42 protein-coding genes and 14 pseudogenes (1 of these 56 running past the window's edge) are annotated in these 57,671 nt (G+C 36.4%); 33 read left to right on the forward strand and 23 right to left on the reverse strand.

The genetic code is table 11. The features are described from left to right. Together ASC84_RS08570 and ASC84_RS08575 are read left to right on the forward strand one after the other, a co-directional pair. A partial coding sequence (locus tag ASC84_RS08570) for a YqaJ viral recombinase family protein (protein WP_056513665.1) occupies nucleotides 1-915 on the forward strand: 915 nt, incomplete at its 5' end. A gap of 114 nt (nucleotides 916-1,029) precedes the next feature. Further along, on the forward strand, nucleotides 1,030-1,971 hold the full coding sequence (locus ASC84_RS08575) for a hypothetical protein (protein WP_056513668.1): 942 nt from the start codon (nucleotides 1,030-1,032) through the stop codon (nucleotides 1,969-1,971). Nucleotides 1,972-2,317: 346 nt separating this feature from the next. On the opposite strand, the pseudogene ASC84_RS08580 reads toward ASC84_RS08575, so the two are convergent. Together ASC84_RS08580 and ASC84_RS08585 are read right to left on the reverse strand one after the other, a co-directional pair. Continuing rightward, a pseudogene (locus ASC84_RS08580) lies at nucleotides 2,318-2,524 on the reverse strand (isochorismatase family protein); the annotation flags it as partial. Further along, a complete protein-coding gene (locus ASC84_RS08585) occupies nucleotides 2,518-2,778 on the reverse strand; it encodes a hypothetical protein (protein ID WP_056513671.1) in 261 nt (86 codons plus the stop codon). The pseudogene ASC84_RS08580 and the gene ASC84_RS08585, both read right to left, overlap by 7 nt. A gap of 366 nt (nucleotides 2,779-3,144) precedes the next feature. Between ASC84_RS08585 and ASC84_RS08595 the strand changes: the two genes are divergently transcribed. Next, nucleotides 3,145-4,068 carry a LysR substrate-binding domain-containing protein gene (locus ASC84_RS08595; RefSeq protein ID WP_056513677.1) on the forward strand — a complete coding sequence of 308 codons (924 nt, stop codon included), beginning with the start codon at nucleotides 3,145-3,147 and terminating at the stop codon, nucleotides 4,066-4,068. A gap of 56 nt (nucleotides 4,069-4,124) precedes the next feature. Here ASC84_RS08595 and ASC84_RS08600 read toward each other — a convergent pair whose 3' ends face one another. After that, entirely contained in the window at nucleotides 4,125-5,789 is a 1,665-nt protein-coding gene (locus ASC84_RS08600) for a BCCT family transporter (protein WP_056513680.1), read from the reverse strand. A 321-nt stretch (nucleotides 5,790-6,110) separates the two neighbouring features. On the opposite strand from ASC84_RS08600, the gene ASC84_RS08605 reads away from it, so the two are divergent. From ASC84_RS08605 to ASC84_RS08640, 9 genes and pseudogenes are all read left to right on the forward strand, one after another. Next, entirely contained in the window at nucleotides 6,111-7,301 is a 1,191-nt protein-coding gene (locus ASC84_RS08605) for an aromatic ring-hydroxylating dioxygenase subunit alpha (RefSeq protein ID WP_056513682.1), read from the forward strand. A gap of 1 nt (nucleotide 7,302) precedes the next feature. Continuing rightward, entirely contained in the window at nucleotides 7,303-8,733 is a 1,431-nt protein-coding gene (locus tag ASC84_RS08610) for an aldehyde dehydrogenase family protein (RefSeq protein WP_056513685.1), read from the forward strand. Between the two features lie 28 nt (nucleotides 8,734-8,761). Further along, nucleotides 8,762-8,923: pseudogene (locus ASC84_RS23215) on the forward strand (rubredoxin); the annotation flags it as partial. Beyond that, nucleotides 8,912-10,117, forward strand: a complete 1,206-nt coding sequence (locus ASC84_RS08615) for an FAD-dependent oxidoreductase (RefSeq protein ID WP_227515121.1) — start codon at nucleotides 8,912-8,914, stop codon at nucleotides 10,115-10,117. The pseudogene ASC84_RS23215 and the gene ASC84_RS08615, both read left to right, overlap by 12 nt. Before the next feature lie 11 nt (nucleotides 10,118-10,128). Beyond that, a complete protein-coding gene (locus ASC84_RS08620; protein ID WP_056513693.1) occupies nucleotides 10,129-11,445 on the forward strand; it encodes an FAD-binding oxidoreductase in 1,317 nt (438 codons plus the stop codon). Nucleotides 11,446-11,458: 13 nt separating this feature from the next. After that, nucleotides 11,459-11,812, forward strand: a complete 354-nt coding sequence (locus ASC84_RS08625) for an ethanolamine utilization protein EutQ (RefSeq protein WP_056513694.1) — start codon at nucleotides 11,459-11,461, stop codon at nucleotides 11,810-11,812. A gap of 204 nt (nucleotides 11,813-12,016) precedes the next feature. Further along, nucleotides 12,017-12,394 (forward strand): annotated as a pseudogene (locus tag ASC84_RS23220) (hypothetical protein); the annotation flags it as partial. Between the two features lies 1 nt (nucleotide 12,395). Then, a pseudogene (locus ASC84_RS23225) lies at nucleotides 12,396-12,934 on the forward strand (hypothetical protein); the annotation flags it as partial. 593 nt (nucleotides 12,935-13,527) lie between these two features. Beyond that, on the forward strand, nucleotides 13,528-14,142 hold the full coding sequence (locus ASC84_RS08640; protein ID WP_056513697.1) for a MarC family protein: 615 nt from the start codon (nucleotides 13,528-13,530) through the stop codon (nucleotides 14,140-14,142). Between the two features lie 44 nt (nucleotides 14,143-14,186). Here the strand turns inward: ASC84_RS08640 and yddG (ASC84_RS08645) are convergent, their stop codons facing one another. Next, nucleotides 14,187-15,089 carry an aromatic amino acid DMT transporter YddG gene (yddG, locus tag ASC84_RS08645; RefSeq protein WP_056513700.1) on the reverse strand — a complete coding sequence of 301 codons (903 nt, stop codon included), beginning with the start codon at nucleotides 15,087-15,089 and terminating at the stop codon, nucleotides 14,187-14,189. Nucleotides 15,090-15,279: 190 nt separating this feature from the next. On the opposite strand from yddG (ASC84_RS08645), the gene ASC84_RS23230 reads away from it, so the two are divergent. From ASC84_RS23230 to ASC84_RS22265, 4 genes and pseudogenes are all read left to right on the forward strand, one after another. Beyond that, nucleotides 15,280-15,665 (forward strand): IS5 family transposase (locus ASC84_RS23230; RefSeq protein ID WP_227515117.1); only part of this gene is annotated, 386 nt, incomplete at its 3' end. A 1-nt stretch (nucleotide 15,666) separates the two neighbouring features. Beyond that, a pseudogene (locus ASC84_RS23235) lies at nucleotides 15,667-16,043 on the forward strand (IS5 family transposase); the annotation flags it as partial. Nucleotide 16,044: 1 nt separating this feature from the next. Continuing rightward, nucleotides 16,045-16,362 (forward strand): annotated as a pseudogene (locus ASC84_RS23240) (transposase); the annotation flags it as partial. Between the two features lies 1 nt (nucleotide 16,363). Then, nucleotides 16,364-16,591: pseudogene (locus ASC84_RS22265) on the forward strand (IS5/IS1182 family transposase); the annotation flags it as partial. On the opposite strand, the gene ASC84_RS08655 reads toward ASC84_RS22265, so the two are convergent. The 6 genes and pseudogenes from ASC84_RS08655 to ASC84_RS08680 all read right to left on the reverse strand — a co-directional run. Then, nucleotides 16,559-17,245 (reverse strand): hypothetical protein, encoded by a 687-nt coding sequence (locus ASC84_RS08655; RefSeq protein ID WP_227515118.1) that lies wholly within the window; start codon nucleotides 17,243-17,245, stop codon nucleotides 16,559-16,561. The pseudogene ASC84_RS22265 and the gene ASC84_RS08655 overlap by 33 nt on opposite strands. Before the next feature lie 491 nt (nucleotides 17,246-17,736). Beyond that, nucleotides 17,737-18,975 (reverse strand): fimbrial protein, encoded by a 1,239-nt coding sequence (locus ASC84_RS22910; protein WP_171252538.1) that lies wholly within the window; start codon nucleotides 18,973-18,975, stop codon nucleotides 17,737-17,739. Nucleotides 18,976-19,078: 103 nt separating this feature from the next. Then, on the reverse strand, nucleotides 19,079-21,634 hold the full coding sequence (locus ASC84_RS08665; protein ID WP_056513704.1) for a fimbria/pilus outer membrane usher protein: 2,556 nt from the start codon (nucleotides 21,632-21,634) through the stop codon (nucleotides 19,079-19,081). Nucleotides 21,635-21,659: 25 nt separating this feature from the next. Beyond that, the gene (locus ASC84_RS08670) at nucleotides 21,660-22,370 is read right to left on the reverse strand and encodes a molecular chaperone (RefSeq protein WP_056513706.1); all 711 of its coding nucleotides are present in this window, start codon (nucleotides 22,368-22,370) and stop codon (nucleotides 21,660-21,662) included. Nucleotides 22,371-22,402: 32 nt separating this feature from the next. After that, nucleotides 22,403-23,008: a fimbrial protein gene (locus ASC84_RS08675; protein WP_056513709.1), complete on the reverse strand. Its 606-nt coding sequence runs from the start codon at nucleotides 23,006-23,008 to the stop codon at nucleotides 22,403-22,405. A 700-nt stretch (nucleotides 23,009-23,708) separates the two neighbouring features. Next, nucleotides 23,709-24,110 (reverse strand): annotated as a pseudogene (locus ASC84_RS08680) (IS5 family transposase); the annotation flags it as partial. Between the two features lie 529 nt (nucleotides 24,111-24,639). Here ASC84_RS08680 and ASC84_RS08685 point away from each other — a divergent pair. Continuing rightward, nucleotides 24,640-25,563 (forward strand): LysR substrate-binding domain-containing protein, encoded by a 924-nt coding sequence (locus ASC84_RS08685; protein WP_056513714.1) that lies wholly within the window; start codon nucleotides 24,640-24,642, stop codon nucleotides 25,561-25,563. A 134-nt stretch (nucleotides 25,564-25,697) separates the two neighbouring features. Here the strand turns inward: ASC84_RS08685 and ASC84_RS08690 are convergent. Together ASC84_RS08690 and ASC84_RS23560 are read right to left on the reverse strand one after the other, a co-directional pair. Further along, a pseudogene (locus tag ASC84_RS08690) lies at nucleotides 25,698-26,743 on the reverse strand (NADH:flavin oxidoreductase/NADH oxidase). A 79-nt stretch (nucleotides 26,744-26,822) separates the two neighbouring features. Next, nucleotides 26,823-27,712: pseudogene (locus tag ASC84_RS23560) on the reverse strand (M24 family metallopeptidase); the annotation flags it as partial. 2 nt (nucleotides 27,713-27,714) lie between these two features. Between ASC84_RS23560 and ASC84_RS22280 the strand changes: the two are divergent. After that, nucleotides 27,715-28,487, forward strand: a pseudogene (locus tag ASC84_RS22280) (hypothetical protein); the annotation flags it as partial. 76 nt (nucleotides 28,488-28,563) lie between these two features. After that, nucleotides 28,564-29,169 (forward strand): MarC family protein, encoded by a 606-nt coding sequence (locus ASC84_RS08705; RefSeq protein WP_056513720.1) that lies wholly within the window; start codon nucleotides 28,564-28,566, stop codon nucleotides 29,167-29,169. 40 nt (nucleotides 29,170-29,209) lie between these two features. On the opposite strand, the gene yddG (ASC84_RS08710) is transcribed toward ASC84_RS08705, so the two are convergent. The 3 genes and pseudogenes from yddG (ASC84_RS08710) to ASC84_RS08720 form a co-directional block, all read right to left on the reverse strand. Then, nucleotides 29,210-30,112, reverse strand: coding sequence for an aromatic amino acid DMT transporter YddG (gene yddG / locus ASC84_RS08710; protein ID WP_056513724.1), 903 nt, complete (start codon nucleotides 30,110-30,112; stop codon nucleotides 29,210-29,212). Between the two features lie 335 nt (nucleotides 30,113-30,447). Next, a pseudogene (locus ASC84_RS08715) lies at nucleotides 30,448-31,052 on the reverse strand (IS5 family transposase); the annotation flags it as partial. Nucleotide 31,053: 1 nt separating this feature from the next. Further along, nucleotides 31,054-31,516, reverse strand: a pseudogene (locus ASC84_RS08720) (IS5 family transposase); the annotation flags it as partial. Nucleotides 31,517-32,663: 1,147 nt separating this feature from the next. Here ASC84_RS08720 and ASC84_RS08725 point away from each other — a divergent pair. Both ASC84_RS08725 and ASC84_RS08730 read left to right on the forward strand, forming a co-directional pair. Further along, nucleotides 32,664-33,590, forward strand: coding sequence for a hypothetical protein (locus ASC84_RS08725; protein WP_056513726.1), 927 nt, complete (start codon nucleotides 32,664-32,666; stop codon nucleotides 33,588-33,590). A gap of 115 nt (nucleotides 33,591-33,705) precedes the next feature. Then, a complete protein-coding gene (locus tag ASC84_RS08730; protein WP_056513729.1) occupies nucleotides 33,706-35,646 on the forward strand; it encodes an FAD-dependent oxidoreductase in 1,941 nt (646 codons plus the stop codon). Between the two features lie 375 nt (nucleotides 35,647-36,021). On the opposite strand, the gene ASC84_RS08735 is transcribed toward ASC84_RS08730, so the two are convergent. Then, nucleotides 36,022-37,065, reverse strand: a complete 1,044-nt coding sequence (locus tag ASC84_RS08735; protein WP_056513732.1) for a LacI family DNA-binding transcriptional regulator — start codon at nucleotides 37,063-37,065, stop codon at nucleotides 36,022-36,024. A 164-nt stretch (nucleotides 37,066-37,229) separates the two neighbouring features. Between ASC84_RS08735 and ASC84_RS08740 the strand changes: the two genes are divergently transcribed. The 4 genes and pseudogenes from ASC84_RS08740 to ASC84_RS08755 all read left to right on the forward strand — a co-directional run. Further along, nucleotides 37,230-38,120, forward strand: a complete 891-nt coding sequence (locus ASC84_RS08740) for a nitrilase family protein (protein WP_056513738.1) — start codon at nucleotides 37,230-37,232, stop codon at nucleotides 38,118-38,120. 16 nt (nucleotides 38,121-38,136) lie between these two features. After that, nucleotides 38,137-39,324: a hypothetical protein gene (locus ASC84_RS08745; protein ID WP_081409341.1), complete on the forward strand. Its 1,188-nt coding sequence runs from the start codon at nucleotides 38,137-38,139 to the stop codon at nucleotides 39,322-39,324. Between the two features lie 29 nt (nucleotides 39,325-39,353). Then, nucleotides 39,354-40,706, forward strand: coding sequence for an amidase (locus ASC84_RS08750; protein WP_056513739.1), 1,353 nt, complete (start codon nucleotides 39,354-39,356; stop codon nucleotides 40,704-40,706). Between the two features lie 68 nt (nucleotides 40,707-40,774). Then, nucleotides 40,775-41,281 (forward strand): annotated as a pseudogene (locus ASC84_RS08755) (hypothetical protein); the annotation flags it as partial. A gap of 125 nt (nucleotides 41,282-41,406) precedes the next feature. On the opposite strand, the gene ASC84_RS08760 reads toward ASC84_RS08755, so the two are convergent. Both ASC84_RS08760 and ASC84_RS08765 read right to left on the reverse strand, forming a co-directional pair. After that, nucleotides 41,407-42,288: a copper resistance D family protein gene (locus ASC84_RS08760; protein WP_056513891.1), complete on the reverse strand. Its 882-nt coding sequence runs from the start codon at nucleotides 42,286-42,288 to the stop codon at nucleotides 41,407-41,409. Nucleotides 42,289-42,354: 66 nt separating this feature from the next. Then, nucleotides 42,355-42,735, reverse strand: a complete 381-nt coding sequence (locus tag ASC84_RS08765) for a copper resistance protein CopC (protein ID WP_056513742.1) — start codon at nucleotides 42,733-42,735, stop codon at nucleotides 42,355-42,357. A 289-nt stretch (nucleotides 42,736-43,024) separates the two neighbouring features. On the opposite strand from ASC84_RS08765, the gene ASC84_RS08770 reads away from it, so the two are divergent. Then, on the forward strand, nucleotides 43,025-45,391 hold the full coding sequence (locus ASC84_RS08770) for a heavy metal translocating P-type ATPase (RefSeq protein ID WP_056513745.1): 2,367 nt from the start codon (nucleotides 43,025-43,027) through the stop codon (nucleotides 45,389-45,391). An 80-nt stretch (nucleotides 45,392-45,471) separates the two neighbouring features. On the opposite strand, the gene ASC84_RS08775 is transcribed toward ASC84_RS08770, so the two are convergent. Both ASC84_RS08775 and ASC84_RS08780 read right to left on the reverse strand, forming a co-directional pair. Beyond that, nucleotides 45,472-46,848 carry a heavy metal sensor histidine kinase gene (locus ASC84_RS08775; protein WP_056513748.1) on the reverse strand — a complete coding sequence of 459 codons (1,377 nt, stop codon included), beginning with the start codon at nucleotides 46,846-46,848 and terminating at the stop codon, nucleotides 45,472-45,474. Continuing rightward, nucleotides 46,838-47,521 carry a heavy metal response regulator transcription factor gene (locus ASC84_RS08780; protein WP_056513752.1) on the reverse strand — a complete coding sequence of 228 codons (684 nt, stop codon included), beginning with the start codon at nucleotides 47,519-47,521 and terminating at the stop codon, nucleotides 46,838-46,840. Before ASC84_RS08780 ends, ASC84_RS08775 begins: the two co-directional genes overlap by 11 nt. A gap of 149 nt (nucleotides 47,522-47,670) precedes the next feature. Here ASC84_RS08780 and ASC84_RS08785 point away from each other — a divergent pair, with 149 nt between their 5' ends. The 4 genes from ASC84_RS08785 (at nucleotide 47,671) to ASC84_RS08800 (ending at nucleotide 52,152) form a co-directional block, all read left to right on the forward strand. After that, complete coding sequence (locus tag ASC84_RS08785) at nucleotides 47,671-47,991, forward strand: hypothetical protein (protein ID WP_056513754.1); 321 nt, start codon at nucleotides 47,671-47,673, stop codon at nucleotides 47,989-47,991. An 88-nt stretch (nucleotides 47,992-48,079) separates the two neighbouring features. Beyond that, nucleotides 48,080-49,999 (forward strand): copper resistance system multicopper oxidase, encoded by a 1,920-nt coding sequence (locus tag ASC84_RS08790; RefSeq protein ID WP_056513757.1) that lies wholly within the window; start codon nucleotides 48,080-48,082, stop codon nucleotides 49,997-49,999. Further along, nucleotides 49,986-50,921, forward strand: coding sequence for a copper resistance protein B (locus tag ASC84_RS08795; RefSeq protein WP_056513760.1), 936 nt, complete (start codon nucleotides 49,986-49,988; stop codon nucleotides 50,919-50,921). Before ASC84_RS08790 ends, ASC84_RS08795 begins: the two co-directional genes overlap by 14 nt. Nucleotides 50,922-51,111: 190 nt before the next feature. Continuing rightward, nucleotides 51,112-52,152: an IS481 family transposase gene (locus ASC84_RS08800; protein ID WP_056513763.1), complete on the forward strand. Its 1,041-nt coding sequence runs from the start codon at nucleotides 51,112-51,114 to the stop codon at nucleotides 52,150-52,152. 300 nt (nucleotides 52,153-52,452) lie between these two features. Here ASC84_RS08800 and ASC84_RS08805 read toward each other — a convergent pair whose 3' ends face one another. Continuing rightward, nucleotides 52,453-52,860 carry a hypothetical protein gene (locus ASC84_RS08805; RefSeq protein WP_056513765.1) on the reverse strand — a complete coding sequence of 136 codons (408 nt, stop codon included), beginning with the start codon at nucleotides 52,858-52,860 and terminating at the stop codon, nucleotides 52,453-52,455. Between the two features lie 89 nt (nucleotides 52,861-52,949). Further along, nucleotides 52,950-54,227: a site-specific integrase gene (locus tag ASC84_RS08810; protein WP_056513769.1), complete on the reverse strand. Its 1,278-nt coding sequence runs from the start codon at nucleotides 54,225-54,227 to the stop codon at nucleotides 52,950-52,952. 336 nt (nucleotides 54,228-54,563) lie between these two features. Here ASC84_RS08810 and ASC84_RS08815 point away from each other — a divergent pair, with 336 nt between their 5' ends. Together ASC84_RS08815 and ASC84_RS08820 are read left to right on the forward strand one after the other, a co-directional pair. Continuing rightward, nucleotides 54,564-55,772, forward strand: a complete 1,209-nt coding sequence (locus ASC84_RS08815; protein WP_056513772.1) for an integrase arm-type DNA-binding domain-containing protein — start codon at nucleotides 54,564-54,566, stop codon at nucleotides 55,770-55,772. A 651-nt stretch (nucleotides 55,773-56,423) separates the two neighbouring features. Then, nucleotides 56,424-56,732, forward strand: coding sequence for a hypothetical protein (locus ASC84_RS08820; protein ID WP_056513774.1), 309 nt, complete (start codon nucleotides 56,424-56,426; stop codon nucleotides 56,730-56,732). A gap of 82 nt (nucleotides 56,733-56,814) precedes the next feature. On the opposite strand, the gene ASC84_RS08825 is transcribed toward ASC84_RS08820, so the two are convergent. After that, nucleotides 56,815-57,081, reverse strand: coding sequence for an AlpA family transcriptional regulator (locus ASC84_RS08825; protein ID WP_056513777.1), 267 nt, complete (start codon nucleotides 57,079-57,081; stop codon nucleotides 56,815-56,817). 192 nt (nucleotides 57,082-57,273) lie between these two features. On the opposite strand from ASC84_RS08825, the gene ASC84_RS08830 reads away from it, so the two are divergent. Then, nucleotides 57,274-57,671, forward strand: partial view of a hypothetical protein gene (locus ASC84_RS08830; RefSeq protein ID WP_056513780.1) — the 5' end (the start) only. The gene runs 508 nt beyond the window's last position; only the first 398 of its 906 coding nucleotides appear in the window; the start codon lies at nucleotides 57,274-57,276; its stop codon lies beyond the right edge, outside the window.

Consider the following 57,671-nt stretch of genomic DNA (forward strand, 5'->3'; position numbering starts at 1 on the left):
GTGCGTAAACAAGGCATTGGCAGTAGTGATTGTGCCGCAGCCTGTGGACTGAATCCCTATATGTCAATGCTTGAACTGTGGATGATTAAAACAGGACGGATTCAACAAAATATTGAAGATGAAAGTGAAGGTCATGCACCTTTGTACTGGGGAAAACGGCTTGAACCTTTAGTCGCTGAATATTACAGCATGCATACCAATTATAAGGTGCGTCGAGTTAATGCAGTCCTGCAACACCCTGAACCTGATAAACATTTCATGTTAGCAAACTTGGACTATTCCGTGGTGGGTGATTCAGATGTACAGATACTTGAATGTAAAACCGCAGGGGAATACGGCGCAAAACTATGGCGTGATGGCGTGCCTCTATATGTACTTTGCCAAGTACAACATCAATTGGCCGTGACAGGTAAGCAAGCCGCGCATATCTGTGTACTGATCTGTGGGCATGAAACCCGAATTTTTAAGGTGACTCGTTCAGAATCAGTGATCCAACACATTATCCATGCAGAACGACACTTTTGGGAATGTGTGGAAAAAGACACCCCACCAGATGCTGATGCCAGTGAATCAGCCGCGAAAGCTTTACAACTACTTTATCCTGAACATATCCCACTGATGACCACAGATTTAACCCAAGATGAACAGGCCAATCAACAATTTGAACAATTGATTCAAGCACGCCATCAAATTGAAAGCAGTCAAGAGACATTTGACCTGCTGAAGCATCAACTGCAAGCCAAGATGCAACAGGCTGAACGTGCAACATTTAGCAATGGTTCAGTGACGTGGAAAAAGTCTAAGGACTCGATCAGCTTAGATAGTAAGGCTTTACTCAAATCACATCCTGAGTATCTCAACCAATTTCCACAAACTAAACAAGGCTCACGGCGTTTCAATATTTATACCGATTAGCCTGAGCAAAATATCCAACCACTTAATATTAAAACAAACCTACTAAAAATCCCATGCCTCAGCGCATGGGATTTTTTTATGCCAATTCAATTTTATAGAAAAGAGGACACCACTATGATTAAAGGTCTAGCAATTACACCACCGATACTTGGCAGAATTAGCATTGGTAAAGTTGTTGAAAAAAATGGAAAGCGGCTGCCTGAACGGGATGACCAATTCACCATTACCAGCCAAATCCAAGGTAAGGATGGATGGGTGAAGCATCCACTTGATGAGCAACTCAGAGCCAAAGCCCCAAATCAAAAACTTCGTACCATTCCAGTACGGATGATCTTTCATGATCCTGAACTCAACTTGCGAGCTGAGTACACCTTATTTGACCGACAAACTGGCCGACCAATCTGTACTGGTAACGGCGAAACTTGTCAGCGAATTGGACAAAGCGGGGTTGAACAACATCCATGTCCATCCCCTGATTTATGTCCTTTGGCTCAAGGAGGAAATTGCAAACCTTATGGCAGACTTTACGTCAATCTGGATGAGTCAGATGAACTGGGTACATTTATTTTTAGAACGACTGGATTTAACAGCATACGAACTTTAGCTGCGCGCTTGTCTTACTATCATGCAGCATCCAATGGCTTACTTTCATGTCTACCATTGCAATTGACCTTGAGGGGAAAGAGCACCACACAAAGCTATCGAACACCTGTGTACTACGTGGATTTAACTTTAAGACATGGTGTCAATTTACAACAAGCCATTCAAATAGCTAAGGAAATTGATCAGCAGAGTAAAGCAACTGGATTTAATCAATCTGCCTTAGATCAAATGGCACGTCACGGTTATGACAATGCACGATTTGAGGTGAATTCTGAGGAGGGACTGGATTTAGTGGAAGAGTTTTATGGTGATGAAAATCAAGAGGTTAGTGCTGAACAAGTTCCAACTGAAACTACAGCGAGAACCAAGGTAAAGCCTAAGCCGAATCAGAGTGAAGGATTTGTGCAGGATATGCAGAAAGGATTGCAGGGGAGTGTGAGGGCAGTTAACTGAGAGTATTCAAAAATAAATTTTTACAGAGAGCGCTATAATGTAAGTGAATTGGCGCTCTCATCAATGATTAGGAGTAAATATCATGGGTTGATATTCAGTTAATAAACTGTTGATATTGGAAGCCATGGCTCCCTATTTTTGAAACTGATACTCGGCAATTTTAAGCAAAAGCTGAATGTAGTCTTAAATACATTGCTACAAAGTGACTTTTTAATATTAGGTATTATAAATGATAAAATAATATAAAAGCCGTGACAATAGGATAACTATTGTCACGATTTTTTATAAACTTTTTAATATTCAATAAAAATTTAATTACCATGTGTAGGATATCTGATATTCATCCTCAGCTAATATAATCTTCAGTTGATATAACTTGAGCATATGCAAATTCAAAAGCGGCCATTTGTGTTGCATGGACATGGTCAGCAGGTACTTTGATGCCATTAAATTCTAGGTCTAGCGTTGCACAAGCATCATGAATAACTTTTACCTTATAACCAAAATCTGAAGCAGCACGAACAGCAGCATCAACACACATATGGCTCATAGCAGATGGTACCAACCTTCAATTTCTTGAAAACTTTTTTCAAAATGATTTAAAGGTTGACCAAGATCATATATTGATGAAACAAGAATACCTGCATCATTTTCAAAAATATGACCAAATCCAATCTTATACTGATTCTTATCTGAGGATGTAATATGTCCGTAACGGTTATCAATCCATGTTGTTGATGCATTTGCATGTAAGGAAACCAATAGAATTGAAATACCTAAAGCAAAAACAAAAGGGTTTAATTTCACAACAAACTTACAGCCTCTTTTCAAAATTTAATGCCTGAAACCGAATATGAAGCTGGAAAGTATAGAGACATTAAATAAATGCAAAAATTAGTTAAAGAGACAAGTTTCGATGGAATCGGGCTAGTTGATTTTTTTGTATATTTAGACTATTTAAAAGTTATTATGACTAAAACTCATAGGTTGAATATTTTTTCTCACTTTTTATTAAAGCCTTTATATGACATTTTAGTGCGAAAAGCTCTTATGGGAAAACTAGATTAAATTTGGGAAGGATAAACGTAAGTAAGAACTAAGAGTTGATGATAGTGATAGTTTAACTTGGACTCTATGTTAAAAATGGAAATATAGGACAAATTAGGAGTGTCCATGAAAATCAAACCATTGCCACCTATGAATAGTTTAATTGTATTCGAGGCAGCTGCGCGACACCTAAGTTTCACTCAAGCAGCAAATGAATTGAGTGTTACTCAAGGTGCTATTAGTCGACAGATACGACAATTGGAAGAATATCTGGGTAAGGAGTTATTTGTTCGTGCGAATAGAAACATTTTTTTAACCCCTACAGGATTGCAATACTATAAAACCATTTATAGTGCTTTGCTAGAGGTTGCTCAAGCGACTGCTGAGATAAAAAAATGGCAGGGCGAACATCAAGTCACAGTTGCTACAACGAATGCAATGGCGGCACTTTGGTTATTGCCTAAAATTTCTGCTTTTCAACAAGATGAAGGTATAGATTTAAGAATATTAACTACAGAAAATATTCAAGATTTATATAAAATGGATTTTGATTTAGCATTATTTTATTGTCGAGTACCGCCCGTCGATATGAAAATTACCACTTTATTTCCGGAGGAGGTATTTCCTGTCTGTAGTCCAAGCTATCTTACACAATTCAATGAAGATAATGAATATGAAAGCATATTCGCTAAAAGTTTATTGTATTTAGATGATTCGCAAAAAGATTGGATTACATGGCCAGAATGGTTTGAAGCAGTAAATCATCCTGTGGTCAAGCCTAAAAGTAGAGTAAACATCAATAATTATCCAATGCTATTACAAGCAGCAATTAATGGACAGGGCGTTGCTTTGGCATGGGGTTCATTGGTCGATGATTATTTAAAAAGCGGTGCATTAGTTCGACCAATCGATACCGTATTACGGACAGAAGCAAACTTCAGTATGCTTGAGCCTATAGATAAGGGTGTAATTCCCTCAAGTGTTAAACAATTTCGCAGTTGGTTGTTGGAACAGCTCCCAGGACATGTTGGACAAAAAGGCTTAGGATAATTTAGATGAAATGTGATTAAAAAAAGGGATCATTTTGATCCCTTTTTATATGATATTTAATTATTTTTTTCCTTAGCTACATTCTTTTTTTTAAATTCATCAGGGCAAAGATGTTCAGGCATCATTACCCAAGCTTGAGGGTCTTGTCGTAAACTTTTTACTAATGATATACACATGATTGTGAGTAAAATTGAAATAGGAAAACCAGCAATTACACAAGCAGTCTTAATGGCTTGTAAGCCTCCAGCAAGTAGGAGTCCACCGCCAATTAATGGGATAATAATACTCCAAATTAAACGTATTTTAATTGAGGGATTCGGATCACCATTAGAATCTAGAAAGCACAATACTAATGTTCCAGAGTTCACTAGGGTTATTACGTGAATGGCTAGAAGTAAACAAAGGAGTGCACTAAGAAAAACTTGAGTATTATGATTCGGTGTTAAATGATCAAAGAAAACAAAGACTGCACGAGCAGGATCTTGTTTTGTGGCCTCGGCAATTGTCATTTCGTGTGTAACTATTTGGTCTTTAACAGTATTGCTTGGTTCAGTTGTTTTTACGACAACTTCGTGTGCTGGTGGTTGATTGTTATTTTTTTCAATATTCAGTGCGGCACCACCAAATGCAGCGATCCAGATAAAAGTCAGTAAGGTTGGTGCTGCAAGTGAACCGAGAATAACTTCACGAATAGTGCGACCTTTAGAAATACGAGCGATAAATAACCCTACAAATGGAGCCCAAGTCATCCACCAAGGCCAATAATAAGCAGTCCACCAGTTTTGCCAGCCCGTATCTTTTTGTGCGTCACTCCATAAACTCATACCAATAATATTTTGTAGATAATCACCAACACCTTCAAAAAAGGTATTAAAAATATAACGCGTAGCGCCAATAAAAATAATAATAAAAACTAGAAGGTAAGAAATAATCATATTACCTTCAGCAATAATTTTAAAACCTTTACTAATTGCAGACATCAATGAAATGGTGGCTAATGCACATAGAATAAATACCATGAGCAACTGAATCTTGACGTCAACAGCAATGCCAAATGAGTGATTTAACCCGACATTGAGTTCAAGAATTCCCATGCTTAAAGATTGGGAAATACCAAAAGCAGTAATAACAATGGTAATAATATCAACGGTATTACCAATAGGGCCATAGATTTTATCGCCAATAAGAGGATATAAAACTGAACGCATTGCAAAGGGTAAATCTTTACGATATGAGAAATAGCCTAAAGCTACAGCTGCAAGACAAAATAATGCCCAAGGATGTAGTCCCCAATGAAAGAAAGTGAGCTGCATTGCCATTCTGGCAGACTCATCTGATAGACCTTGAGTAAAAGGATTGCTTGCATAATGGCTAATTGGTTCAGCAACGGACCAAAACATTAGACCGATACCCATACCGCATGAAAAAAGCATCGAAATCCAAGCGATATTACTATATTCAGGTTTATCATTATCTTTACCTAAGCGGATATGACCAAAACGACTCATGCAAAGATAAATAAGAAAACCTAATAAAAAAGTAGCCAGGAGTAGCAGAAACCACTTCGCATTTTGCAAAAGTGCAGTTGCAATGAGTTCAAAGTACTTACCAGCCTGTTGTTCTTGGAAAATACAAAAAGAAATAAAAACAAAAAGTAATAATTTAGCGCCAATTGAGACAGTCGGATTTAGTCCAGAAAGGACTCCTGATGTAGTACGCATAACTCCTCCTTGGATGCGTTGCAACAGCTAACAGCCTGTTAACTGTTTGTGCAGATCACAAAAGAGTAGAGATATACATGAGGCGACCTCAACCCATTTATTCTCATCTCCAAGTGAGTTTTTGTAATAAGTCCTTTTTTTAATCTGTAACTCAATGTTAAAGAAATACATGATTAAAACTCATGTGTACCGATCAAAAAAGTCGTTTGTCTATCATCAGGATGTTGAACACAATCTCCATGAAGCAGCACATGGTGCTAACGAGTAGTTAATACCAACGCAGGGAGCACTGCGTTATTCAAAGTAAATGGAGATTATCAGATGAATAGTCAAGTTAGTCAGCAACTTATTACGGTTCAGCAAGTCGACAATGTTTTAAACCCGATTACTGAATCAAGTGGTATGCCAAACATTGTCTATACCAGCAATGAATATTTTGATTTTGAACGTGACAATATTTTAAGTAAAACTTGGGTTTGTATCGGTTTTTCCTCAGATTTACCTAAAAACAATTACGTGAAGCCTGTAAATTTTATGGGTATGCCATTGGTAATGATGCGTAATCGAGAAGGTGTTGTGAACGTGTTCCATAATGTGTGTAGTCACCGTGGAATGATATTGGTACAAGAAGAAGGCATCATTGAAGGTGTGATTCGTTGCCAATATCACTCTTGGAGCTATGACATAAATGGTAATTTAAAAGGTACGCCTCATGTTGGTGGTATTGGCCAACATAAAGATGAACGTTTCAAATGTGAAAAGCATGGCTTAAAAGCACTCCGTTCAGCAATTTGGATGGACATGGTATTCATTAATATTTCTGAGGATGCTCCATCATTTGAAGAACATATTGCACCTGTTACAGAACGTTGGAAAGAATTCTTAGGTAAAAATGATTTAGATTTAATTCGTACCAGTAAAATCGGTTCAACTTTTCAACTACCTGTAAAAAGTAACTGGAAACTTGCAGTTGAAAACTACTGTGAAGCGTACCATTTGCCCTGGGTACACCCGGCCTTAAATACTTACTCAAAGCTTGAAGATCACTACAACATTATGATCGAAGAGCGCTTCTCAGGCCAAGGTAGTTATAAATACAATTTATCAGCAACTGCAGGGACACGTTTACCTATTTTCCCAAGCTGGCCAGAAGATAAATTACGCCAAGCAGAATATTTGTCTATTTTCCCAAATGCACTTATTGGTATTCAGGCTGATCATGCCTTTGCGATTATGTTAGACCCAGTTGCACCTGAAAAAACGATTGAAAATCTTCGTTTGTATTATGTTGGCGACGAGTCATTGGATCCTAAATATGATGAATGCCGCAAAGCAACTTTAGAATCATGGAAAGTAGTCTTTAGTGAAGACGTATTTGCAGTTGAAACGATGCAGAAAGGTCGTCATTCCCCAGGGTTTGGTGGAGGTGTTTTCTCTCCTGAAATGGATCTACCAACTCACTTCTTCCAAACATGGTTAGCGACTCAAGCTAAAAAGGCATTGGAGGCATAGCATGCAACACTATTTCAACTTTTTTGATGGTCAATGGCGAGATTCTTCTCGCCAATTGGAAATTATCAACCCAGCAACCGATAAAGTTTTTGCAACAGTTGCTCGTGCAAGTATTGAAGATGCAGATGTCGCGATGGCAGCGGCTCGACGTTGTGTGAATAGCGGCGCTTTAACTGATGTACGTCCTGCAAAACGTACGGCGTGGATGTTAAAAGCAGCAGAAGCAATTCGTGAAATTGCTGAAGAAGGTGCCTTAATTCTGTGTCGAGAAAATGGCAAAAATATTGATACAGCACGTGAAGAGTTCGACGAAGCAGCCCGCTATTTTGAATACTACGCTGGTATGGCAGATAAAGTTGAAGGTATCTCGGTACCTTTAGGTAAAGATTACGTTGATTTCACCTCATATATTCCAATGGGGGTCTCAGTTCAAATTGTACCTTGGAACTTTCCTGTTTCGATCTGTGCACGCTCGCTAGCACCTGCTTTAGCAGCTGGTAATGCGGTTGTAATTAAGTCACCAGAAGTGTCACCTCTAGGGATGGTTTTACTTATCAAAGCTATTGAGAAAGCAGGTTTTCCTCAAGGTGCAGTGAACTTACTATGTGGTAAAGGTTCAGAAGTTGGTACCCATCTGGTTAAACATCAAGATACAAACCAAATCGTATTTACTGGGTCTGTACCTACTGGTCAACGCATTTTGAAAGATGCGGCTGAACGTGCAACACCTTCTGTAATGGAGTTAGGTGGTAAGTCTGCTGCAATAGCTTTTGCAGATGTTGATCTAGAGCAGTTACTACGTAGTGTGAAAGTCGGAATCTTCTATAACTCTGGGCAAGTTTGTTCAGCGATGTCTCGCTTATTAGTGCACCGCAGCCGCTATGAAGAAGTTAAAGCAGCTGTAGTTAATCTCGCAGAGGGTTTAACCGTAGGTATTGGTGAAAGTAATGCTGAACTGACACCTGTTGTATCAAAAGATCAGCAACAACAAATCCTTGCCATGATTGATAAGGCACGTGAAGAAGGTGCAAATATTTTGACGGGTGGGAAAGTTGCAGATCTAGAAGGTTACTTCGTCCTGCCTACCATTATTGAAGCAAAAGATGACATGTCGATTGCTCAAGAGGAAGTTTTTGGTCCTGTGATGGTGGTCATGCCTTTCGATGACGAAGACCAAGCAGTTGCAATCGCCAATGGTACGGACTTTGGACTTGTTGCAGGTGTATTTGGTGAAAATCTGAATCAAACACTTCGAGTAGCAAACCGACTTATTGCTGGTCAAGTTTTTATTAATGAATGGTTTGCTGGTGGTATCGAAACTCCATTTGGTGGAGTCGGTTTATCTGGGTTTGGTCGTGAAAAAGGGCAGGAAGCCATATACAGTTATGTTCAAACGCGCAATATCGGTATCCGTTTGAAACATAGCGTGTAATTTGTAAGAAATAAGGGAAATAGACACGATGAGAAAGTGGTTATGTATTGTCTGTGGCTGGATTTACGATGAAGCGAAAGGCTGGCCTGACGACGGAATTGCTCCGGGTACCAAATGGGAAGACATTCCTGAAGATTGGATGTGTCCTGAATGTCAGGTTGGAAAAGCTGACTTTGAAATGCTTGATATCACAGATGATGTTATTGAAGAACCTGCAATTGCTAGTTTGAATGTAATTGAACCAATCGTGATTATTGGAAGTGGTCATGCTGGGTATCAATTGGCTACAGCATTACGTAATCAATCAAAAGATGTGTCCATTACCCTATTTACAGCAGATGATGGTGCAATTTATAGCAAACCCTCTTTGTCGAATGCTTTGGCATTAGGTAAAGATGGGGAAAGTTTGGTGCGAGAGACGGCTTTAAGTTGGGAACAACGTTTAAATGTACGTATCTATGCTCATACTCATGTTAAGCATATTGATCGTGTGAATAAAAAAATTCATACCTCCATTGGTGAATATCCATATGGACGTTTAGTTTTAGCGACTGGCGCAAGTCCAATAACCATTCCAATTCAGGGGGATACCTCTGATGTATATAGCGTAAATGATTTAGCCGATTACCGCCTTTTCCGCGAGAAGTTAGCTGGTAAACAACATGTCACTATTTTAGGTGATGGGTTAATCGGATGTGAATTTGCTAATGACCTCGCTGCTCATGGCATTAAGGTGACAGTCGTTGGCTTAGGTCAATCGGTAATGGGACGCCTGATTCCAAAAGAGTTAGGTCATGCTTTACAAAATGCACTTAGCCAACTTGGGGTTGAATGGAAGCTACAGAATAGTATTCAGTTAATTCAGAAGGTAAATGATCGTTATCAAATTCAATTACAAAATGGGCAGTTATTTGAGACGGATTTAGTCCTAAGTGCGGTGGGCTTACGTCCAAATATTACATTGGCGCAGGCCGCTGGTTTAAATACAGAACGCGGGATATGTACGAGCTTAGATCACCGCACGAGTGACACATCTATTTTTGCTTTAGGTGACTGTGCAGAAGTAGAAGGTCATTGGATGCCTTACATAAGTCCGATTAATCAAGCGCTTCCTGCTTTAACAGATAACTTATTAGGTAAAGCTCAAAAGACTCAATTACAAGAAAGCCCTGTGATAGTAAAAACGCCAATCTTACCGCTTTCACTGTTACCAGCAATGGGTGATGGGAAATGGCTTGTTGAGCAGCATGATGGTGAATGGAGTGCAGGTTTTTATGATGCTACAGGTAAATTAACTGGCTTTGCATTATTGGGGCGTCAGTTGCAACAAACTCGTAGTCAATGGCTTGCAAAACTGAACTCCCATCAACCATCAATAGTTTAAGGAAGAACAAGATGATTGCTTTACCGAATGATGATAATACTTGCGGATGGTATGCAGCATTACCTTCAGCAGCACCAGCTAAGAAGTTAGTTGGTACACAAAAAGCCGATTATGCAATTATTGGTGCAGGTTTTGCTGGCTTAGCGGCGGCACGTCGTCTTGCTGAGTTAAAACCAAATGCGCGCATTATTTTAATTGATGCACAACGTGTGGCAGAAGGTGCATCTGGTCGAAATTCAGGTTTTGTGATTGATTTACCACATAAATTTGCATTAGGTCATCCAGACCCAGCACATAAGCAAAAGTTATTAAGCCTGAATCGAGCAGCAATTTCACAATTACAAGGTTTGGTGGAGAAACACAATATTGAATGCCAATGGTCAGCTGCAGGTAAATATCAGGGAGCTATAGGTGAACGAGGTGAAGCACATCTTAATCACTTTGAACACTTGATGAAAGATCTCGGCGAGCCGTTTCGCTGGGTGGAAAAAGAAGAGCTGAAAAAGGTTTTAGGAACTGATTATTACTGTAGAGCGATTTTTACTCCTGGTTCTTATTTAATGCAGCCAGCAGCTTTGGTCCGAGGTATGGGTGAGCATCTACCTAAAAATGTTGAATTATTAGAGCAATCTCCAGTTCGTAGTTTGAACAAGGAGAGCGGTCAATGGGTACTCCAAGGTGATCATGGCTCAATAACCACCCCTAAAGTACTATTGGCTACCAGCATCTTTACAAAAGAATTTGGCTACTTAAAGAATCGTTTGTTACCTGTTATGACGTTTGCAAGTTGGACTCGTCCTTTAACTGATGAGGAAATGAAGCGTTATCATGGCCAATTGGATTGGGGACTTACTCCTGCTGATCATGCAGGTACTACCTTACGTATGACTGCTGATCGTCGTATTTTGATTCGGAATACCTATAAACATGTACCAAAGTATGGTGCAAATGTGAGTGATGAAACCCGCCGTTGGATTCAAGAAGATCATCGTAAGGCATATTTAGCGCGCTATCCAGAATTAGCAGATGTTCCATTCACTCATACGTGGGGTGGCGTTTATGCCATTTCTCGTAATTTCACCAATTTCTTTGGTCAATTAGAAAATGGTGTTTATGCCAGTGCTTGTGACAATGGTGTCGGTGCTGCATGGGGAACTATTTCAGGAACTCTACTTGCAGATTTGGTCGTGGGTACAGACTCCACGGCTTTAAAAGATATTCAGTATGTGACAGGTATGCCAAGTTTAAACCCACCAGAACCATTTTTAGGAGTTGGTGTCAAAACGCGTATTGCATTTGAAAAATGGCGTAGTCGTAGTGAATTGTAATCAGGATAAAGATATGAAAGAAGTGAAGTTAGTTGATAGCGCCAAACTGGATTTTAATTTACGTGGTGAAACTCCAGACGGAACCGCTTATGTTGCAAGAGCAGTCGGTGCGGATGTTTCACCCAATATGGGGATTGGGTTTGCGCGTTGGGAAGGGGCAGAAGTTACTTGGAAATTGCTCTATGACGAAGTGATTTTTGTGATTGAGGGATGCTTTGAGTTAACAGCCAACGGTCATAAATATGAAGTAAATCCAGGGCAAATGCTGTGGATACCAGAAGGAACAGAACTTATTTACGGTGGTCATGCTCTATTTGGCTATGTAGTACACCCAGGAAATTGGAAAGAGTTACACGGCTTAGCATAATTACTTGAGTAAATAGCTTCCATTAAATAATACCAACTCGCTTCTATTTAAACTTTTTATGCTATAGGTCTAAAAAGATCTATAGCAATCAAATTAAAAGAATATCAGATTTGGGATTTTCACCTGAAGGGATAGGTGTTGCCTAAAAAAATTAGAAAGCAGGAATAGCTTTCTAGAAATCTTCATTTAAACAAGGATATGTAAATGAAAAAGACATTTTTGAAAATCGGATTCGGCTTGGTGAGTTGTGGGATGGTAATGCCTACTTTTGCTGGCATGACATTTGGTGACTCACAAACTAAGACGGGTGCATTGACGGTCTCAGGAGCGGTCCGTGCCAACTACCAAGAAAAACACTATGGTGAATCTGCCTCAGATCAAAAAATAAAATTTGATGCTGCAATTCTACGCTTAGCTTATGAGTCCCCAGATTGGTTTGGACAAGCTGAATATCGGTGTTATCAGTACGATACCTTTTGTGATTTTTCAACTTTGGTATATGGTTATGCGGGATATCACTTAAACTCAACGGATAATATCACTGTGGGTGTACAACCGATTCCATTTGGACCAGGTCGTTTTNTTTTCAACTTTGGTATATGGTTATGCGGGATATCACTTAAACTCAACGGATAATATCACTGTGGGTGTACAACCGATTCCATTTGGACCAGGTCGTTTTTGGGATACTAGCTTTTATGCTGGTATTAACTACACCATGGGCTTACAGGACGCTTCAAATTTAGGGGTAAATTTTCACTTTGAATTACCGTCTGCCACTAAAATTGATTTAGCATATTTTGCAACTGATGGCGGTAATTATCATGGACAAAGTACAGATTCTGCTAGATATACTGCCAATGTAGTCAAATCTTCTGATCCATTAAAAACGAATCTTCATGAAAAAAATATGTGGATGGCAAGGGTAGATCAAGATCTTAAATTTCTTAGTACAGATGATCTGAAAGTATCAGTAGGAGGAAGTTACTGGTACTCAGATATTGAAAATAAGAAAACCTCAGCTGATGGCTCAAGAAATACATGGGCACTATTTAATCGTATTAATTATAAAAATTTAAATGTTGTCGTCACTGGTGGAAGACAATCAATTAACAATAAGGANTTACTGGTACTCAGATATTGAAAATAAGAAAACCTCAGCTGATGGCTCAAGAAATACATGGGCACTATTTAATCGTATTAATTATAAAAATTTAAATGTAGTCCTTACAGGCGGTAAACAATCAATTAGTAATAAAGATGCGTTGAGTCCTCATAGTTCAACTTTTGGTTCTTTCGATGGGGAGTACGATATTGCTAATAAAGGTTATTTCTACACTGTAGACACAAGTTATGTCTTTAAGAATGTCCGAGATTTGCTCAACGTGACCCCGTATATGGTGTTCAGTGGGTTCAATAAAAAAGAACAAGGTTTTGATGACTCACAGCGAAATATTGTTGGCTTCGCATTAGATTATAAAAATGTCACGTTATATACCGAATACTTAATGAGTAAGAACGACCCATTTGTAGGCGGAACAGGTGCTTCATTGGCAGCTGGTGATGATGGCAAGTGGAACAAGCTTTTGAATGTCATGTTGGTTTATAGCTTTTAGAAAATCATCAACTGTTTTTCAGACCTAAATAGGTACATGCTTTTTCAAATTTTTCAGGAAGTTATTAACTTCCTGAACTGGTTTTAAGGATATACAATAATGACTTCACCTTATTTAACGACCTTTATTTTATTCTTTTCTTTATTAAATCCATTCTTGATGAGTATCTACATGATTGGATTGATTAGACACACCGAAACTAAGGTGTTTAATCGAGCGCTTATACAAGGTAGCTTAATTGCATATGTCGTTTTTCTTCTTTTTGCATGGGGAGGTGAAGCGATTTTTAGTCGATATTTAAATGTACGGTTCGAATCATTTTTAATTTTTGGAGGTTTAATTTTTCTAGTCATTGGCTATAGATTTGTCTTTCAAGGGGCTGAGACTATCGGAGTAATGCGAGCTGCACCTGAGCATCTTGCTGGAACAGTCGCGATGCCTTTTATGATTGGACCGGGGACAATCAGTGCAGCGGTTGTCACAGGAATGAGCATGTCGATTGGCGAAGCTGCTCTTATTATTGCTTTCACATTATTTTTAACTTGTAGTGTGCTGATCATCATGAAACTATCGCATGACCACTTAAAGTCTAGTCATGCAAAATATATTGATCGCTATTTTGATATTGTTGGAAGGCTTGCCGCCTTATTAATTGGAACAATTGCTATTGATATGATTGTTAACGGAATTACTAAACTGATTGAAAAGGTGTAATAATTTTAAAAGCCAAAGAGTTTCTTTGGTTTTTTTATAGAAGATTAAGTAGCTAGCTTTATTTGAGGTGCTTGTTTTTTACGAATTGAAAGCCAACAGATAATTGATCCTATAGTTACAGTAGTTGCACCATACCAAAAATTGGTAGATAAACTTGAATTTAAAACTATAACTGAAAATGCTGATGAGAGCATTGGTGAAAAATAGGAAAGCATTACTAAAACTGGCATATTCCCTTTAATGATGCCGACATTCCATGCTAAATACCCCATTGCAAAAAACAAAGCATTTATCAAGATGAAGATATAACTAGTTATGCCACTGATATGCGGTAAATGAATACCTTGGGTCGCAAAAGTAAGTATCCATAAAGCTATTGCGGTTAGTATAAAATACAACGATATAGCATTCGTACCATTACTATGCTTTTTGGTATAAATACAATATACAGCCCAAAGTAATGATGCTAAAAATATTAATAAATAACTGATGGGATTTTTATAAAAGTTATCAATGAAATTAATTCCAGGGTGATAGTTAATCATCACAATGCCTGAAAAACTAACAAGCACTCCTGTTATGGTCAAATAATTTACTTTTTCTTCTTTTAAAAAGGCAAGCATTAAAATGATTAAGGTGGGCCATAAACTAAAAATGATGTTCATTTCAATCGATTTTTCAGATGACTTTGCTAACGTAATTGAGAATGCAAAGCACAATTCAAAAATAACAAATAGCAGACTGGATACGATTAAAAATTGTTTAGAAACCTTTTTAAAATCAGGTAGTCCATAAGAAAAATACAGAATTACTGCGCTTAATGTATAGACGTAAGTGACCGTATAGATGGGGCCAAATACTTCAGTTGATAGTCTTAATAAACCGACTAAGGTAGACCACAATAAGAGCGCTAAAATACCTATGCTGGTTGCAATCTGACGGTTCATTAGAGTTAACTGATTTAAATAAAACTAATAATAATTTTTTACTTAGTAGTTGAGAAGCTAAATTCACATGATGATTTTTCATGGATTAATGAGTTTTTCTTATAGATATTTTTTTATCAAAGTTTGAGTCTATTTTGGCTTTGTTGCACAAACCTATCTCTAAAGGCTGATTCCACACTATAATTTTCAAATGAATAAGCCTCGCCCTAAAATTTACCGTACTCTTAATTGGTCTTCATACAACCGAGCTCTCATTAATCGTGGAAATATTGCCATTTGGTTTGATCCAAATACTCAGTGGTATGAACAACCGCATGGCAAACAAGGTCGAAATCAAACCTATTCAGATACAGCAATCCAATGTTGTTTAATGATTAAATCCTTATTCCGTCTGTCTTTACGTATGGTCACTGGCTTTGTTCAAAGTCTCATTCAACTTTTTGGCTTGGATTGGGCAGCACCAGATTACTCCACCCTTTGTAGAAGACAAAAGCATATTGATATTTCGATTTGCTATCAAAGAAGTAGTGGTGGACTCCATCTACTCATTGACTCTACTGGTTTGAAATTTTTAGGNATTGATATTTCGATTTGCTATCAAAGAAGTAGTGGTGGACTCCATCTACTCATTGACTCTACTGGTTTGAAATTTTTAGGTGAAGGTGAGTGGAAACGCAAAAAAAATGGACCTGAATATCGTCGACAATGGCGTAAATTACATATTGGTATCGATGCTGAAACCCTGCAAATACGTGCAGTTCAGCTCACTACAAACAACATCAGTGATTCTCAGGTACTCGGTCATTTACTTAATCAGATTCCACCAGATGAACCAATCGATTCCGTTTATACTGATGGAGCTTATGATACGAAACAATGTCGAGAAATGATTTCCGATCGGCAAGCTCATGCAGTAATCCCACCCAGAAAAAATGCTAAACCTTGGAAAGATACNTTACTTAATCAGATTCCACCAGATGAACCAATCGATTCCGTTTATACTGACGGAGCTTATGATACGAAACAATGTCGAGAAATGATTTCCGATCGGCAAGCTCATGCAGTAATCCCACCCAGAAAAAATGCTAAACCTTGGAAAGATACAAAGATTAGCTCGTTAGAACGCAATGAACTGCTTCGAACAGTTAAACATTTGGGCAAGACTATATGGAAAAACTGGTCTGGCTATCATCGCCGAAGTTTGGTTGAAACCAAGATGCATTGCATCAAATTATTAGGCGATAAATTAACATCAAGGAGTTTCCCTAGTCAGNAATGAACTGCTTCGAACAGTTAAACATTTGGGCAAGACTATATGGAAAAACTGGTCTGGCTATCATCGCCGAAGTTTGGTTGAAACCAAGATGCATTGCATCAAATTATTAGGCGATAAATTAACATCAAGGAGTTTCCCTAGTCAGGTGAACGAGATTTATGTACGCGTAGCAGTCTTGAATAAATTCACAGAATTAGGTCGCCCTCATACCCAAGTTGCCACTTAAATTTGGCTCACTTAGGGTGGCTCTGCCTTTCAAGCCTTTGTGCAACAAAGCCGTGCATATAACGACATCATATTCGTCACCTTTGGTGGAGTGCGCAGTTGTTATTTTTACTCCTGTGGAGGAGGAGAAGAATTTTTCTAGGTCTGATGCTTTGTAGTCCATTTCATACTTCTTCATTCTCTCCCTTGTCGCATTCAATATGCTTTTCATCTCTTCATTAAATAAGTCATTTTTTGTGAGTTTTATTCTAAGTCTTTCGCAAAAGCTAACTATAATTTCTTCTATCCACTGATCAATCTCTTTGTCAAATTTCACGGTAATTGCATTAACTGCAGTTAGAATAGTTTTAGGGTTTATACCCTCTTCGTCAAAGAAAATGTCATTTAATTTTTCTGAAATTTCATTAGCGTACCGTTTTCTTTTTATGTAATTGTGGATATTTGGCTTGGTCAGCATTAGTCGAATTAATGTCAGCCAAATGTTATTTTGATTTTTAGGTATAGGTGAAATCAAAACGCCATCGATATTAAAGCCTATATTTAGTGCGCTAATGTTTTTTGAGATATTTATAACATCGAACCAGCTAGGACAGAGAATTGCTATTTCTTGTTCAGGGATACCTTGCGTAAGGTGCAACTTAACAATATCACCCACATAAACTGCAAGGTCTTCTAATGGTCAACGTTCTCCATTAGATTATGAAAAGAACCATCAAAAGATGGTTATATGTGTCTAGAATTTTGGTGGCTATTCTTTCATGCTCTTTTAGGGGCAAGCTTATTCATCTAAGAATTATATTGCTGAATAAGCCTTTAGAGATAGGTTTGTGCAACAAAGCCTTTTAAAATCAAAATAATAGTGTTTTACTCTGCAATAAAACAATGTAATTTGGCTTTTTACTGACACTTTTACTAATTCAAACTTTTATAGATTCAAAANTTTTAAAATCAAAATAATAGTGTTTTACTCTGCAATAAAACAATGTAATTTGGCTTTTTACTGACACTTTTACTAATTCAAACTTTTATAGATTCAAAAAAACCAATTTCACTTGGGGAAGAGAAATTGGTAGAGGTATTGATAATCTTTTAAAAAGATTATTCACCTGTAATTCTGTTATCTATATCACAATAAATTTCATTATATTATTGATAGTCTAATRACACTGTTGCTTGWGTCTTCACATAACCAGGAGTTGCAGGCAATGCTGAACGATAGTATCTCGCGTTTAAAACTTTAATAAATGACGTTTGATTTGAATTTGCTGGAACTTTGTAAAAAGAACTTTGAGTGCCTATGGCAAGTGGTATGATAGCGTCTCTTAACTGGACATCAACATTACTACCATTTGCCAAGGACGGTTGATTCTTTAAAATCCCATTATTATTCACATTCGCTGGCGTATAACTATCTGTAATCGTTGCCAATACAGTTCGTCCTGGAATTGCACCACTACAATTAATTTTGACATTAAAACTTTGTTCATTTGCTGTTTGATTACTGTTCAAAAACGCTGTAGGTACCTGCGCTAAATTAACCGTCTGATTTTCCATGGTACAGGTAGGAACATTAAAACTTTGTTCATTTGCTGTTTGATTACTGTTCAAAAACGCTGTAGGTACCTGCGCTAAATTAACCGTCTGATTTTCCATGGTACAGGTAGGTGGACTAACAAAGTTCAGTTTAAGATTCATATAGACTTCTGTAGCCTTTGTTCTTGTACTACCAGTTGGCGGCCCCCAGTTATCATATTCAACAATCACAGACCCAAGATGAATTTGAATATTTTTACCATTTAGTGCATTTATAATTGCATTAGAAGGTTGTGTATTCAACTGAATTTGGACATTTTGGAATGTAATATACAGTTGCGTTAAGCCTTCATTATAAATACCTGTTGCAAAAGATTTACCATTGATTATGGTTGTTTTATGAGGGCCTGGGGAATTGGAAGGCATAAAATTATAAGCCATATCTTGAGTTGAAACATCAAGGATAGCGCCAATTTGTTGAACATTAAATGAAAGTTTTAAATTATTGGCTAACCAATTTTTTGCTGCATTTAAAGTAGTTGTATCTGCGGTTGAATCCATAATATTAACAGTTGGTTTTACACCAAATGGTTTTGAGCCTGTCAAGTCAGTATTACTGGAATTTGCCTTAAAATCGGCTCGTCCCGCGGCTGTTGGCTCACAACCTCCCGCTGTAGTTATAATATACGCATTACTGTCTAAAATAGTTTGGTTAAAAGGAAAACTTGAGATATTGTTTGTACTACGGCTAAAATTGATACTAGGTTGAAGAGCGCAATCTACCGTCGTAGCAAGCACCGCTTGTGAAAAAATCAAAATAGATGGAATGGTTAACCAAAGAAATTTATTCATGACTTATNCTAGGTTGAAGAGCGCAATCTACCGTCGTAGCAAGCACCGCTTGTGAAAAAATCAAAATAGATGGAATGGTTAACCAAAGAAATTTATTCATGACTTATTTACACTCCACATCAATAATATTGAAATTTTCAGTATTTTTAACTTCTAACTGCTTTTGAGAAATCGGTGCAATCATGCAATTGGCATGATTTTCTGTGCCCCAAACAACGTAAGTCGTTTTCAGTAAAGCATCTTGCTTGTCTACAATCACTTGATTTGAAGCGTCAACAATACCTAAGACATTGTTTTGCTCATCCTTCAACTGACTACCCATAGGCATTTGTTGAGCTAAGGAATGGCGAATACGTAGCAAAATATTGCTTGATTTATTGGCTTTAAACTCTGCCAATTGCGAGCTGTATCTACGTGGAATCACTTCAGTTTGATTTGACTCTAATGTGACATTTACTGGTAAATCAGCAGGGTCAAGGGTGATTAAATTTTTACTGTATGGAGAGTTATATGGATAAATCGCATTTCCAAAGCGATCGACTTTTACCCCCCATGCATTTGAAACAACTGCTCCCATACCTTCTTCTGCATGAACAATCGTATAAGTATCAGGCAATGTGTTCACTGGGGTGATACCGAAACGATGTGCAACGACAGCACCTTGAGCAGAAAAAGAATATTGAGTATTGTTCTGGTTGGTAGAAAGGGTTGCACCTAAATTTATCGCTGGTAATAAATAATTTACATTGCCATTAAACATCGTATCATGTTGATTATTCGTTACGCCTGCGCCAAAACTCAATTCATTATGCTGACCTAACACACCAGACAAATTAACATTTGAAGTGGATTGTGAATCTTGGTCATGTTGGACACTGGCATTGAGTGACATATTTTTATTACGCCAATCCAACGGAATATTCATCGAAAAATAAATGGAATCACCTCGGTTACGAGCATGATCAGAATAATCAGTACGAGATAAACCAAGGTTATAACTGATTCTATTCCAAGTATTACCGTAACTTAAGTTATATTGATAATAGTCTTGGCTATCATCCCAATAGTTATTTTTACGAGCAGTTAAATTAAAATTGCCCAAGCGCGTATTTGGAAAAGACTTAGAAAGACTAACACCTATATTTTGTTTTAAATTATAGTTATATAAAAAATCTTCATACTCGCTATCAGTTAAATCAGTCAAATTACGCTGATATAGGTGCGAGGAAATACTCATATATTCACGGTCATAAGTAGAATAATCTGCATAAAAACTCAGGTTTTTCGGTAACCAATCATAGCGATAATTCAGGCTATATTTTTGTCCGCGATAATCCTTGTTATATAGTTCAGATTCGGTATGTTCAACAAAAGCTGTCACACCACCTAATACAGTATTAGCTGATAATGAAACTAAACTACTTACATAATCATCGCTAAAATTTGCACCAGCACCCATGGTCAAAGCATTATTGATACCGTAATTAAAACTTCCTTGAAATAATTGATCAGCAGTTGTTTCATGCCGCGTACGATAACGCCCTCCAGCAATACTATAGTTATAACGACCTTGACGGACTAAATCATAATTACTTTGCATCGGAACATTAAAGCTTCTTTTCTCACCTCCTGTTTCTGTAATTTCAACAGTTAAGTCACCAGAAGATGCTGCATTTAGATCAGTTATACGAAATGCGCCGGCAGGGACCGTACGTTCATAAACTTTTTGACCGCTTTGATAAACACGAACCACAGCATTCGTATTGGCAAAATTTTGAATCACAGGTGCATATTGACGATATGACCAAGGCAGCATCTCTTGGTCTGATGCCAATTGCGCACCGACAATAGGTAAATTGTCTAAGCGATAAGTTGTGGTATTAAATTGCCCCAGACTCAAACGCGATTTTAAGCGTGTTATGTCACGATATAAAACGTTTTGGTCAGAATAATAATTACCTAAGCCTGAATTTTCAGATTCAAATGCACCTGCATGTCGGAAATACCAACCAGCTACATTTAAACCACCATTGAGCGCTAAATATTTACTTTCCCGATCTTCATCACGATTATAGTTAAAAGCATACCCAATAAAGCTAGAATTAACGCCTTTATTAAATAATACAGGATTAATATATCCTTCTGGGCGCTCCACAAGTAATGCTTGAGGGATAGAGACATCTAATTTTAATTGTGATAGATCGAAATCATAGTATGCATCCGCATTAAGCTCTTTAATGGTAATACATGGTTTTATTGTTAAACTTTTACGGAATTCTGGTGTTAAATCAAATTTATCCAACAACACAGTATCTACACAAAGTACAGCAGAACGTTGTCCATCCAAATGATCAAAATTCACTTCGATACTATCAACCAGTTGCTTATTTACAGATAGTTGTACTAAATATTTACCTGGCGCAATAAAGTTTTTAGCTTCAAAGTTTGTTAACGAAACATTACGGTCATTACCAAATAATGATGCAGCATTAAAAGTCACCAATTGATTATTTTGGGCGATCAACTGACTATTATCCTGTGCAGTCAACTGGCTATTATCTTGAGCTATTAAATGTTGTTGACTCTCTTCAGCTGAAACCTGCACAGCAATCGCAGACATCAGCATTAAGCAGAGTTCACTTTTTTTAAAATTTAGCATATTAAATGATCCATCATTATTCTTTTCACTGCATTACAGCTTCGAATGTTTGTACAGCGCCTAAATCATTGACAATTTCATAGGATATTTTTTTTGTAGTTAAGTCTGGTTTAAAATTTTTCAGAGCACTGCTTGCAAAAGGTTCCAGCATGATTGCATCGTCACCAGAGTTAATTGCTTCATATTTACCATTTTTAACTTGTAGAACTGTGATGTAGTAAGGTGTTGGATTACTGATCGTTAAGCTATTGGTTGAGGCATCTAATTTAAATTGAATACTTTGTTGCGCAACAGCAGCTTTCATTGCTAACTGTTGTGGTCGATAAAATAATTTAACGCGGGTTCGTACAGTAAAAGACAAATGATTGTTATCTGTTAAATTTGGATCACTTGGTGGAATATCTAATATATTGAACCAAAAAATAGACTCACGATCTTTTGGCAATTGAGTTGAATCTAAAGGAATAATTCGGATGATTTGACCTTTATTTGGCTCGATTCTTACTAGAGGTGGATTCAGCACAAAAGGAACATCTTCAGCTTGCGGTGTCTTTTTTGGGTTGCCATTGTCTATCCATGCTTGGACAAGGGCAGGGGTGTCATAAATATTTCTTAATTGAACATTCACACTTTTTGAGTTAGAGGGGAAAATTATACGTGTACCATCTATTGAAACACCTGCATAAGCAAGTGGTATAGTCAACAATATAAATAAAACAACTGTTAGATAACGCATAACTGCCCCCTCAATTATTTGAACAACAAAAATTAGTTATATTGCAAAGTATAGTTTAYGGTCGCWGTTACATTTTGCGCATCTACAGTACCGGTTTTGGTGAAGTAACGTGCTTTATAGCCCATGGTAGCAATACCTGTACCATCTGCTGCAAGACCTGTAATTGCACTTTTCGCTTGTGTACCCCAAGCTTGTGAATAGTCTACTGGCGTATCTGAATCAGTCAAAATTTGAACAAATACAGGATTAGTGGTAGATGCACCAGCTGCTTTATTGACCAATGCAGTTTTATCAGTTGCATCATAATCTGCCGCAGCGGCTGTTTCTAAAAAGAGTCCTTTTAATGCTTTATTTGTTGCTGCATCACAACCACCCGTCCCAGCACCATTTTTAATTTGTAGATCAAAACTCTTCGTTGCAGCTGATTGGTTTGCAGTGGTAAATGTTGAATTAGGGACTGTATCTAAATTCACCACAATATTTTTAGCGCCAGAAGCTCCTGGACCAGTACCCGTTAAAGTACAAGTACTGTCAGTCACTACACCATTAACAGTAATTGTACCATCTACTGCAAAAGTATTTGTACAAGCTAGTCCTAAAACTAATCCACTTATTGTCGATAAAGTTGAAATTTTCATGTAATAAACCTCATTTGATTTTACTAAAATACAGAATTATTATTTTGAACCCCTATATTTGGTCAAATTAAGGTTCACTTAAACGTATAATTCCAGGATGCGAATTGAGTTTCTGTTTACTTTGAAATAAATCTGAAACATTCTTTGGTTGATATTATGCAATTATTAAAAATAATGATATATATGTCACAATAATTTTTATTGATTTTAAATCATGCATATGCANCTCATTTGATTTTACTAAAATACAGAATTATTATTTGAACCCCTATATTTGGTCAAATTAAGGTTCACTTAAACGTATAATTCCAGGATGCGAATTGAGTTTCTGTTTACTTTGAAATAAATCTGAAACATTCTTTGGTTGATATTATGCAATTATTAAAAATAACGATACATATGTCACAATAAATTTTATTGATTTTAAATCATGCATATGCATTACATTTAATCATGTATTTTTTTATAAACACTCGGGTTATTAATRAAGAATAAATAAAACATTAATAATCAATCATATGATTCAAGGTTTAATTTTTGACAATTTCGAGAAATTACCTCAAAAACTTGATGGTGGTGTAATTTGATTATGCTTACGATGAATTAAGTGTCTGAATGCTAATTCAAAATTTGAGTTTAGCGATGAATGGCTTTGTTGCACAAAGGCTTGAAAGGCAGAGCCACCCTAAGTGAGCCAAATTTAAGTGGTAACTTGGGTATTAGGGCGACCTAATTCTGTGAATTTATTCAAGACTGCTACGCGTGCATGAATCTYGTTCGCCTGACTAGGGAAACTCCTTGATGTTAATTTATCGCCTAATAATTTGATGCAATACATCTTGGTTTCCACCAAACTTCGACGGTGATAACCAGACCACTTTTTCCAAAGGGATCTTCCCAGACGTTTGACTGTTTTCAGTAGTTCATTTCTCTGCATAGACTTCAGCGTTTGATCTTTCCAAGGCTTCGCATTCTTCCTTGGTGGAATGACCGCATGTGCATCTCGATCTAAAATGATTTGTCGGCAGCATTTAGTATCATAAGCTCCGTTGGTATAAACAGAGTCAATTCGCTCATCTGGTGGAATTTGATCAAGTAAATCCCTGTACACGAGCCATTAATGTTTTGGACATATCAATGATGGAGAAATTTTTTTCAAGACTGAAAGACCTTCCATTATATTGATTATGGCAAGGGTAATGTCTTAGCTGAAGATGGTGCGACTAAATCAGGCAACAGCCAGATTGAAAAGTTTAACCAAAACCTAAGCAACTATTACGACTTACAAGCCAAACAATTTACTGCAATATCTACAGTTCGTGATGCACAAGTGGGTTACTGGTTTGAGTTCAGACATGAGATAACTTTTTTTTAAAGCTTTCGTAAAAAGTTTATAAATTTAATTGCTAATTGTAGTTAATCATGATTAAAACTCATGGATTAAATACTTTTTCTCACTTTTTATTAATGTCTATATATGACATTTTATTGCGAAAAGAGTTTCCAGTAAAACTACAATTTTAAAAGCAGAAGGATAGTAAATTTAAGTAAGGATCAAGATTTGAAACTGATGATAATTTAATCACGCTTCAATGTCAGAAATGGAAATGTAGGACAAATTAGGAGTGTCCATGAAAATCAAACCATTGCCACCTATGAATAGCCTTATTGTATTCGAGGCAGCTGCACGCCACCTTAGCTTTACTCAGGCAGCAAATGAGTTGAATGTTACACAAGGTGCAATTAGTCGACAGATTCGACAGTTGGAAGATTATTTGGGTAAGGAGTTATTTATTCGAGCAAATAGAAATATTTTTTTAACTCCTACAGGATTGCAATACTATAAAACAATCTATAGCGCGTTATTAGATGTTGCGCAGGCAACTGCTGAAATAAAGAAATGGAAAGGTGAACATCAAGTTACAGTCGCAACAACTAATGCGATAGCAGCACTTTGGTTACTACCTAAAATTGCTGCTTTTCAACAAAGTGAAGGAATTGATTTAAGAATATTGACTACAGAAAATATTCAAGATTTATATAAAATGGATTTTGATTTAGCTTTATTTTATTTTCGAGTACCTCCTATTGATATGAAAGTTACTACTTTATTTCCAGAGGAAGTATTTCCTGTTTGTAGCCCAAGTTATCTTTCACAATTCAATAAAGATGATGAATCTGAAAATATATTTGCTAAAAGTTTATTGTATTTAGATGATTCGCAAAAGGATTGGATTACTTGGGCAGAGTGGTTTGAAGCTGTACATTATCCAGTGATCAAACCTAAAAATAGAGTTAATATCAATAATTATCCAATGTTATTACAAGCAGCAATTAATGGGCAGGGGGTTGCATTAGCATGGGGCTCCTTAGTAGATGATTATTTAAAAAGTGGTGTATTAGTCCGACCAATAGAAACAGTATTACGCACTGAAGCAAATTTCAGTATGCTGGAGCCTACTGATAGAGGAGTAGTTCCTCCAAGTGTTAAGCAATTTCGTAGTTGGTTGCTGGAACAGATTCCAGGACAGATTGGGCAAAAGGGCTTGAATTAATTTGATATCTGTTCTTCTATTAAAGAGAATGGGCGAAGAAAGTTCCATTCTCTTAATTGCCTCTTTAATTAATCAATATCAGCTGGATAAGCTTTAAAGAGATGATTTGAGCTGCGGGGTTGAAAGCGGAAGTATTATGGTGTAATCCAATCGCAATGGTTTCATTTAGTTCAGCGGCTGCATGCCATGGCCAAAACGTGGATCATATAGAATACCTCGTGCGATACCGATCGCATCTGCCTGCTTGGCTTGCAGAATTCTTTCTGCTTGTTGAGCTTCAGTGATTAGACCAACAGCAATCACAGGAGTATTTATTGCTTTTTTTATCTGGTGGGCAAAAGGTACTTGATACTCAGGATACACTTCAATTTTTTATCAATATGTAAACCACCGCTTGTGACATGAATATAAACTATACCTAGTTCTTCTAGAACTTGAGATAGTTTAATGCTTGATTCAATATCTCAGCTACCATCTACGCAGTTGCTTGCAGAAATTCTAATACTGATAGGATAGTTTTCTGGTATTACTTTTTTGATAGCATCAAAAACTTTTAAAGTCAGACGAATACGATTTTCAAAACTTCCACCATATTCATCACTACGATGATTCGAAAGTGGTGATAAAAATTGGTGTAATAGATAGTAATGTGCTGCATGTAATTCAATGAGCTGAAAACCAGCTTCAACGGCACGCTGAGCTTCGTGAACCACCTTTTTAATTTCAGTTTTAGATAGTGCAGTAGGATGATTTTCTGAAGGTTCAAATGGTAATGCGCTTGGAGCAACAGTTTGCCAGCCATTGGCTTCGTCAGGTTTATATTGTCCATTTCTTTTTCCCCATGGCGTATCACAGGATGCTTTTCGTCCAGCATGGGCTAATTGGATTGCAAAAGGTGTAGGTGCAATGGTTTTTATTTTAGATAGGAGAGCCTTAATTTGAGCACAATGTCTGTCGTTCCAGAGCCCTAGATCGGCGAAACTAATACGTCCTTCAGGCCGTATGGCCGTGACTTCAATAATACATAGACCAGCTCCAGATAATGCAAACTTGCCCATTGTTGTTCATGCCAATAGCTTAATTCAGCATCGGTAGAAGAATACTGACACATCGGTGCAATAATAATTCTATTGTACAGTTTTAGATGACCAAATTGAATCGGTTGAAATAAAAGTGACATAGGGATGTTCCAAATATAGGGTGAAAAAAAGGAGATAGGGATGTTGCCATCCCTAGTTGAAAGTAGGTTTAATGTGGCATTAACTTGATAAAAGGCGCGACTCAAAAGGATATAATGTCAGGACTTCAGGGCCATTTTCGGTAATTAGAACTTGATTTTCGAGTTTAACCCCCGCCCCACCTTGTTTATGACCAATCATATCTGTATCAAAACCGACTAGATCACCATTTTGGATAATCCTTCCACTACATTCTTGATACCACGGATTACAGCGAGGACCAGAAGATAATAGACGAGTTTCAATCCATTCACCTCCACGAGCAATATTTTCTGCATGTAAATATGACCACAAGCGTTGTTCAGAAATACTGGGTTCAAGATGGCTATGCATGACTGCTATGGCTGAATCTGCGGCATGTACTGTGCAACGCATGGCACTAATTTCGTCTTTACCTTTAATTGAGCGTGCAAGTTCCATAATCACTTCGCCATTTTCAATACTGAGTCCAAGGTGTTGTAATTCTCTAATCCCTTCATCATTACATTTATCAATGGCAATTTTTTATTGCCTTGACCAAATTGTAAAACGACATCATAAATTTCATGTGCCCATTTTTTTACTTGTTCATCAATACGAGAGCCTGCACAGAAATAAAACCATGAGATACATTGGCGAATTTGACTAATCACTTTAGAATGATCAGCTAAGAAATCACAGTGATCAAATTCCCATAACACGACTTCACCTTCTGCGGAAACATAGGTATAGCGTCCAGCGTAATGTAATAGCCATACCTGCATATTCGTCGTACCTGTTGCATAACGAATATTAATAGGGTCATAGAGCAAAATACCTGCTAACCCTTGTTGCTTTAATAACGCACAAATCCGATCTAAACGATATTGGTGCATACGATCCAAATTAGGAAGTGTAAGACCAGCTTGTTGCCATTCCGATGTTGCTAAGTCAAACAGGGGCTTTAACTATTTCAGGTGCTTTACGCGCAAATTATCAAGATAAGAATTATGGTGAGGATGCATCTGATCATAAAATTCAATTTGATGCAGCAATTTTAAGATTAGGTTATGAATCACCAGACTGGTTCGGAAAATTCGAATATCGCTGCTATCAATACGATACATTTTGCGACTTTTCAACTTTGGTATATGGTTATGCGGGATATCACTTAAACTCAACGGATAATATCACTGTGGGTGTACAACCGATTCCATTTGGACCAGGTCGTTTTTTTACTGGTACTCAGATATTGAAAATAAGAAAACCTCAGCTGATGGCTCAAGAAATACATGGGCACTATTTAATCGTATTAATTATAAAAATTTAAATGTTGTCGTCACTGGTGGAAGACAATCAATTAACAATAAGGATGCTTTAAGTCCAGATAGTTCTATTTTTGGATCTTTTGACGGAGAATATGATCTTGCTAACAAAGGTTATTTCTATACAGTCGATACAAGTTACGTATTTGAAAATTTACGGGATTCACTGAACGTTACTCCGTATATTGTTTTCAGCGGTTTTAATAAAAAAGAAGATGGCTTTGATAACTCACAACGCAATATTGTTGGGATAGCTTGGGACTATAAAAAGGTTTCTTTATATACCGAATATTTAATGAGTAAAAATGACCCATTTGTTGGAGGAACAGGTAGCTCCCTAGCAGCAGGTGATGATGGAAAGTGGAATAAGTTATTAAATCTAATGCTGGTTTATAACTTTTAAGCGATATCAAAAAAACTTAATAATTTATAGTTCAGGAAGTTTTTTAACTTCCTGAACTTGTTAAGGATAACAAAAAATGTCTTCACCATACCTTAGTACTTTTATTCTATTTTTTTCTTTACTAAACCCTTTCCTCATGAGTATCTATATGATCGGTTTGATACGGCATACAGAAACGAAAGTTTTTAATAAAGCTTTAATTCAAGGCAGTCTTATTGCGTATGTTGTTTTTCTGCTTTTTGCTTGGGGAGGAGAAGCAATTTTTAATAAATATTTAAATGTAAGATTTGAATCATTTCTTATTTTTGGAGGGTTAATTTTTCTAGTAATAGGGTATCGGTATGTATTCCAGGGGGCCGATACTATTGGAGAAATGAGAGGGGCTCCTGAACATTTGGCTGGAACTATTGCAATGCCATTTATGATTGGACCTGGCACGATTAGTGCTGCTGTAGTCACTGGAATACATATGTCTATTTTAGAGGCAGCTGCAATTATAGCTTTAGTACTACTTTTAACGTGTAGTATATTAATTCTTATGAAGTTTTCACATGATCACCTACGTTATAAACATGCAAAGTATATAAATCGTTATTTTGATATTGTAGGTCGTCTTGCTGCTTTTATAATTGGAACTATAGCTGTCGACATGATAGTAACTGGTGTTTTAAGACTAATTTAAAAGCGAGATAAAGCCAAAGTTCATCTTTGGCTTATTTATTTTAGATTGCTAATTTCGGGTGGTGAATTTGTTTCTTACGAGTAGAAAGCCAACAGATTAATGAGCCAAATGTTACGGTAATTGCTCCATACCAAAAATTATTAGACAGAGTGGAATGTAGCACTATTACTGAAAATGCAGAAGAGAGCATAGGCGAAAAATAAGATAGGATGACTAAAAGTGGCATATTCCCTTTGATGATTCCAACATTCCAAGCGAGATAGCCCATCGCAAAAAAGAATGCATTGATAAGGATAAAAGTATAGCTTGTGAAATGAGTGACATGAGGAAAATTAAACCCTTGTGTAAAAAAGGTCAGAATCCATAAAGCGATTGCTGTCAGAATAAAGTATAAAGAAACAGCATTAGTACCATTACTATATTTTTTGGTATATATACAATAAAAGGCCCAAAGTATTGAAGCCAAGAAAATTAGAATATAGCTAAGTGGATTTTTATAAAAGTTATCAATAAAGTTAAGATTTGGATGATAGTTAATCATAACAATTCCTGAAAAACTAATTAATATCCCAAAAATAGTTAAAAAGTTGATTTTTTCTTGTTTTAGTACTGCTAGCATTAAAATAATCAAGGTTGGCCATAAGCTAAAAATGATATTCATTTCAATCGACTTTTCAACTGATTTTGCTAATGTGATCGAAAAAGCAAAACATAATTCAAATATTACAAAAATTGAGCTAGAGATAATCAAAAATTTAGCAGACGTTTTTTTAAAGTCAGGTAAGCCATAAGAAAAATATAAAAGAATGGCACTTAAAGTGTAGACATACGTTACTGTATAAATTGGGCCAAAAATCTCTGTAGATAGCCTGAGTAGGCCAACTAAAGTTGACCAGAATAATAAAGCTAAAATGCCCATACTAGTTGCAATCTGGCGGTTCATTTGTTTTGCCTGATTAAAATAACTTTAATATTAGTTTTTTAATAATTGTTTTTAAAGTTATATTCGCGTGATAATTTATCATGCAATAATGAGTTTTTATTATAGTTGGGTGATGGCTTTGTTGCACAAAGATTTAAAATTAAAGTTCACCTAAGTTATCTAAATTTAAGATACAACTCGGGTATGAGGTCTTCCTAAATCCGTGAATTTATTTAATACTGNACGCTCTTCCGATCTTTGCCCACAGTCACCAAAGTTGATTTGGCCTATTTTGCCGCTGATGGGGCTTTGTTGCACAAAGATTTAAAATTAAAGTTCACCTAAGTTATCTAAATTTAAGATACAACTCGGGTATGAGGTCTTCCTAAATCCGTGAATTTATTTAATACTGCTACACGTGCATGAATGTCATTGACCTGACTTTGAAAATGTCTTGCAGTCAGTTTATCCCCTAATAATTTGACGCAATGCATCTTGGTTTCAACCAAACTTCGGCGATGATAGCCAGACCAGTTTTTCCATATAGTCTTGCCCAAATGTTTAACTGTTCGAAGCAGTTCATTGTATCTTTCCAAGGTTTAGCATTTTTTCTGGGTGGGATTACTGCATGAGCTTGCCGATCGGAAATCATTTCTCGACATTGTTTCGTATCATAAGCTCCGTTGGTATAAACAGAGTCAATTCGCTCATCTGGTGGAATTTGATCAAGTAAATCCCAAAGTACTTGCGAATCACTGACATTGTTCGTCGTTAACTGAACAGCCCTTATTTGCAGGGTTTCAGCATCGATACCAATATGTAATTTACGCCATTGTCGACGATATTCAGGCTGATGTTTCTTACGTTTCCACTCACCTTCACCTAAAAATTTCAAACCAGTAGAGTCAATGAGTAGATGGAGTCCACCACTACTTCTTTGATAGCAAATCGAAATATCAATNCATCGATACCAATATGTAATTTACGCCATTGTCGACGATATTCAGGCTGATGTTTCTTACGTTTCCACTCACCTTCACCTAAAAATTTCAAACCAGTAGAGTCAATGAGTAGATGGAGTCCACCACTACTTCTTTGATAGCAAATCGAAATATCAATATGCTTTTGTCTTCTACAGAGGGTAGAATAATCCGGAGCTATCCAATCTAACCCACTGAGTCTAATGAGGCTCTGAACAAAGCCAGTGACCATACGTAAAGACAGACGGAATAAGGATTTAATCATTAAGCAGCATTGAATAGCTGTATTGGAGTAGGTTTGATTTCGACCTTGCTTGCCTTGTGGCTGAGCATACCACTCAGTCTTTGGATTAAACCAAATGGAAATATTGCCTCGGTTAATTAAGGCTCGATTATAGGAAGGCCAATTGGTTGTACGATAGGTTTTAGGGGCAGGCTTATTCATCTAAGAATTATATTGCTGAATAAGCCTTTAGAGATAGGTTTGTGCAACAAAGCCCTCAAAAGATAGAATTTGTAAACCAGATTAAATTTTTGATTCTGATGGTGATTTTTAGGCGTGACAAAATTTTTTTTAAGAAATAATTTAGAGAAATCAGAATATTGGGTTGGGAAGAGATAAAACAAAAAATCATGAAATTTACAGCAGTTCAATTTACGCATGTACTAAGGATTAAGCTGCTTAAAAATGTAGTGAACTTAGAAAAAGATTTCGATTTGAAACGAATTCTTTTATACATTACCGTTAGTGTGATCTACCTTGAATAATTGAAACTATAAAAATGATTAAGTACTAGGGAAGTACCAAAATTATTCGTATTTAGATGGACTATACCCGTTTTGTAGGCTTTAAGAATTTATACCTAAACGTGATTTTCGTTATTGAGGTAGGTACATCAACATGATGTTTCTTAAGTTTTTCTTCACCATAAGCTAGAAACATTAGATTTGTATTATTAACAATTGAATGCCATCCTCAATTACAAAAACTTTAAAATTCTCATCAACGAATTATATTAAATATTATATTTAATCTGTTTGAAGTTGTTTTTTATAATTTCAATAAGTCTATTGTTAATTTAAGTAATTAAATAGTTTGGCTATAAATATTACTTTAAACAAGACTGTTTTTTAGTTTTTCTTATTAGTTTCATAAAAATTAATTGAATTTATGAGAATAAGTCAATTTTATTTATTTTTTGTTTGTGCTAATTTTTAAATAAGAAATTATAAGGTATTGTTCTTTTTTATAAAATTAAATATAAATCAATTGCTTTGGTGTTGGTTAATTTGATCAAATGGTAAAATTTATTATTTTGTTCGAAAGTTAAAATTTTTTTAAAGTGGTGAATATTTTTCTATTGATTATATTTTTCTTATATTGAATTTTTTAATTATTTTTCTTAATTTAAAGGCCAAAATTATTAATAATATTTTATTTTTAATGTGATTTATAAGCTAAATATATTTGAAGTTGGTGGTTTTTTGATTTTTTTTATTTAATAAGGAGGTGTTGAAAAAGTTTTATATATATTTTTAATTTTTTATTTAATCATAATAATTTTTATTTATTTTTACAAAACGGAGCCAATATGGTAAAGCGTGCTTTTTTAAAATTTATAGTTGATGTTAATGGTAAACTAGCTATAACGGGCGATACCCCTAATGGGGAAAAAATTATTTTTAATATCCCAATTGATGATCGTAATGAGGGGCTCGATTTAATTTTTCCTTGTTATTATGATGGGAAAGTATATGTATTTTACCAAGTAGAGGGTGGTGCAGCATACTCGATATATGATGGCGGTAGCTTGAGCCATCATATTCGCATCCCAGAATTTGGCGACCGAAAATTACTTACAGCTGTTAGTGTAACAGAAGGATTAGTGGTTTTCTCAAGGCTCAAAAACTCACTAAATCAAGGGTTTTCGTCATACCAAATAATAAAGCTTCAAAATGGAAAATGGGGAAACTATGAAGATATCAGTAGTTTAGAGCTTTTTGATGGTGCTGAAGCTGAGCAAGCCTGTGGGGCAACTGTGAATGGCGAAGCACGTATAGTACGGCCAGTAAATACATATAGAGGCCAACTACAATTTCTTTCTTCTTCTGATAATTTTCAAATTCCGTTTAGCCTTATTTGTGATGGGCAGTCAATAATGACAAGAACTGCAGTCGGATATGCTATTTCTGCAGAATTATCATCATTTAACTATATTTATGCTTTACTGGAGGGCGGTAGTGATGCGGGTATTGCTATATACTTACAAGAAAGTAAAACATATATAAGAAAACTTGGGAAAATAAAATTACCAGCACTTTCAACGATTGAAGGGCTTTCGATACATCGTATATCCATGAGAAAATTCTTTATTTATATTGTTGGCATATCTGGATCTCAGCGACAAGCGTATTCTGGAGAGTTTGATATAAATAATCTTGAATCAGAGGTTAAGCCAGATAGTGATGTTGGGAATTCGCTACCGAAATATCTTTCCGCTTGGATTATAAATAATTAGTTTCAAACTTAAGTAGATTTAATAATTTACGGTATTCTGTAATCAAAAAAACCAAATAGAGCTCGCCTTTGTAGAGTAGTTATTGATTACCTTCATTTAATTAATTGGAGAATATATGACAATCGGAACAAGTTATGATTTCCCATCGGAAGTAGTTACGACGTTTAAGGGAAAAGCAGAAGATGATTGGTCCGGAGAATTTCCGGGTCCTCCAGATCTTTGCTTTAATTATAGAAAAATAGTAGAACAATCCGGTGGCATTGCAGTTGCAGAAGACTTAACCAAAAATCATAGAATTTGTATAATTGGAGCTGGAGTAACTGGTCTAACAGCTGCACGAGAATTACTCAGATGTGGCTTTACTCAAGTCACTTTAATAGAGCAAAGTGATCGAATTGGAGGTCGTCATTTAACAAAATTCCCTGATAACGAGTTTGATGAGGCTGGATTTTCACCATTTGAGATGGGTGCAATGCGCATGCCATTCTTCAATAAAAAAGATACAGATCCGCTGACTGGTTCATCACTGATGGCTTATTATGCGAAGCAGTTTAATTTGAAGATCTCTAACTTTCCTAATCCTGGCACACAATGGGTAACCTCAACAGGGATTTATCTACGAGAAGGTTCTTTGAGTGGTTCTGATTTACCAGAAATGGTGATATGGAAAAATCCAGACGGTAATACATTACCACCGAATGAGATATTGAAAGAAATACATAAAAAATGGAGAAAATTTGCCGATCAGATGACTATTGAGGTAAGTAAGAAATATGGTTCCAAAGAATGGGATGATATGTGGCATGCAATTGTTAAAAATTATCACAATTTATCATTTCGAGAACTGGTTATAAAACCGTTCCAAACATGGAATGAAAATAATCCTGGCGATTTTGGAGGGCTGGGTATGAGTCCTCAGGAATCTGAAATATTTTATTCTATTGGTGTTGGTGACGGAAGTTGGGGAGCATTTTATGATGTTTGTTGCCTCTATCCAATCAGAACCTCAATATTTGGATTTGGTAGCAATCTTCAGTTAGTGCATGGCAGAGTCAATAGTGACTATGAAGTTATTAAATCTGCGATGCAAAGCGATGGGTGTGTTCAAGATTCTTTAGGTGTTAGCTATAAGTCACCACAATATCTGGGCCTTGCTTCATTAGATGAATGCCTACTTTATGAGAGTATATCCAAAGACCAGCCTTCTTTTTATGATCACTCAATGGAAAGAAAAACAGGATTATTTATGGACTCTAGAGTTAAAAAAATAGAGAAACTCAGTGATAAATCAATTAATGTTGAGTTTCAGTGGCAGTGCAGCAAAGAAGGTACCCCGATATATTTAAACCAAAACTTTGATTCCGTAATAGTTACAGTACCATCATGGATATTGGGGACAAAAATCAAACTTGAAGGATTTTCAAATAATCAATTACCTTTTGAAATTATTGGTGAATGTAATACTGCGCACTGGGAAGCGAGCTGTAAAATTTATGCCCCTTTAAGCAAAGAGTTTTTAAGACAAAATACAATTCCTCAGATAATGGTAACAGATACATTTATTCATGATGTTTATACTTATCAGTATAGTGATACGTACAAAAATGATTGTATTTTATTAAGCTATACTTGGGAGGATGATTCATTAAAACTGTCTGCTTTCTCTGATATTGATTTGGTAGATATGTGTGTTGAGGAGTTAGACAGAGTTCTAGAAAAATCTACAAACATAAAATCAAGAATATCTCAGTATGTTATTAAAGAAAAGGCAATGGTTCAGCGATGGATATCCGATGAAAATTCTTTAGGTTGCAGTAAACTTTATAGAGCTGGAACTTATTTCAATGCGATGAAATTACTTTCGTATAATAGAAAATACAGTAAAGAATCTGGTCTTCTTTTTGCCGGCGAAGCATATTCAGTGGATGCTGGATGGACTGAGCCATGCCTTAGAGGGGCGGTGGATGCTGTTATTAATATCTGTGCTAATACAAAAGCAAAATTTAATGGTAACTTTAATATGGATGAGCATTATCCAAAATATAGGGACAGTTGATGAATAAAATGTATATCTAGAAATTTTTATATAGGATATTTATATAATGTTGCTTCAAGAAGCCAATAATACACATCAATTACGCAATAATTTTGACAAAATATTTGTCGTGTATATAATTTTCCCTATTATATGAACAATGTCTGGTTCCAGTATTGGGCATTTATATCAGATATGATCCTTAAAGATCATATCTGACTGTATTTATTAGAACATTGACTATCAATTATTTAATGTGATTCTAAATACCATTATTGATGTCCAAAAAACTACAAGAAGAATTAGAAGCATCTTCACTGCTGGATTCAAATAGAAAATCTCCTTTAATAAGATTATTCGATTTTCTACTTTTAAGTTCAATTATTTTGAGGGGGGTTACTGTTCAATTAAATAATCTAAAGTACTATTTCTTTTGATTAATTTTGGCAGCAATTTTATAGAGTCAGCTTGCTCCTTATTTATTTTTTTTAATAATAGTTCCATCGCGGTGAATCCCATTTCGGACATTGGCGAAGCTATGGTTGTGAGTGGAATAGGAAGTTGAGCGGTTAAAGAGATGTTGTTGAACCCAACGACTGCAATATCTTTTCCGGGAATATAGCCTTTGTCCTTGATTGCGCCCATTACACCAATCGCAATAAAATCATTCACCGTGAAAATTGCTGTAGGCAGCTCATTTTTGGATAGAATTTCAAGTCCAGCTTGATAGCCTGAGTCAACATCAAAACCACAATTGATAATGTAGTCATCTGGGATCATTATATTTTTACTGGCGCTATAGTCTTTAAATCCTTTGGTTCGTAATAGACCCGTACTCGCAAATGGTTCACCCGAAATGATCGCAATCCGACGATGCCCCACAGCGATTAAATGTTCTGCTGCTAAGCTTCCACCAAGATAATCATCACAGGTAACAGAGGTAAAATTTTCTAAACTACGACTTACAAGCACAAATGGAATGTCTCGTGCTATTAATTCATTAAAAAACTGATGCGAATTTTCAGTTCCTGTATGTGCATCTGCAATGATTAAACCATCTACTTTTCTAGAAAGGGCCATTTCACCCAATTTTTTTTGGTTGATAGGTAAGTCATTGGTATTGGAAACGAATGTAAAATAATTATTTTGCGTGGCGGCAGCATCAATGCCTTCATAAATATTTGCTAAAACAAGATCTGATAATTTTGGAACTAAAACCCCGATCACGTTGGTTTTCTGGCTCTGTAAACTTTTTGCTAAAGTATTTGGTCGGTAGTTTAAATCGGCTGCTAATTTTTTTACTTTTTCTATGGTTTCTGGGGCTGCTGCGGAACTGGCATCATCTATAGAGCCGTTTAGTATTCTTGAGACTGTAGAAACATGTAAGCCAAGTTCTTTTGAAAGAAATTTTAAAGTTACATTTTTATTTGATCGATTCATATGAAACCACAATAGCCAGAAGCAACATTTTAGCATTTTCCCCCTTAAAAGTTAGAGAAATTATTGGATTGTTGTTTAAAATTTGACAAGAACAAACGTTTGGGTTAAATTTTTAACACAACCCGAACGTTTGGGTTGATTTGGATAATCAATGAGGTAAGGACATGGAAGAAACTTCAGTTAGCCCAGTAAAAGTGGCAGTCATACAATTTGATCCACAAGTGGGTATGGAAAATAGAGAAAGGAATTTACGCCATGGGTTAGATTTGGCGCTTCAAGCTGTCAACAATGGTGCAAATCTTATCGTAATGCCTGAGTTAGCAAATACAGGTTATTTATTCACAAATAGAAAAGAGGCATTTGATCACGCAGAGGAAATCCCAAATGGACCAAGTGTTCAAGTCTGGCAAGATTTTGCGCGTAAGCATTCTATTTATTTAGTTTCAGGAATTGCAGAAAGAGAAGGTGTTCGTCTTTTTGATACTTCAGTTTTAATCGGACCTGACGGGCTTATTGGGAAATATCGCAAGGCACATTTATGGAACCTTGAAAAACTTTGGTTTACGCCTGGTGATACAGGCTTCCCCGTATTTGAAACACCGATCGGAAGAATTGGGATGTTAATTTGTTGGGATATTTGGTTTCCAGAAGTTCCAAGAATATTAACTCAACAAGGTGCGGATATTATTTGTAGTGTAAATAATTGGGTTTGGACACCACCGCCATTATTTGATGAAAGTGGTAAGTGTATGGCCTCATATCTCACCATGACTGCTGCACATGTGAATAATGTCTACATTGCTGCTGCAAATCGAGTTGGAGCTGATAGAGGTGAACGTTTTCTTGGATGTTCATTAATTGCAGGCACCAATGGTTGGCCAATCGCGGGTGTTGCAGATGCAGAAAAAGAAATGATTCTGTATGCGGATATTGATTTGGTTGCTGCACGTGGTGCGCCGATTTGGAACAAGCATAATGATTTAATCCGAGATAGACGAACTGACATGTATGACACGATGTTAGGCTATAAATCTCACAATATTTTCCCTCGCTAATCCATGTGGGGGATATATGAAAAAGAATTATCGGATTGAAATGATTGATATTGTCATCGCAGCATGTGTCATGCTGTCTACAATTATCATCGTGGGAGTAGTTGAAAAGTACTCCCTCCAAATTTGGGATAATTACGCAACAATGCAACCACCAACGTCCACCTTAACTTGGTTAAGGTGGGGGGTGGGTGATGTAAGTGAGGCTCAATTTTATAAAAGTGAATTGGCATCACTTGGTTTATTAGTGGGTGCAGGCATTGCTTATTATTTTTCAAAAATGCGTTCGAAATGGCAAGGGTTTCAACTAAGTTATGGAACGGGTCTATTTCCATGGATTTTATTGAGTTCAAGTTTAAGTTTGATTCTGAGTAATATCATTTGGGGATGGACGCTTATTGAAAGTAACTCGTGGCAACCAACATTTGTGACGTTTGTGTCATTACCAGCTGCAACAGTACTTATGTATGGGCGTGGCTTTAAAATAGCAATAATTGGCGCAGTTGCCGGGGCACTATTTGTAACGCCTTCTTCGTTGATCATCGTCAACTATGTATGTGTTCCCTTAAATTTGCCAAGTATTATTGGTAATGTCTTAGGTATGGCAATTGGAAGCTTAATCGCATTTATTATTTTTAAAAAATTTAATTTAAGTTGTTTGGTCAAAGAAACAGAAACAAAAAAACAAGAGCCTATCGAAGAAGAAAAAGAGATTGAAGAAAAAGAGATCGAGCCAAAGGATACAACTCCATTTTGGGTTGTAAGACGAGCGCTTGCAGACTTCTCTGAATCTCAATTTATTGCAAATGAATGGGCTGGATTAGGCTTAATTATTGGCGCTTTGTTGGCAATTTACCTGAACCCTTTAAGTATTTCATATGGAAGTGGGCTGATTGGAAGCATATTAATTAGTCAAATGTTAGCTGCATTGATGGCAGTTATTCTATGGAAAAGTAAATGGGAAAAATATGGATGGTATCCGACATATATTCCGATTTCTTCAGTTGCTCCAGTCTCTGTTTTAGTCTTCGGTGGAAGTCTAAGCTCCATTATTTTAGGTGCATTTATTGGTGCATGTGTTGCTCCACCTTTAGCCGCTTTTATTTCAAACAAGCTTCCTAAATACCAACATCCATATATTGGCAATGTGGTTTCCATGGCAATTACATCACTATTGGCTTTGGGCACAATTCATCTGGTTTCCTGAATCTATATTTTTATATACAAGGAGTTGTAATGTTAACGTGTCCAGTAAAAGGCTATTTTTCTGAACTTGATGTTGAGCAAATTGCGAAAATGCTTAGGTCAAAAGAAATTACTGCCAAAGCACTTACACAGCAGAGTTTAAATTCAATCAATCAGCATAAAGCGTTAAATGCATTTTGTTATATCGATGATGAATATGCGATACAACAAGCAGAATATGCAGATGAACTTTTTAATCAAGGAATAGATCTTAGCCCGTTACAGGGTATACCGATTGCGATAAAGGATAATATTGAAACTGCGCAACTTATAACCTCTATGGGGTCCAATTTTTTCAAAGACTATTTACCTGAAGTCGATGCTGAATGCGTACAACAACTTAAAGCTTTAGGCGCGGTGATCATTGGAAAAACCAACACGCATGAGTTTGCCTATGGGCCAACAGGGGATATTTCGGCACATGGCGCGACAAAAAATCCATGGGACCTTGCAAAAATTTCAGGTGGATCGAGTTGTGGTAGTGCTGTAGCGGTTGCTGCTGGACTTGTACCTATCGCAATTGGGACAGATACAGGTGGCTCGATTCGTATACCTGCAAGCTTAACAGGGGTTATGGGTTTTAAACCGACTTACCAGCAATTTTCAATGAAAGGCGTTTTCCCTTTGTCTAAGAGCCTAGATCATTTAGGAATATTAGCAAAAAGCGCTCAAGACATTGATTTGGTTGTTTCTTTATTAACACAAGAAAATCATCAAGTTGTCTCCAATGCGTTAGCAACCAGATTACCGAAATTAGGTTGGGTATCTATTGATAATTTTATTGAAAACTATGATGGCCCTTTATACCAGAAGTTAAAGCATCAAGTTTTTTCGCTTTGGGACAATCAAATTGATGAAGTGTCGAGTGCTTTAACGGCTTTTAAAGATATCCATCGCTATTTTTACGCTATCCAAAATAGTGAGGCATATGCCGTCCATCACCATCAAGTAGAGCACTCTCCAGCGTTATTTCAGAAAGATGTGTTGGAGAGGTTACTACAAGCTGAAGAAACCAAAGGCTGGGAGTATGTGAACGCATTAGATTTTCAAAAAAAGTACCAAGAAGTCCTTGCTAAAATTTTTGATCAGTACGATTACCTCATCATGCCGACATTACCGATACAAGCCACTGATCTGTATCAAAAAGATTTGTATTTAAATGGCACTTTCATAAATATTAAATCAGCTTTACTCAGTCTGACCAATATATGGAATTTTTTGGGAAATCCTGTACTCAATGTTCCGCTATGTCATGAAAATAAAATTCCGATTGGTATTCAGATCATTGGTGCAAAGAAAAGCGATCGTCATCTTTTGGCCTTTGCAGTGAATAATGGTTTTTAGTTTTTTTAATTTTTTCAATATTTAAGGTCTATTGGCCTGTTAATAAAATGATAATCAAGGATGATTTTATGAAACATGATTTGTTTAAATATACGGTATTCACACTACTTTTAAATGTGCCTTTAGTTGCAAATGCTGCGATTGAATTTGAGGGTAAGGATAACGATTCTAAGTTAACCGTTTCTGGTGAACTACGAGCAAGTTATCAGGAAAATAATTTTGAGAATAAGGCTTCGGATCAAAAAATAAAATTTAATACAGCTATTTTAAATATTGGGTATAGCTCTCCGAATATATTCGGTAATTTTCAATATCGCTGTTATCAATTTGATACCTTATGTGATTTTTCCACATTGGTACAAGCCAATGCTGGCTATCATTTAAACTCAACAGACAATCTTAAAGTTGGTTTACAGCCGATTCCTTTTGGGCCAGGGCAATTTTGGGACAGTAGTTTTTATGAAGGAATCAATACAACGATGGGACTTCAGGATACGATGAATTTAGGTGTTAACTACCATTTTGAGTTGCCCACAGTCACCAAAGTTGATTTGGCCTATTTTGCCGCTGATGGGGCTTTGTTGCACAAAGATTTAAAATTAAAGTTCACCTAAGTTATCTAAATTTAAGATACAACTCGGGTATGAGGTCTTCCTAAATCCGTGAATTTATAAACTCCTTGATGTGAGCTTATCTATTATTACTCAATACCTACTACTGTGGTGATATAACCAGTCGTTAAAAGAATTGATAAGCCTAATGACATTTCAAATAAAATGGCATAGCCTAATTTTTTGGCAAACTTTGGGTCTTGCAAGCGAGGAGTGAAATACCATTTATTAAAGGCAGCTAATAATAAAATACTTAGAACAAATAAGATTTTAATTATAAATCCATGCCCGTAAGGAGTATTTAGTAGAGTATTGAAATCTTTAATGAGTAACAAAGCAATACTTGCACCGCAAGCCAGTAATATTCCTACGATAAAGGCTGCAATTTGTCCAAATAGATGCATACGCTCTTTTAATGGTAATCCATTAATTTTTTGGCTAGTTTTCCATAAAGGATAAAGTGCTCCCATCCATAAAGACATAACTAGTACATGTATTGATAATAAAACTTGAGCGAATAGGGTTAAGTTCGTGACATGTCCTAGTTGAGAAAAGCTGAAAACTATTGGTATTAGTAGTATGACAAATATTGTCCCTTCAATTTTGGAAATCTGATTAGTCCCTTTGCTTAGTTTTACGACCATGAATAGAAGTAAAAGCGCAAAACTAATCGTTCGAATGACATGGGTATGCCCAATAGGGGTACTCATTAGGATATTGACATAGTTAATATCCCACATCCCTGAAAGCCCAGTATTAGCAAAACTTCCAACTAATATAAAAAATCCTAGAGCGCTGGACAAAAAGCCTAAACCAGCACCAATGGTAATGTATTTAAGAATGGTAGCCTTGATTTCTACATAACGCCCAAGTAAGAAATAGCAAAAAGATCCACCAATAACAAAAGCGACCCCTAAGTATAAAAAGACTTTAACTAGCCATGTTGCATATATCCAAGTTTCAGCAACCATATTCTTCTCCCTTATCATAGCAACATGCCAGCAAATTGCTGGCATGTTGCTATTTGTGCTTTACTGTTATTTTTCTGATTTAATGGTGAAACTATATTCACCACTCATGTTGTGACCATCAGTACCCATCGTGGTCCAGACCACCGTATATTTTCCTTTTTTAAGTTTAGGTACAGCTACTTCAAATGATTTTTTTAGATCATGACTTACTTGGTAATTTAAAGGGATGTCTTTACGTTGAGCATCAAGCAATTTAACGTTCATTAGCATGACTTCACCACCAAAATTAAGCGTTATATTTTTGGTTTCGCTTGCTACAGAAGCATTGATAGCTGGGGTTGCGCTTTCAAGATTGACATGTGCAAATGCACTAGAAGCAGCAATAACCAAAGTTGCTCCTACAAGAACATTACGTAGAGCTGTCATTCTATTTTGAAAAATTTTCATTTCACTGTCCTTTTAAAACTAATATTTGGCTAAGTAATGGACCAGTAAAATTAATAGGCCTAGTAAATTGGTCATCACCTTTTGTAACTCTATTATTAAAGAACGAGAGATACACCCCGATGACTCCAAAATTACATTTTTGTCATTTTAAAGATTGAAAACTCACAAGTGCTAAACTGACTTTGTTGAATAAAAATGGCCATCTAATAAACAGATAATAGAAAATTTTATTGTAATTATGATGTGCTTTATAAATTAAAAATTATGTCTATGCATGAAGGAGGTTTTTATGGACCATCATAATCATGAGGCGAAAAATTTAGATAATTCACTTACTGATCCAGTCTGTGGTATGGCTGTGACCAAAGCATCAAAATTTCATGAAAGGCTAAATGGTAAAACTTATTTTTTTTGTAGTGAAAAGTGTCAAATACGATTTAATACCAAGCCCGAGTTGTATTTTACTAAGCAAGATGAAACAAAAATATTAAAAGACTCTCATAAGAAAACAGATTCAAGATTAATAGAATCTGTTCAGCAGTCTGAAGTAAAAGCAGCAACTATCTATACTTGCCCAATGCATCCTGAGATTAGACAGGACCATTCAGGAGATTGCCCTATCTGTGGTATGTCTTTAGAGCCTTTACTTCCTGATCTAGATGAAGCAGATGAAAATCATGAACTTAAAGATTTTAAGCGAAGATTTTGGTGGACCTTACCTCTGACGATTATCATCGTATTTCTAGCAATGTTTGGTCATCAGTTGAATTGGTTTGAGATGGAGGTGCAAAGTTGGATTGAACTTGTACTAACTTTACCAATTGTTTTTTGGGCAGGAAGGCCATTCTTTGTTAGATGTTGGCAGTCAATTCTTAATCGGAGTCCAAATATGTGGACCTTGATTGGAATTGGGACTGGAGCAGCCTTTATATATAGCCTTGTTGGAACAATAGCACCTCAAGTTTTCCCCGACTCATTTGTATCTATGGGGCGAGTTGCTGTGTATTTTGAAGCGACAGCAGCGATTATTTCTCTAACATTGTTAGGCCAAGTGCTAGAGTTAAAAGCACGGTCCCAAACTTCAGCAGCAATTAAATCCCTACTTGGATTGGCTCCTAAAACAGCAAGAAAAATCAGTGCTGATGGTGTGGAGGAAGATATTCTGCTATCTCATGTGCATGTAGGCGATTTATTGAGGATACGTCCGGGTGAAAAGGTCCCTGTTGATGGAATCATTACAGAAGGTTCAAGCTCTGTAGATGAGTCAATGCTGACTGGAGAACCAGTGCCTGTTACAAAACGCGTGGGTGATCAGGTCATTGGTGCAACAATGAATATGAATGGATCATTGGTGATGCGATCAGAAAAAGTTGGATCATCAACCGTGCTTTCTCAAATCGTACAAATGGTCGCTCAGGCTCAGCGTTCTAAAGCACCAATGCAACGGATGGCAGATCATGTTGCAGGGCGATTTGTCATGGGGGTTATTGGTATTGCTGTTCTAACTTTTTTGGGTTGGGGGATATTTGGACCTGAACCTAGTTGGGTCTATGGATTAATCAATGCAGTAGCAGTCTTAATCATCGCATGTCCATGTGCTTTAGGATTAGCTACCCCCATGTCAATTATGGTAGCAACGGGGCGAGGTGCGTCAAATGGGGTACTTTTCCGTGATGCTACTGCAATTGAAAATCTGCGTAAGATTGATACGTTAATTATTGATAAAACAGGTACTTTGACAGAAGGACAACCATCATTTAATAAAGTAATTGCGGTTTCAGGATATGAAAATAATGATGTCCTTCGTTTAGCTGCCAGTTTAGATCAGGGAAGTGAGCATCCTTTAGCTAATGCAATTGTACGTGCTGCCCGTGAGCGTAATTTTACGTTAAGTAAACCTACTACCTTTGAATCAGGCTCAGGTATTGGAGTCAAGGGAGAGATAAACGGGCAACAATTAGCTCTAGGTAATACAGCATTGATGGAGCAACTTGGAATATCTGTTAGTGCGCTCATTCTACAAGCAGAGGAATTAAGAGCAGAAGGTGCTAGTGTCATGCATTTGGCAGTTGATGGAAAACTTATAGGTCTATTGGCTGTCTCTGATCCAATTAAAGCAAGTACTCCTGAAGCTCTTCTTTCATTGAAAAATTCTGGTTTAAGAATCATCATGGCAACAGGCGACGGTTTAACAACAGCAAAATCAGTTGGTGCTAAATTAGGTATCAATGAAGTCTATGGTGAGGTTAAGCCAGCTGATAAGTTGGAGTTGGTCAATAAATTGCAAAAAGAAGGGAAAATTGTTGCTATGGCAGGTGATGGAATAAATGATGCACCAGCCTTAGCTCAGGCTGATGTTGGAATTGCAATGGGGACGGGAACTGATGTAGCAATGAATAGTGCTCAAGTTACCTTAGTAAAAGGTGATTTACGCGGCATAGAAATTGCTCGTTCCCTGTCAGAAGCGACTGTTAAAAATATGAAGCAAAATCTAATGTTTGCTTTCCTTTATAATGCATTAGGTATTCCTTTGGCCGCTGGTGTGCTGTATCCGTTTACTGGATGGCTGCTTTCTCCTATGATTGCAGCATTAGCAATGAGCTTAAGTTCTGCATCGGTGATTGGCAATGCCTTACGATTACGTCATCAAAACTAATCACGGCTGACTAGACTACTCATTAGCATAAGTTAATGAGTAGTCAGTATTTGAAAGAGTGTTTGATAGTCGAGATATCATTAATTTTTAAAGACAATTTTAAAAATAATACGCCCTTCTTCATAAGTAGCTTGAATTGTAGCTCCATGTACATCAAAAATAGACTTAGTAATTGCTAGACCTAAACCAGTACCTTCTTCGACTCTTTGTCTGGATGCATCTGTTCTATAAAAACGGTCAAATAATCGACTTAATTGTTCTGATGACAAAGGTGAACTTTCATTTTCAATGGAAAATAAGGTTGTATCGATGTTCTGTTGACATTTGATTTTGATACTCGAATTTGATTTACCATATTTGATTGCATTTGATAATAAATTACTCAGTGCGCGACGTAACATGGAAGGATCTCCTTGCACATAACCTAGACCAGTTTGTTCTAAAGTCATTTTTTTCTCAGAAGCAATAGCATCATAAAAGTCAAATAAAGCTGAAATTTCCTTTACTAAATCAATTTTTTGTAAGTTCGGTAAATGCAAACCGTGCTCGGCCTTCGCAAGGAATAACATATCGGAAACCATTCGGGCTAAACGTTCAAACTCTTCTAAGTTAGAAAAGAGAACTTCCTGATAAGTATTGATATCACGATTACGGGATAAACATACTTGGGTTTGAGTCATCAGATTATTAATAGGTGTGCGAATTTCATGAGCAAGATCAGATGAAAAATCTGATAATTTCTCTACAGCAGATTCCAATCTATCTAGCATATCGTTAAAAGCTATAGCTAAGGATCTAAGCTCTGTTGGCGTGTTATCGACGTCTAAGCGTTCAGAAAGATGTTGAGCTGAGATACCTTCTGCAACTTTTGCCATTTTTTGAACTGGGCGTAGCCCGCGCCATGCTGCGAACCATCCTAAGAACATTAAACAAACTGTACCTACAAAGCCAATATATAAAAGCTGGCGTCTAAAGTCATTTAAGAAATGTAGATGCTCAGATGTATCGATTCCAACTATAATTTGGGCTGATGGTATTGAATTATTACGATCAAAAGACTTTTTATAAACTAAGCCACGATAGGTTTTATTTTGAATTCTCCATTCAATCCATGGATTTTGATTTGATTTGATGAGTGCTTGGGCATTAATAACAGAAGGTGCTGAGCTAAAAATAACTTGACCAGTTGGACGTTCAATTTGGATGATCAGATCGTGATGTCCAACCAAGGCATCTTTCAAATATAAATTTAACTCTTGAGAATTAGATGGGTTTTGTTCAAGTAGGTTTTCTACAAGCTGAATTTTGCCTTCTAGCTGAGTTCGGTCTTGAGTTTCGAAATGATGCATTACGAGTTGGTGAATGACCAAACCCATAATCATTAAGATGATAACAGTAGAGAGAGAAAATATGATCGCAATACGGAAGCTAATGGCATTAAACAGTTTATGACCCATCTTCTACCTCTAGAACATAGCCCATTCCTCGTATGTTCTGAATTAGCTTAGGGGTAAAGTTACTATCTATTTTACTTCTTAACCGTTTAATTGCGACTTCTACTATATTGGTATCACTATCAAAATTCATATCCCATATTTGGGACGCTATGAGAGTACGAGGTAAAATTTCTCCGCGTCTACGCATAAATAGTTCCATCAACGCAAACCCTTTGGCTGTTAAGTCAATACGTTGTCCAGCTCGGGTGACACGACGTTTACGGAGATCGAGTTCAAGGTCGGCAATAGTAATAATATTGCTATCCTCTTTTTGTTGTCCACGACGAAGTAAGCTTTTTATTCGTGCAAGTAGTTCAGCAAAAGCAAAAGGTTTCACCAAATAATCGTCTGCGCCCAAATCTAATCCTTTAACCCTATCTTCAATTTGATCACGGGCAGATAGAAAAAGAATAGGCATAGTTTTGCCACTTTTCCGAATATCATCAATAATATTCCAACCATCTAGTTTTGGTAACATAACGTCCAAAATGATCAGGTCATACTCTTCAGAAAGAGCTTGATGTTTACCCGATAATCCATCTGTGACCCAATCTGTAATATATCCTGCTTCAGACAGACCTTGCTTAAGGTAATCACCTGTTTTTTGTTCATCTTCAACTAATAAGATTCTCATTGATAAAAACCCATATCACTCATTAACACCATCATAACGTTATAAATACGGGATTCGATGTAGATTACAAAAATGTCATTTTCAGGTCACATAGATGTTCGGTCGGGGGCTATATGGTATTTAAATGAAGTTAATTTTTGGAGCAAAAAATGAAAATTCTATTTCGTCGTAGCTTAACAACTCTTATGTGTGTTGGAACCTTATTTGTTGGGACTCAGACTTGGGCAGCAGATGCTAAACAAGCAGCTACTGTAAACACAGAGATCAAAGCACATTCAAATGTGCAAGAGAAATGCCCAACAACACCTTGTAACATGAAGAATGATGAGAAAACTTCACAAGATCATAGCCAGCATGCCAATATGGCAGATATGTCCCAAATGGATCACTCTAAAATGGGAGATATGGATCATTCTAAGATGATGAACATGGACCATTCTAAAATGAACAAATCAAACGCATCAAAATAATTATTTCAATAAATGAAAGATCGAGGTATTAACGCAAATAGAGTGTTCATCTTAATGCCCTTACCTTGATTGTAGCTAGGTGGAAAAAATGTCTAAAAAGTTCAGTCATGTCCTTTTAATAGGAGTCGGTTTATTTTCGTCGACTTGGGTTATGGCAGCAGTTAAAGAATATGATTTAACGATTGCTGAGCAAACGGTGAATGTTACTGGTCAGCCACTTAAGCGAATTACCGTAAATGGTAAATTCGTTGCCCCTCTTCTTGAGTTTGAAGAAGGTGATGATGCCATTATTCGTGTACACAATAAGTTAAAGACCCAAGATTCATCTATTCATTGGCATGGTTTAATTTTACCGGGAATTATGGATGGTGTACCCGGATTTAATCAGTTTGATGGTATTGCACCGAATCAAACTTATGAGTATAAATTCAAGGTTCGCCAAAATGGTACTTATTGGTATCACTCTCATAGTAAAGGGCAAGAACAAGACGGTTTGTATGGTCCCCTAGTTATTTATCCTAAGAATAAAACTCCTTTATCCGCAAACGAAAAAGCCGATAGAGACTATGTAGTCTTACTTTCTGATTTTCATAATTCCACAAGTGGTCAGATTGAAAAGAATCTCAAAAAGGAAGCTGATTATTATCAGAACCGTAGAGAAACAGTATTTGATGTCTTAAAACAAGTTAAACGTGATGGATTGAAGGCAACTTGGCAAGATCGTTCGATGTGGAATCAGATGCGAATGCTTAAAACAGACATGTCAGATGTCACTGGCTATACATTCTTAATGAATGGTAAAACGCCTCAGCAAAATTGGACTGGAAACTTTAAGGCTGGTGAAAAAGTACGTCTTCGATTCATTAATGCCTCTGCAATGTCATTTTTTGATGTGCGAATTCCAAACTTGAAAATGACTGTGGTTAGCGCAGATGGTCAACCAGTAAAACCAGTTCCAGTTGATGAGTTTCGAATAGGAACAGCTGAAACTTATGATGTCATTGTAGAACCAAAACAAACGCATTACCAAATCGAAGCCGAATCTATTGATCGTACTGGATTTTCGGTTGGAACATTACATGATGAAAACACTTCCCATGTAGAACAAATTGAGATGCCAAAACCTCGTCCTCGTTCATTATTGACTATGGAAGATATGGGGATGGATCACGACATGTCTTCGATGAAAGGTATGAATCATGATATGTCTTCAATGAAAGGCATGGATCACGACATGTCTTCGATGAAAGGTATGAATCATGATATGTCTTCAATGAAAGGCATGGATCATGATATGTCTTCGATGAAAGGCATGGATCACGACATGTCTTCGATGAAAGGCATGGATCATGATATGTCTTCAATGAAAGGTATGGATCATGATATGTCTTCAATGAAAGGTATGGATCATGGTATGTCAATGAATACAGATGATGCTAAGGCTATATCGAACCAAAAGGATAGTACCGTATATGGCTGGGCGAATGCATCAACCCCAGCAGGTCAAAAAGCATTGCAATATAGTGACTTGCAGTCATTAAATCCACAGCAAGATACTCGTGCGCCTGAACGTGAAATGGAAGTTCGTCTAGGCGGGAATATGGAACGTTATATTTGGACAATCAATGGTAAGAAGTTTAGTGAAACAGAGCCATTTAAAGTGAAATATGGCGAGCGTATCCGTTTGAAATTCGTGAATGACAGCATGATGGCGCACCCAATGCATTTACATGGCATGTTTATGCAGCTTGAAAATGGTCAAGACCCTAGTAATATGCCGAATAAACATACAGTAATTGTTCCACCGGGTAAAACGATTACAACCTTACTTACTGCTGATGAATTAGGTGAATGGGCTATCCACTGCCATTTGTTATATCACATGTCTGCTGGAATGATGAATAAGCTAATTGTGGCAAATGTAGATAGCAATGGTACTGATTCAACAGGCGGAGTGGCTCAACCCCAAGCAAATGATAAGGGAGTGAATCAACATGCAAACCATTAAAAAACTTTCTTCAAAAACACTTTTATCAGTTATTTTAATCGGATTTTCAGGTTTAGTTTTTGCAAATGATATCCCTATATCAGAAAGTAAGGATATACAGTCAAAACCCCTGTCTAAAGGAATGAAAATTCTATTACAAGAATCAGGAGGTTTAAGATATTCCCCACAAGAACTTTATCCAGAATATTATTCAATGGAAAATGCAAACATGGGGGATAAAAGCACACTGATTTTGAATGAAAGATTTAACAGACCTCATGATAATCATCTTAAAGAGCATGGTGGGCAAATTTATCAAGCAACAAAACTTGAAAATGCATGGATAGTTGATGAAGATGGTAAGGGTACACTAGGAACGAAGTTTGAAACTTTGATTGGGACAGATGAAAATCGTATATTTATCGAAGCGAATCTAGCAAAGCCAGAAAACAGTGATATTAATTATGATATATCTGCACTCTATAGTCGTAATGTAGCCCCATTTTGGGATGTGCAAACAGGTGTTCGATATAGTAAAGATAAAAATAACCCAAACAACAATCGGATTGATGGTGTTGTCGGTATATTGGGATTAGCCCCTTATTTTTTTGAGACACAAGCATATCTTTATGGAGGAGAGAATAATTTTTGGGGAGCAAGTTTTGAAATCGAACGTGATTTCTTGTTAACCCAGAAATTGATTACTCAACCTTATCTAGAAATGGATGCTATATTCAGCGATGACTCTAACTATGCTGCAAAATCAGGTTTATCAGAATTGAAAACTGGTATCAAAACTCGATATGAGATTACTAAGCGGATCAGACCTTTTATTGATGTTGCTTATCAATATGAAAAAGGACAGAAAGCCACTTCTATGCAAGAGGCAACAGAGTCTGAAAAGGGATGGAAATATGGTGCAGGTATCGAGTTAGTTTTTTAATCTCAGTTTAATCTAGCATTGGGAGTGGTGGTTAGTCTGCTATTCCTCAAATGATTTACAGGCTCGATTTCAAATTTTTCATTAATCATCTGTATTAGTTCAGATCTGATCAGACATTGATCTTGAAAAAGAGAAAGTTACCCGTTTTGATAAAGGTGTCGAATCTTAATCAAACAAAGGTAACTTTCTTATGTTGCATACTAACAATCAAATCATCAAACACAAAGTAGGCTTACTCAATTTAGCTGAAGAACTTCAGAATGTATCCAGAGCTTGTAAAGTCATGGGTGTCTCTAGAGATACCTTTTACCGTTATCAGGAACTCGTTGAATCAGGTGATGTTGATTCACTCATCAATAAATCCCGAAGAGTACCGAATCTTAAGAATCGTGTAGACGATGCCATAGAACAAGCCGTTATTGATTTCGCAATCCAATATCCAGCTTATGGTCAACACCGCAGTAGTAATGAATTGCGTAAAAATGGTGTATTCATTTCAGGTAGCGGGGTTCGATCTATTTGGCTTCGCCACGATTTAGAGAATTTTAAAAAGCGATTGAAAGCCTTAGAAGCCAAAGTGGCACAAGATGGCTTTGAGTTAAATGATCATCAGATTGCTGCACTTGAGCGTAAACATGAAGATGATGTTGCTTGTGGCGAAATAGAAACACACCATCCAGGATATCTTGGAGCCCAAGATACATTTTACGTTGGCAATCTGAAAGGTGTTGGTCGAATCTATCAACAAACTTTTATCGACACCTACAGCAAAGTCGTTCATTGCAAGCTCTATACAACGAAAACACCGATTACAGCGGCAGATCTGTTAAATGATCGTGTACTACCATTTTATCAGTCGCAGGATCTACCAATGCTGCGTATCCTGACAGATAGAGGTACTGAATATTGCGGTAAGGTTGAACAACATGATTATGAGCTATATTTAGCCATCAATGATATTGATCACACCAAAACAAAAGCAGCACCCCCACAAACGAATGGAATATGCGAGCGTTTCCATAAGACGATCTTGCAGGAGTTTTATCAAATTACATTTAGGAAGAAGCTATATAGTACATTAGAGGAATTACAAGCTGATCTAGACGTTTGGCAAAAATTCTATAATACTGAACGAACTCATCAGGGAAAAATGTGCTGTGGTCGCACACCACTGGAAACATTACTTGATGGGAAGCGAATTTGGGCTGAGAAGAATTTAGCTCAAATTTAACCTGACAGGCACACTAAAAAATGGGTAACTGTCAGATCTGGTTTGAGCTAGTACAAATCATCCCTTTGAAAGATATTTTGTGGTGTCTTATTCAAAGTTAAGAATAAGTTCTTAAATCTATTCTTCTATACCTTTGAAATAATTTCCTAAAATTTTTTCTTTTTTAATAAAGTTTTAAAAATTAAATTAAAACTTTTTATCCAATCAGATTGATCTGTATACATATGTTTTATAGCTTTTTTTTGATTAAGTCCTAAAGTGTTGCTTTCAAACCATTTTTTGTTCCTTTCTTTTCTTCGATTACATCACAAAGTTTCTTAATATTTTGATAAGTAAGCTCATATTTCGTTGTGAATAAAAATGCATAAAATCTTTCATTTTTATTATTTTTTCAATATCAATAAGATAAATATGATCATTAAAATCGATTAATTCCAGTTTAAGAAACATTATTGATCTACCAAATTTACGATGAATCCATGAAGGGTAGATAGGATTTTTAACGATAGGCTTAATTTGTAAAAGTGAATAGCCCTCTAAAAGATTTCCATACTTATCAATACAATGTATATTTTTGAGAGGAGAGCTTTCTTGATCTTTCATTTTTTTTAGGCTGTTGAATATAAGGTCTAGATTATCGATTTTGGTTTTTTTTGATTTTTTTTTCAGTATTTTCAGACTTTTGTGGTTTATTTTTTTTATTTCCATGTGACTGTTGGGACTGTTCTAAATTTTGTTTGTTCCCTTTTAAATGAATGCTTCTGTCATCTAAGGCAGAAGCATTCATTTTATGCTGTCTAGTTAAAGTGTGTACTACAGAACTCAGCCCAATCAGCCATTAGGCCTTTACGTTTTTCTAGATAAGCTCCACGTAGGTAGGCCGCTTCAACCTCATCTGGTAACTTATGGGCAAGTACATGCTCACATACTTCACGAGGGTAGTCTGTTTTGTCTGCCGACCAGTCACGAAACGTAGACCGGAAACCATGAGTGGTGATGACTCGATTTTGTTTTGGATCAATATAGCCTAAGCTACTTTCCTTAAATTTCTGTTCATGCATACGCTTAATTAAAGCAGTTAAGGACATGTCTGAAAGCATGTTACCAGTACGAGGTGCAGGGAAAATATAACTTTGAGGCCCGGTATCTGTCTGAATTGATTTTAATAATTCAATTGCTGATTCTGAAAGTGGAACACGATGTTCTTTTTCAGCTTTCATGCGCTCTTTAGGAATAGTCCAGACTTTAGATTTAAAATCGATTTCTTGCCAAGTTGCTCCAAAAATTTCACCAGAACGACAAGCTGTTAAAATTGCAAATTCCAGTGCCTTTGGAGAAATACCATCTTTTTGGCGAAGGTGTTGAACGAATGTAGAGACTTGATCATAAGGCAAAGAAGGGTGGGGACGTGATTCCTGCTTTAAGTTACCTAATATAGGTTCAAGATTACCTTTCCATTCAGCAGGGTTGTCACCTTCAAAATACTCCATAGCCTTTGCATAATCAAAAATAGTCTCAATACGACCACGAATTCGTTTAGCTGTTTCGTTCTTCTCAATCCAGATAGGCCTAAGAACTTCAGCAATATCAACTTTAGTAATTGTGCCAATACTAATATCACCAAGAGTAGGATAGATATAAGTTTCTAATGTAGTAGACCATTGAGCTATATGCTTTTGATTCTTTAATTCACGAGATTTATTGGCAATCACAATCTGAGCACATTCACGAAAAGTACGATTACGAAGTTTTTGAATACGTAAAGCTTGAAGTTGATCTTGTTTTTGTTTGATAGGATCAATTCCGTTTCGGATTTGTAATCTTAGTTCAGTAGCTTTTGCTCGTGCTTCAGCTAAAGAAACTTCAGGGTAGGGACCAAGACCAATATCACGGCGATGAAGTTGCTGTTTTCCATTTTCATCAAAGCGCTGACCTACAACAACACGTAGAACCCAAGCACGAGAGTCGTTGACAATACGCAGGTGCAAACCATTGACACCGCCTACAGCATGTCTTCCATTTCCTTTGATTTTTGCTACACTGAGTGCAGAGAGTTCCTTGGCTTTCTTAGGCATAGGCTTGTTCTTGTCCCACATAAAAACCCACATAGAATATTAGAAATGATTGGGTTTTGCAAGACGCGGTTGGATTGATTTTTACATAAATTGTTGAAAAATATATTTATGTTGGATTGGGTTGGACGGCATAATACAGGTGTTATACGGACACCGCTTCCGCCACATTGAAGTTTCTGACACTGTTTAACACTATATAAGTATTTGACTTATAAGGTTAAAGTTGGAAACAAGCGGTATAGCAAGCTATGACACAGTACGTCAATGAGCGGTTATAAAGTAGTAAAAAATGCAGTAAGATAATCTCTTACTGCATTTTTTTTTGGTTTATACGTTATGGCTGCTCGTGGAATCAATAAACTGACTGCTTTACAGGTAAAAAAAGCAAAAGCAAATCCGGATAAAATGTATAAGCTTCCCGATGGAGGTAATCTTTACTTACGTATTGATTCCAGTGGTAGCAAATACTGGATATTTAACTATACCCGTCCTTATGTTGGTAAACGTAATGATTTATCTTTAGGGACTTATCCAGAAGTGACTTTAGAAGAGGCACGTTTGGTTCGTGATGAATATAAGAAATTAATCAAGCAGGGGATTGACCCTGCCACTATGCGTTTAGAAACTAAAAACCAAAAACAGAAAGAAGCAGAACATACTTTTCGTGTGGTCAGTGCAGAGTGGCTTAAAAAACGGGAATTGGAAGGTAAACAGGATGAAGAGACTATTCGCCGTTTAAATCATGATGCTTATCCTTATATAGGCGATATGAGTTTTCCACAATTGACTGTGGACGTATTAGAAGCCAAAGTTTTCCAGCGTATTATTGATCGGGAAGCTTTGTCTGTAGCTAAGCGCTTAAAGTCAGACTTGAACCAGATTTTTAAATCAGCCAGAAAAAAGAAACTTATCCAATATAATCCGATAGAAGATATTGAATTACCAAATCCACAGGGTGGGAATTTTGCTGCGGTGACAGAGGAACAAGACTTAGTCCCAATGCTGAATAAAATCTGGAACTATACCAAATTACATGCACGATGCTTAATCACGACACAAGTTGCCTTAAAGTTATCTGTGCTGACCTTCCAGCGCCCAGGAGAAATCCGCAAGCTTAAGAAGGCTTATTATTACCCAGAAGAACGCTGCTTTAAATTCATTGCCAGTAAAACCAAACAACAACATGTGGTTCCATTGTCTGATCAAGCATTTGAATTGGTGGAGTCAATTATTGATTTATACCCACACAGTGAATATCTGTTTGTGGGACGTGATGGCAAGACTTATCTATCAGACAATACTATTAATACAGCATTGAAACGTTTAGGTTATGGTGGAAAGCAAACGGCACATGGCTTAAGAGCAACAGCTCGAACCATGCTTGATGAAATTTTAGAGCAGCGTGTGGACTTTATTGAACACCAATTAGCGCATAAGGTTAAGGACAACAACGGTACAGCCTATAACCGAACCAAATTTCTCAATAACAGACGAGAGATGATGCAGGAGTGGTCTGATTATTTGGAATCTTTGCTTGAAGCATAAAAGTTAAGATATTGAAAAGTATGATTTTTTATTAAATTTATTAGCAGAACATTGCATTGCTGTCTGAAATAAGGACAATTTGTAACAAATTGACCTTATGCTTTTCAAAGAGTTGGTAAATGTATTATAACTAATTCATTATATGTATTTTATTTTTATATGACAGTCATTATGTTAAATGTGATGATTCAAAACTCTTTCTAAAAATTAGTATAGCTGTAATAATTATCTATTAAATAAGAGAATTAAGTTAATGAAATACTCAAAAGGAAACATAGTAAAAGCCCTACTACTTGCTCCGTTACTCTTACTATTTTTATAGCACAGCTGTTTATCATTATGAATATAGTTTAAATTCAATTTTTAAGGTCTTTGTAGAGCATGCCATTGTCTACTTATTATTTTGTATTTTGATTGTACCTTCAGCTTCATGTTCTTACTTCTTTTAAATCGTTATAGTTTTCTTAACTTGCTGACCTTCGGTAATAGTTCATTTATAATTGCAATACCATTTTTTATTTTTTTAGGATGGGGGCATACGGGGAAAATCTCTGAAGAGTGGTGGGGAATATATCAGTGATTTTAGTATCACTATTACCAAGCTTATGTTATTGGCTATTTTTAACGTACTTGAAAGCCAAAGAGTAGTGAATGAAAAAAGTATTATATTTTAATTGTTTAGCACTTATTTTTACTTATATATCTTTATTTTATCAAAAAAATATATTTGTTGACCGTATAGTCGTAGATGAACTTGCAAAAGTTGAAGTTATCGCTGGAGGGTTTCCTTTTCAGTTTCTTGTAGACGGTGAAACATCTCCAGTTGGTAGTATAGGTATCAGCCCCTTATCTCTTATTGTGGGTTTGGATCAATTCATTTTTTTATATTTTATTTTTGATTATTTCTTCTGGCTAGGTTGCCTTTTAGCTTGCTATTTATTTCTTTGGAAGAAAAAGTAAAATGATATGGTCACATGTGAAATCAAGTTATGGACTAATTTAAATTAATGCAAACAGCCTGTCATAGACAGGCTGTTTGCATTTATGCTGCTTTAAGCTCTTTCCGTTCAAGCCATTCAATGATTTGACTTTCAGCCCAAGTGGGCATGCTTGCCGTTAAATAAGTCGGTTCAGGGAAATCACCTCGACGAACCATTTTCCAAAAGGTCGATTCTGCAATATTCAATAAACCCTTTGTTGCAGGTTTATACGATAATCGTCGATGGCGACCACCGCGATCAACATAGTCCTTGGCTGGACGCTCAGGATAATTGACTAAATCTTTAACACGATAACGGTGTTCTAGCATGGCATATGCTCCCAGAAATTAATTTGTATTTAAGTCAAGAATCTCATTCACTGGATCCTATCTGACTCGCTATGCCACAATCATATTGATTCATATTAAGGATTATAATAATACTGGTAAAGTAAAGAATTACTGCACTATAATGATATAAAATGTATTTGATAAATAATAAATAATTGGAATGTTTGGTTTATGGCTTATGTTGAACAAGAAGAGTTAAGTGTCTTCGTATTTGAAGTGTGCCAAGGCTTTCTTAACTACTGTACAAAATCAAAATATGAGCATGAAATTGAAGCGCCTGATCGAGACGAACTAAATCTCAATGCGTTGCTAGAAATCCGCAGTTTTTCCAACGTGGATGAAGTTCAAACAATCATTCAACTTATGCAACAGCCGATTACGGTTCAAAGATATAACACAATTTATTCAAGCCATGACTTTTTTGAGGTTTTAGATGGGCTTGTTAACTTAATAGACGAACTGGAACAACTTACTGATAAACAGATCAAAATACAGTACAAAAGTATACTGAGTAAGTATGCCAGTATGAATGTTGATATTTTATATAGCCGAAAAATTCATACAAGGAT

This window comes from Acinetobacter sp. Root1280, from assembly GCF_001425285.1.
GTDB lineage: Bacteria > Pseudomonadota > Gammaproteobacteria > Pseudomonadales > Moraxellaceae > Acinetobacter > Acinetobacter guillouiae.

Bases quoted from the DNA above. Each gene is read 5' to 3' on its own strand.
- ASC84_RS08575 (WP_056513668.1), top strand. From the start codon at position 1,030: ATGATTAAAGGTCTAGCAATTACACCACCGATACTTGGCAGAATTAGC.
- ASC84_RS08595 (WP_056513677.1), top strand. From the start codon at position 3,145: ATGAAAATCAAACCATTGCCACCTATGAATAGTTTAATTGTATTCGAG.
- ASC84_RS08600 (WP_056513680.1), bottom strand. From the start codon at position 5,789: ATGCGTACTACATCAGGAGTCCTTTCTGGACTAAATCCGACTGTCTCA.
- ASC84_RS08605 (WP_056513682.1), top strand. From the start codon at position 6,111: ATGAATAGTCAAGTTAGTCAGCAACTTATTACGGTTCAGCAAGTCGAC.
- ASC84_RS08610 (WP_056513685.1), top strand. From the start codon at position 7,303: ATGCAACACTATTTCAACTTTTTTGATGGTCAATGGCGAGATTCTTCT.
- ASC84_RS08615 (WP_227515121.1), top strand. From the start codon at position 8,912: ATGCTTGATATCACAGATGATGTTATTGAAGAACCTGCAATTGCTAGT.
- ASC84_RS08620 (WP_056513693.1), top strand. From the start codon at position 10,129: ATGATTGCTTTACCGAATGATGATAATACTTGCGGATGGTATGCAGCA.
- ASC84_RS08625 (WP_056513694.1), top strand. From the start codon at position 11,459: ATGAAAGAAGTGAAGTTAGTTGATAGCGCCAAACTGGATTTTAATTTA.
- ASC84_RS08640 (WP_056513697.1), top strand. From the start codon at position 13,528: ATGACTTCACCTTATTTAACGACCTTTATTTTATTCTTTTCTTTATTA.
- yddG (WP_056513700.1), bottom strand. From the start codon at position 15,089: ATGAACCGTCAGATTGCAACCAGCATAGGTATTTTAGCGCTCTTATTG.
- ASC84_RS08665 (WP_056513704.1), bottom strand. From the start codon at position 21,634: ATGCTAAATTTTAAAAAAAGTGAACTCTGCTTAATGCTGATGTCTGCG.
- ASC84_RS08670 (WP_056513706.1), bottom strand. From the start codon at position 22,370: ATGCGTTATCTAACAGTTGTTTTATTTATATTGTTGACTATACCACTT.
- ASC84_RS08685 (WP_056513714.1), top strand. From the start codon at position 24,640: ATGAAAATCAAACCATTGCCACCTATGAATAGCCTTATTGTATTCGAG.
- ASC84_RS08705 (WP_056513720.1), top strand. From the start codon at position 28,564: ATGTCTTCACCATACCTTAGTACTTTTATTCTATTTTTTTCTTTACTA.
- yddG (WP_056513724.1), bottom strand. From the start codon at position 30,112: ATGAACCGCCAGATTGCAACTAGTATGGGCATTTTAGCTTTATTATTC.
- ASC84_RS08725 (WP_056513726.1), top strand. From the start codon at position 32,664: ATGGTAAAGCGTGCTTTTTTAAAATTTATAGTTGATGTTAATGGTAAA.
- ASC84_RS08730 (WP_056513729.1), top strand. From the start codon at position 33,706: ATGACAATCGGAACAAGTTATGATTTCCCATCGGAAGTAGTTACGACG.
- ASC84_RS08735 (WP_056513732.1), bottom strand. From the start codon at position 37,065: ATGAATCGATCAAATAAAAATGTAACTTTAAAATTTCTTTCAAAAGAA.
- ASC84_RS08740 (WP_056513738.1), top strand. From the start codon at position 37,230: ATGGAAGAAACTTCAGTTAGCCCAGTAAAAGTGGCAGTCATACAATTT.
- ASC84_RS08745 (WP_081409341.1), top strand. From the start codon at position 38,137: ATGAAAAAGAATTATCGGATTGAAATGATTGATATTGTCATCGCAGCA.
- ASC84_RS08750 (WP_056513739.1), top strand. From the start codon at position 39,354: ATGTTAACGTGTCCAGTAAAAGGCTATTTTTCTGAACTTGATGTTGAG.
- ASC84_RS08760 (WP_056513891.1), bottom strand. From the start codon at position 42,288: ATGGTTGCTGAAACTTGGATATATGCAACATGGCTAGTTAAAGTCTTT.
- ASC84_RS08765 (WP_056513742.1), bottom strand. From the start codon at position 42,735: ATGAAAATTTTTCAAAATAGAATGACAGCTCTACGTAATGTTCTTGTA.
- ASC84_RS08770 (WP_056513745.1), top strand. From the start codon at position 43,025: ATGGACCATCATAATCATGAGGCGAAAAATTTAGATAATTCACTTACT.
- ASC84_RS08775 (WP_056513748.1), bottom strand. From the start codon at position 46,848: ATGGGTCATAAACTGTTTAATGCCATTAGCTTCCGTATTGCGATCATA.
- ASC84_RS08780 (WP_056513752.1), bottom strand. From the start codon at position 47,521: ATGAGAATCTTATTAGTTGAAGATGAACAAAAAACAGGTGATTACCTT.
- ASC84_RS08785 (WP_056513754.1), top strand. From the start codon at position 47,671: ATGAAAATTCTATTTCGTCGTAGCTTAACAACTCTTATGTGTGTTGGA.
- ASC84_RS08790 (WP_056513757.1), top strand. From the start codon at position 48,080: ATGTCTAAAAAGTTCAGTCATGTCCTTTTAATAGGAGTCGGTTTATTT.
- ASC84_RS08795 (WP_056513760.1), top strand. From the start codon at position 49,986: ATGCAAACCATTAAAAAACTTTCTTCAAAAACACTTTTATCAGTTATT.
- ASC84_RS08800 (WP_056513763.1), top strand. From the start codon at position 51,112: ATGTTGCATACTAACAATCAAATCATCAAACACAAAGTAGGCTTACTC.
- ASC84_RS08805 (WP_056513765.1), bottom strand. From the start codon at position 52,860: ATGGAAATAAAAAAAATAAACCACAAAAGTCTGAAAATACTGAAAAAA.
- ASC84_RS08810 (WP_056513769.1), bottom strand. From the start codon at position 54,227: ATGCCTAAGAAAGCCAAGGAACTCTCTGCACTCAGTGTAGCAAAAATC.
- ASC84_RS08815 (WP_056513772.1), top strand. From the start codon at position 54,564: ATGGCTGCTCGTGGAATCAATAAACTGACTGCTTTACAGGTAAAAAAA.
- ASC84_RS08820 (WP_056513774.1), top strand. From the start codon at position 56,424: ATGAAAAAAGTATTATATTTTAATTGTTTAGCACTTATTTTTACTTAT.
- ASC84_RS08825 (WP_056513777.1), bottom strand. From the start codon at position 57,081: ATGCTAGAACACCGTTATCGTGTTAAAGATTTAGTCAATTATCCTGAG.